Genomic DNA, 57,671 nt, shown 5'->3' with positions numbered 1-57,671 from the left:
TGGCTCACATTTCCCGTCCGCTCAAAGAGTTGAAACGTTTTGAAAAAGTGGAACTGGCGGCTGGCGAAGAAAAAACCGTCCGCTTCACACTGACGGAAGACGATCTGGCTTACTTTGATTTTAACGAAGAAAAACGCATCGATAGTGGTGCATTTGAAATTTACGCAGGTCCTGACAGCGTTTCGGGGCTAAAAGATACTTTTTATTTTGATGTTAGGAAGTGAAAAAATGGCAATTTGGCACACAATTCAAGTCGGCGATATGAAAGCCGTTTTCCATAAAAGCGGGTTCCTGCGGGAGCTCACTTATGGCGATATTATGCTCAATCAATTTGTTCAAAGTCCTCTCGAACGCCGCATGTCGCAGCTTTACTTGCGGATCAAGAAGGTAGACGAATATTTGATCTGCCCGCTTCTTTCTCATGAAGCAACTGTTCGTTTTGGGGAAAATTGGGTTCGCTACACGGGCGAAACAAAAAACGTTCATTATGAAGTGGTTTTCCGTCTCCATGAAGAGGGCTTCTTCTACGAGGTCTCGGTTGACGGCGATCTTGAAGGCGACATCATTTATCTGCAGGACATTGGGCTTGCCTCCCCTGCAGCGATCCGCACGAACGAGGCGTTCAACGCGCAATATTTGGATTACTTTATTGGTGAAAATAAATCGATTGCTATCCGGCAAAATCAGCCGCAGAATGGCGCGTTTCCGTTTATGGAAATCGGAAGTCTGCAAACTGTTAAGGCCTTCTCGACAGATGGCTTCCAGTTTTTCCATCTTGAAGAGCGGACTGGTCAGGATCCTCGCTTCCTGCAGCAGGACACATTGGCAGATGAAAAGTATCAGTATGAGCTGGCCATGACAGCCCTGCAAACGGAAACTTGGAAGAATTCCGGTCACTTTATTTTCTACGGCTTCGTGGCGGCAAATCAACCGGAAGCTGTAAAGGCAACCTTGCCACGCGAAACGATTCAATCCGCATGGAAAAAAATCGTCGCAGCTGAAGACAAGGCGATCGAAACGATTAAACCGGCCTATCTGCCACACTATGCGCCACTTGCTGGTGAAAAATTGACGTCTTCCGAACTGGATGCGCTCTATCCGGAACGCCATTTTGAAGAATTTGCAGATGACGAGCTGCTAGCCTTCTTTACCGGCTCACATGCCCACGTCGTTCTGCCTGAAAAAGAATTGCGTTTGGAACGGCCGCACAGTGGCATTTTGACGGATCAGGTCGACATTCTGCATCCTGAAAACACGCTGGCAACAACCAGCCAAATGGACGGGATTTTCAATTCACAGCTGATTCTCGGCAACACCAATCTCAATAAATTGTTGTCCCACGTACGGGAACCGCTAAATCTGCTTCACATGAGCGGTCAGCGGATTTACTTGAAGAAGAACGGCGGCTGGAACCTGCTCACCATGCCGTCTGCTTGGGAAATTGGTGCCAACTATGCGAAATGGTACTACAAAACGGAAGATGATTTGATTGAAATCAAGAACTTCCTGACAACGAGCGGCAAACAGGTGCAACTGGAATGGACTTCCTCGAAAAACTACCCAATTCGTGTGACAAATCAGGTCGTAATGGGCGACAACGAATATGATACGGCGTTTGAAGTAGCACAAACAAGTGCCGACACGCTGGAATTTTCGGCGGCACCTGAACAGCTGAGCAAGAAAATCTATCCAGAATTGGGCTACCGGATGACTTGGTCTGGCGCCTCGGCAACAGTTCATGACGAAAGCATTTTCGGCGAAGACTTTGCTGGAACAACTTCCCTACAGGTGCTTGATTTTGCAGAAACAAATTCTCTGAAACTGCATATTTCCGCCAAGCTTGAAGGCGAATATGCCGCACTGCAAAATACAACGCTTGAAGCAGAAAAAGAAAAAATGAACCACTTCATGCAAGACTTGTTGAATGGTTTTGACATTTCTCACCCTGCCCTTGCAGTCGACAAATGGAATGCCACACTTTACTGGTACACGCAAAACATGCTGGTTCACTTTGGTTCGCCACACGGTCTGGAACAGCACAGCGGCGCCGCTTGGGGCACACGTGACGTTTGTCAGGGGCCATTTGAGTTCTTCCTTGCTACAAGCAACCAACCGGCGATGCGACACATCATTGAAGTCGTATTCAGCAAGCAATATCAGCAAACGGGCGACTGGCCGCAATGGTTCATGTTCGACCGCTATTCGGATCTTAAGCAAGAGGAGAGCCATGGCGACGTGATCGTTTGGCCGCTTAAAATCGTAGGTGACTACTTGGCGGCAACTGGTGACACGGCGATTCTGGACACTGAAATTCCGTATGCGGAAGGCGGCAGTGCGACACTTCTTGAACACGTAGAGCTGGAAATCAAAATGATCGAAAGCCGCTTCATTGCTGGAACCTATCTGTCCAATTACGGAAACGGCGACTGGGATGACACGCTTCAACCGGCCAACCAGCAGCAGAAGAAATATATGAGTTCCAGCTGGACGGTTGCCCTCACTTATCAAGTGATTCGCAATCTTGGCGACGTGCTTCCAAATGGCGCTTATTACAAAGAACTAGCTGAAAAAATCAAAACCAGCTTTAACGATTATATTTTTACAGACGGCAATAAAGTCATTCCGGGCTTCCTTTACTTGGAAGATATTGAACAGCCGGAATTCATGGTTCACCCGACGGATAAGAAAACCAATATTGACTACCGTTTGCTGCCGCTCACACGAAGCATTATTGCAGAGCTTGTGGACGCAGACCAGGCACTGATTCACGATGAAATTATCGATGAGCATCTGCTTCATCCAGATGGCGTTCGTCTTATGAGTCAGCCGGCCACTTATACTGGCGGTGTCAGTCGGCACTTCTTGCGCGCTGAACAGGCATCCTTCTTTGGACGTGAAGTGGGCTTGCAGTATGTACATGCGCATATCCGTTTTGTCGAAGCACTTGCAAAACGCGGAAAAACAGAAGCTTTCCATATGCTCGACATCATCAATCCGATCGGCATCGGCGAACAGGTCGAAAATGCAGAACTGCGTCAGAGCAATGCTTATTTCAGTAGCTCAGATGCAGCATTCAAAGACCGCTATGAAGCTCAGAACGATTTTGCCAAGATTAAACGCGGCGAAGTCAAAGTAAAAGGCGGCTGGCGCATCTATTCGAGCGGCCCGGGGATCTTCATCCACCAACTGCTTAGCGCTGTTCTGGGCATTCGTGAAACAGCCGACTTTATCGAGCTTGATCCAGTACTTCCAGCAGAGATGGACGGTTTGACATTGACTTATCGTTTAGCTGGAAAACCTTGCAAGATCACCTATCGCCACACAGGTAGTCGCGATGTAGTAGCAGACGGCCGTTCCGTTATCAGCCAAAAATCTGCCAACCTTTATCGCGAAGGGGCACTGTGTGTGAAAAAACAAGATCTGGCAGGCATCGATCAACTTGAAATCCACTATTAATCTGATTTGGTAAGGGAGTATTTGTTATGGTAGGCATTAAAGAAATCGCAAAAAAAGCAGGCGTCTCGATCTCCACCGTTTCCTATTCACTAAACGGCAGCTCGAAAGTCACAGAAAAGACCCGGAATAAAGTCATCGCAGTAGCCGAAGAGCTGAACTATACGCCAAATATGGCTGCCCGCTCGTTGAAACGGCGTGAAACAAATATTATCGGCATCTATCTGACCGACTATTCGGGGGCCTTTTACGGTGAAATGCTGAACGGTGTCACGCAAACACTGGTGGCAAATGGCTATGAACTGATCGTTTGTAGCGGCGAACAGTCGCATCGTTTCTTGCCGGAGCGCATGATTGACGGCGCCATTATTTTAGATCATTCCTTCAGCACGGAGGAAATCCTGGAATATGCGAACCGGGGGCATAAAATGGTCGTACTGGACAGGGAGATCGAACACCCGAATATTCGAACGGTTCTGCTCGATAACCAGGCCGGTTCGATTTTGGCGGTCGATCATTTGCGGCACGGCTTTGAAGGCGACTTCTACCTCATCACGGGACCAGCAGGCACGTATGACGCGGACGAACGTCTTAAGGCCGCTCAAAGCGAACTGTCCCGCTTCAAAGACCAGAACGTCTACGTCATCCCAGGTGACTTTTCCAAAGAAGCCGGACGTGCAGCAGCAGAACGCATTGCCCGCGAATGGAAGCATCAAGTAGCCGTTTTCGCCATGAATGATGAAACAGCAATCGGCATGTATGATTATTTCAAGCATACCGAACTGGTCATCGGTCGTGACGTCCGGATTGTCGGCTTTGATAACATCGAAATCGTCAAATATCTGGATCCAAAACTCACCACGATCGGCTATTCCAAATACCGCCGCGGTGCAGTTGCGGCAGAAAACCTGATTCATCTTTTGAAAGGCGAGGAAGTCCACCGGCGCGACATGATCTACACAACCCTAATCGCCGGAAAATCAACCTGACTCGGCTCCATTACCTGCCATAGCATTTTTAAAAAAACAAGACATTCGGTAAAATCGGACTTCCCCTTTTTGCCGAGTGTCTTGTTTGATTTTTAAGCCGGAGATTCTAAAAAAATGCCCATCCATCCCCTTACTTAGCGATAATCCCCCTGAATAAAAACGAATATCCTAGCTATTTTTGGGCGTACGATCGATTTGCACCCTATAATAAAAATAATCACCATAAACGAACTAACCAAAACGCCGGTCAATTCATACAAACTGTGTGTATATCAACACTTATTGTGTCTGAAAAGAAATTGAATAACGACAACGCGCCTTCCCATGATAGAATACTCAACAAAAAAATACGCCGCTTAAAATAAAAAGCGCGCGTACCTCTTTAGAGACATGTAGTGCCTCAAATCCCCTTAAACAGTATTCATTTGTTCAAAACTTTTAAACCGGCTGCGCAGCTCATCGCAACTGACGATCCCCGCAACCTGACCTTTGATTTCTCCATTTACGATAACAAGTGAATTTGGAATGCCTTTTATCTTAAATTGCGCTGCTAATTCACGCTGCCTGTCAACATTGATTTTAACAACTTGGATGTTGCCTTGTTCGGCTTCCTGAAATTGTTCTAATGTCGGCCAAAAACAGCGGCATGGTGCACACCATTCCGCCCAAAAATTGAGCAGGATTCTTGGATAGCGATCGATGATTTCTTCAAAATCTTCTTTTTTCGCGTGAATGATTTCCATTAATTCCCACCTCACTCACATTCAGAATATTCCAAAGCAGTCCGAACGTCAAGTAAACCGTTCTGCAACAACGAATCCGCCGCTTTTTTTGTTTACTTTTTAACACTTTGATATTTTTTCCAGCCATACAATAAGTAACTGCCGATCAAAACCACAATCAGACATGCGGCAGTCAAAAGATCCGGCAGCAGCCGCACCAGTGCATACGGTTTTGCCGTTAGAATGAAGAGACCGAAAGCAGGAACGGCAAAAGTCCAGACGGTCAAGGGTTTAAGAGTGAAGATTTTTTCACATCCTGTGCGAAAGTCCCTTGACGGTCTAGATAGTCGGAACAGACATAGAACGAAGATTGCTTTTCGTAATTAATTGGGTATGGTATAATTCCCCCCAGTACAAACCAATAATTCGGGCTCCATAGGACTGAGTGAAAGGATGAAAGAAAGATGGATATAAAAAAAAGCGACGAGGAATTGATTGAGGCACTTGTCAAAGCTGCTAATGCTGCCTTCTTATCTTTAAAAGAAACCACGAAAGAAAATTTTTATTTTTATGTATTTGTTTTTGATGAGGGGCTGCATCCGTATATTTCAGCATGGTCTTACGAAGCCTTGGAAAAATCAATTATTGAACAGCAAATACCCGATGATGAAAAAAGCTGGTGGAAATGGGACAGTGCGGATTCTCCCTATGTCGTTTATGGGTATGACGAATTTTTTGGTGAAGTGAGTGAATTGTTGGATAAAAGAGCACTCGAATTATCAGATGATGAGCTTTATGAGAGTGAGTGGACCGCTCGAATTGATTTCATGGAAGAGGCCATGAAGCGACTTGACGCTTCTGGTTTGTTTGGAACTGGGAACGAACGAGAAAGTGTGGTTATTAATGTAGAACAAGTACCACCTGACGATGATGGCGCAGAATATAACAGAGCAGTGCGATTAAATCCACCTTCCATCTTGTTGTCTGGATATTTAGAATCATGTGAAACTCCCGAAAACACTTAGATTTTGCAGTGATAGCAGCTTCCAGTTTATCGTTCTAATAAAAGTCTCCAATAGGGCGGTGGTGACAAGCGGTAACTATCCCGCCGCCCTGCCGCATTAAAAAGAAATGTCCCCGTATAATTGAACACATAATAAATAATCAGCGGTGCCCAACCGTCCAACCAGCCATCATACGCATTCCCCATCAAAATAAACAATAAGTAAGGCAAAAAAGCGGTCGCCTGAATGATCGCATATGTAAAAAACTTCCCTTTAGGCTCCATTATCAAAACCTCCCAACTGACCAAAAGAACAGTCTCCATCTAACACTACCCTTAAAAAGTTTCACGTGAAACATTTTATGCTATAATTTCGATAAATCCAAGTCTAAGGAGCTGTTTCCTATGCAAAAAGCCACACCGTTTCTAATGTTCCAGAATGCCACTGCTGAACCTGCCGCCGAATTTTACATTTCCCTGTTTGACGATGCAGAAATCCTTCAGCTTGCCCGTTATGGAGCCAATCAACCTGGCCCAGAAGGAACCATTATGATTGGCGCTATTCGCATCAAAAATTTGGAGATCGCCATTAGTGACAGCTTTGTCAAGCATGCTTTCGACTTTACGCCCTCCAGCTCTATTTTTATCAATTGTGATGATACCACCGAATTCGACCGCTACTTTGAAGGCCTAAGCAAAAAAGGCGAAGTCCTCATGGAACCCGCCAATTACGGATTCAGTGAGAAATTCGCCTGGGTGAATGATCAATTCGGTGTTTCATGGCAGATTAGTTTGTGAAAATTATTCTGCCGGAAGCTCGCTTTCTGCATGACGCGCTTCCAATTCTTGCACGATTTGCGGATGGAGCGCATCCAATTTATAAAACAGTAGCGCAATCAGCTGAATAACACTGCAGAGAATCGGCACAAGGAAGTAAACCACGCTGATTGCCGAGGAAGTGGCAGCCGTGATGTGGTTGGGGTCGTAACCAGCAAAAGCGAGGATGTAGCCCACCGCTGCACCGCCAATGGCCATGCCCACCTTAGTTGCAAAGCTATAGCCAGCATACATGGTTCCTTCATTGCGGCTTCCAAATTTCCATTCATTGTAGTCGACCGAATCAGCCGTCATGCCAAATACCGCACCGCTACTGATACTGCCGAACACATTTCCAATAAAGTAGATAATAACGAAAACAACGAGATTATCAACAAAAAACGGCAAAATCATAAATGTTGCAATATAAATTAGAATGGCCAGGATATTCCCTTTTCTGTAGCCTAGCTTTTTAATGACCAGTGACGTAATCGCTGCGGCCGGAAGCATGGAAACATATAAAAGCGGCAAAAGAATCGAAATAAAGGCTGGATTGTGCAGCACATACATGCAGAAATAAATCGTAATCCCTGCCACAAGACCAATTTTGATGAACATGAATAGTGAAAAAATGATCGTCGAAAGCCAAGGTGTATTGTGCATGGCTTCCTTATAAGTTTTAACCAGACTGTGACGCGGTTGTTTTTGTCCAACTTGTGGAGCTGCAACATATCTCTCCTTACATTTCAGACCGACAAATAGAAAGCTGATAATCGCCACAGCACCAAACAGACATGCCGTCCAGAAAAAGCCTTGGCGTTCATTGCCCCCGCCCAGAAGACCGACAAGCGGCATCGCACAGGCCGTTACAATAATGTTCCCTGCTGCCATCCCGACCATCCGAAAGCTCGACATTTGGGCGCGCTCATGACTGTTTCTAGTCATAAGTGGCATCAACGCCCCGTATGGCACATTCACAAATGAATAAAGCAGGCCGACAATAATGTACGTGATATACGCGTAGACTATTTTTCCTGCATCTGAAACATCGATAAAGCTAAACGTTAAAATAAACACTGCGACAAGCGGAATGACACCAAAAATCATATATGGCCGCGTACGCCCCCATTTTGTATTCGTCCGGTCAACAAATGCACCAATTACCGGATCAATAAAAGCATCAAGCGCACGTGCCAGCAAGAACAGTGTTCCGGTTGCGGCAACAGGGATCAGCACCACATCCGTATAAAAGTAAAGAAGAAAACTCCCGACAAGCCCCCAGACCAGGTTGGAAGCCAAGTCTCCCACGCCATAAGTCACCTTCTCCGACAATTTCAATTTATTCCCTCTATCAGCAACAACTGGATTATTTACGATTTGGTTTTCCATACGATAATCCTCTCTTCTCTAATTGTTAACGTTTGCAATAAATGAACTTAGAAAACGACTACTTCGCCTGTTTCCGCAGAACGATAGATAGCTTCTAGGATTTGTGTAACAACAATCGCCTGCTCTGGTTTCACGGTTGGTTCCGTATCGTTCAAAATAGCATCAATCCATTGAATCGCTTCTGCATCCCGCTGCTCAACACTGTCCGCCCCAAAGCCAAATACACCACCAGCATCAGAAGGCTTCGTCTCTTCCAGTTGACCATGTTTTGCCTCGTTAAAGACGACATAGCCTTGATCGAGGAAGGCCTTTCCGAACATTTCTGCCCCGCCGTCCGTACCGCAAAGTGTCACCTGAGCTTCTTTCGGTTCGATCATATTGAGCGCCCATGCAGCTTCTAGGAAAATAGTCGCGCCGTTTTCCATTTTGATCAGCCCAAATGCCGAATCCTCCGTTTCAAAAGTATCTGGATCCCACGGGCCGAACATATTGGCTTCCGGTTTGTCTTTTAATTTGGCAAAAGTTGAACCAAGCACCATTTTCGGCTTGTAGTTGTCCATAAACCAAAGCGTCAGATCCAGCGCATGCGTCCCAATGTCGATCAATGGACCGCCGCCCTGTTTTTCCTTATCTGGGAAAACGCCCCATGTCGGCACGCCACGACGTCTGACGGCATGTGCTTTGGCAAAGTAAATCTCTCCCAGTTCCTCATTTCGGCATGCCTGATAGGTAACTTGGGAATCTGCCCGGAAACGATTTTGATAGCCGATCGTCAATTTTTTACCCGTCCGTTTCGCAGCATCCAGCATTTTCTTCGCTTCTTCGTAGTTGATCGCCATAGGTTTCTCGCATAGCACGTGTTTACCGCCTTCAAGCGCATCAACCGTGATGTAGGAGTGAGAAATGTTCGGTGTTAAAACATGAATGACATCAATGGAAGCATCTGCCACAACCTCTTTGTAATCCGTTGTTGTATAAGCATCAGCACTTCCATATGTTTTCGCTGCTTCTACCGCACGATCCAAAACAATATCACAAAATGCCACAAGCTCTACTTTCTCCGTCAATTTGACCAGCGCCGGAAAATGCTTCTGATTGGCAATCCCGCCGCAACCAATAAATCCAATTCGTAATTTTTTCATCCTATGAACCTCCATCGCTAAAATGTTATCGCTTACAATCCTATCTTAAGATTTTCCCAGCCAGATAACTTCTTGGTTCATAGCCTGCTTTTACTTATTTTTTAACCTCATTCTACCCATTTCGCCACGACAAACATTTGAGATTAAAAATTCACTATCAATAAACCTTTTCCACTGAAATAAAACGGATCTCATGCGCCTGTAAGGTCTCCTTTAACTGCATTCTGCCATTTGTAACATCCACATATTCAATGCGGATTGCCGGCGTACAAATGCTTCGCAGATAGTCGATCTCATCCGCCTTGATATCTTTTTCCGCGCCCAATTTCAGCCACTCATCAAGCACACAGCCGTTCTCACGATTAATAATGTAACGCTTCACCCGGTAGCGCCCTTTCGGAAGCGGCCCCAATTGAAAAGACATCTCCTTGTCGATGCTATCCTCAAAGATTTCATACAAATCCCGCGGCCCGATACTTCCTTCCGTATGAAAATAATAAGCACTGTTAAAATGTTTATAGTTACAGCAGAGCAGCTGCAAGCGCTCGTCCGTTTTTTTCGTCACGACATATTCCTGCCCCTTTTCAACCAGCTTATTCCCCAGCCGCCCTAAAAAAGCAAATGCATAAAAGCTAGGCTTCAGCACCGCATCTCTTGTGATCAGTCCGGCACCGCCATAAAGCAGGTCAGACGCATCACGATACTCACTAAAAATATCCGAAAAAAGCCAATAGCTCGTTTGCCCCGCATAGCCAATCGTATCGATCATATTTTTGACAATATACGCCGCTTTGAATGAACTATCATTCAGATAATTGCGATTCGAGATAGAAATATTCCATTCCGTCACATAATAGGTCAAGCCAGGATGGTTCTCCTTAAAAAAAGCCGCAATCTCCTTCAATTGTTTTTTCATATACGCCGGATCCGCCGACTGCTCATTTTCCACCTCGATCTGCTCACCCGCAGAAGAAAAATCAAGCGGATAAATCAGCATCGAAAAAAAGTCCGGCCTCACCCTTTCACGCATCCAAGCAGCCAATAAATTAGGCAAAATGTAGCCCTCCGTATCCATACTCAGACCGCAACCGCCCACCTGAGCTTCCGGCACGTAAGCCTTGATCTCACTATAAATAATCTCAAATAATGAAAAATATTCCTTAAACAAATGCTGCACATCCAACTGATTTTCCTTCAGTAAAGATAGATAGTATTTAAATTTCCCCACATCCGCATCAAAAATGGTTTCGTTTGAACGCCAAAGCTCAAATCTCCACGTCGCAACTTCCTCCTTCCCCCACTTGTTGATACTGTGCTTGATAAAAGCCCCAATCAGCGAACGCCAATCTGCCGCACTGCGCGTCTTATGCGAATAACGCTGCTCATGAATCATTTCTGCCGTCGCCCTAAAAATCATCTTCGGCTTTTCACCCACCTCAATAAATGGCTTCAAACCGTTCTTCTTTAAAATCTCAATCAGCTGATCAATCCTCGAAAAATTGTGCCCCTCCGCCGCCTGATCGCGATCCGACTCCATCAGCATCTCATCACTGAAAATCCCCCAAAAACGAGCATACTCATAATCCAAATGTTCCTGCATGATCTTCAAATGATTTTTCACTTCCGTTGTCATAATGTCATAAGCATATCCGATATTAATAAGCCTATTCCAGTTCTTTTCATAGGAAAATTCTTTTGAGCAGTCGATCAGCTGCCTCTTAGAAAAGTCTCCTTTTTCCGCCTCATTTTTATGCTCCTTAAAATAGGCATATAGCTCTGGCACAATATCCACCGGCTCGTTCTCAGCCTCCGGGGCGCTCTGAGTGCGCTGCTGCTCTTCCCGATACACAGTCGGCGTCACCCCAAACCGCTTCTTAAAAAGCTTGTTGAATGAAGACAAATTCGGAAAGCCATTCTCCATCGCAATTTTCGTGATTTGTTTATCCGTCACCAAAATTTCCTCGACCGTATGCCGCAAGCGAATATCATTTAAATAAGCCGTCAAATTGATTCCGCTTTCATTTTTGAAAAGCTTACTAAGATACGGCACTGAAATATAAAATTCCCCCGCAATATCATTCAATGAAATGGGCATTTTATAATTGTAATTCAAATACTCGACAATTCTTTGAAATCGTTCGCTCTTAAGATCCTGCTTACGGGCGCCAGACATCCCCGTCGACTTTTCAGCAAAATGATCCACGAGTAGATTCAAAATTTCAAAATACGTCTTATATACCTTGAGCTTTGCGACCGTCTTTTTCTGCGAATAAAGCTGCACCAAATCGGCCAGTTTCCGCTGCAAATCCTCGTCTCCTGCTGACCGACTGTTGACCGAATTGCCCTTTAGCTCGACGGGTGGAAAATAGGTCGCCTCGGGAATGATTTCGATATTGACAGCAAGCGCCGACTGTAGCTCCTGCAGTTCATAGTCCGACTGATGCAAAATAAAAAAATCACTATCGGTTAAATTATATGATTTTCCAGCAATCCTCAATTTGATTTTCCCTTTTAAAACAAATAAAATACGGATTCCCTTTCGTTCCGACTCATTTTGGTCTCGTTTAAAATCGGCAATACGTATATAATTCCACGGGTTGCTTTGGAAAAGAAGCTGCTCATTCATTAAAAATCACCTCGATCACTTTTTAAAAAAATGACCAAGTAAATCAGTCGCTACTTGGTCATTCAGGTTATATCATTGGAGCCAGATAATTATGGACATAACGCATACCTTGCTTCACCTTTTCGGCAGAGCCTGACAGCAGATCGTCCCCATACTCCACACTAATCATGCCGCAATAATCGAGCTGCTTAAGAAGGGACAATACGGCCGGCCAATCGATCTCTCCCCGCCCAGGTATTTTTGGCGTATACCAGCCGAGATTCCGGTAATCCGCCCGGTGCAATTTTTGACCATAAATACCAGCTGTTGCTACAAGTGACCGGTTCACCTGCAAATCCTTGGCGTGGACATGCATAATCCGGTCTGAAAAACGCGCGATACAAGCCAGATAGTCGATCTGCTGCCAAACTAAATGTGACGGATCAAAATTGAGCCCAAAATTCGTGTCATCTATCCGTCGAAACATTTCTTCCCAGAGCTCCGGCGTATAGGAAATCGTCATTGGCAGACCGTCCGGACTCCAGCTGGTCATCGGGCAGTTTTCAATCATTATTTTAACATTTTTCCGTTTTGCATAGTGGACAATTTTGTGAAATATTTCTTCAAAAAGGGCAAAATTTTCCTGAATTGATACAAAAGGGTTTTTGCCAATGTAAGTGCCGACAAGTGGAATATCTAAAAGGGCAGCCGCATCGATCACTTTTAACAAATGTGCCTGATTCGCCGCACGTGTCGTCAAGTCAGGATGCAGCATATTGTCATAGTAAGCGAGCGCCGTCATTTCAACGCCCAGCTCCTCTGAAAGCCGCCGCCAGTAGCCCGGTGAGAAATTCGTCACATCCAGATCGGCTCCCTTTGCCGCCCCGACCGGCCAACAGGCTACCTCAATCGCCTTAAAGCCAGCAGCACGTGCAAATGCCATTTTTTCCTCCAGCGTCCCGACCAATCCATTGCTCAAAAAGCCCAGTTTCATCAACGGTCACTGCTTTCCTGAAAATTTTTCACGAGTGGGTAAAGATGGTGATAGGAAAAGTCCAGACCGCGGATCACTTTGTCATTCGTTCCTTCAAACATGCGATCCTCATGTTCAATACTCAAGTAGCCATCATAGCCGATCTGACGCAGCCGCTCAATAAAAATTGGCCATGAAATGTCGCCCAGCCCCGGAATTTTCGGCGTAAACCAGCCTAAGTCCTCAGGATGCTCGCGATGCAACTTCTTGCCAAAAATGCCATAGTAAGCAACTAGCGAATGATCCAGCTGGCAATCCTTGGCATGCACATGAAAAATCCGCTCATGAAACTTGTCGAGACAATCCAAATAATCAATTTGCAGCCAGTGCAGATGTGACGGATCAAAATTCAAACCGAAAGACGCGGATGGCACCCGCCGAAACATCTCCGTCCAAAACTCCGGTGCGTAGGAAATCGTGGCCGGCAGCCCGTCCTTCTCCCACCCTGGCATCGGGCAATTCTCAATCATCAGCTTGACATGATGCGCCTCGGCAAACGAAACCAGCTCACTAAAAATCTCCTCAAACAGATCAAAATTTTCTTCCAGAGATAGCTCCTGATTCTTCCCAACAAACGTCCCGACCAGCTCTACATGCAGTTTTTCAGCCGCAAGAATGACCGCTTTCAAATGGGCATGATAACCCGCTCTACACGCAGGATCAGGATGCAGCATATTGTCATAATAGGCCAGCGAGGAGATCTCCAAGCCGCGAGCCTCCATTTCAGCCAGCAACTGATCCGCATCCTCCTGCGCAAAATTCACCACATCAATGTCACTACCGGCATAATCGCGTTCATTCACTTTCGGCCAGCAGGAAACTTCCACTGTTTCAAAACCTCGCTCTGCCGCATAATCCAACTTCTCTATAAGAGGCATATCTAAACACCCCGTCAAAAAACCTAATTTCATCTTATTCCGCCTCGCTTTCTATTAAAATAACTTGATTAGTTGCAGCCGATTGGAAGGCCAGCTCGATCAGGTGCAGCACTTGTCGAACCTCTTCATTTTTAACGACCGGCTCTGCATGCCCATCTATTACCTCAACAAAGTTGCGATAAAAGTCCGTCACATCCGTTTGAACATATGGGAGCGAAAACTCAGTAGTCGAACCGTCATTTCGAGGGGCCATCGTTTTTGTCAGACCAGCCCCCGTTTCAATTGGCTGTGCTTCCTTGGCCAGCTTGCCATTCAGCGTAATGTACCGGCCGTGAAGCTCATAATCTTCAATCACCGCCGTGCCAATTTTGCCACAGACATACCATTCCGGCGTTTGAATAAAATTCACCGTTCCGACCTCCAGCAAAGCACGTGCCCCATTTTTAAACGCCAGTCTAATCCGAAAGCCGTCATCCACCTCATGCCCCAGCACGTAACTCAGATCCGCAAAAATACTCACCGGCTTCGTTTCACGGAAAAGCAGCAGAATGCGGTCAATCAAATGCACACCCCAGTCATAAAGCATGCCGCCGCCATTTTCTTTCAGACGCCGCCAGTCATCAGGAATTCCACGCGACCCCTGCACCCGGCTTTCCACAGAAAAAATCTCGCCTAGTCGGTCTTCTTCTTTCAGCTGCTGAATGATCCGATAGTTTTCATCCCAGCGCCGATTTTGATGCACCATAAAATGCCGCCCAGTCTCTTTGGCTGCTTGGGTCACCTGATCAAATTCAGCCACCGACAAAGTAGCCGGTTTCTCACAAATCACCTCTTTACCGTGATGCATCGCTTCAATGGCAAGCGGCGCATGCGTCTCGTTCGGTGTTGCCAAGATTAGGATTTCAACCGCCGGATCCCGTAAAACTTCCTCCCAGGTTTCAAAAATGTTCCATCCTTGTTCCTTGGCCGCTTGCTTCTTGGCAGACTTTATATCATACACACCTAGAACAGCGATTTCAGAAACATTTTCCAGCCGTTTTAGATGTTGCTTGCCCATCCCGCCATAACCAATCAATGCCAATCCTTTTTTCTTCCTCATTTCCACCAGCTCCTTAAAACGCTTTCATTTATCTTTATTTTAGAATGAATGCTCCCCTTTTACCGTTGCTTATTTATACAAAACTTGATTGATTTTTAACCGAAATTATTTTCTCAGTAAAAATACGGGCTAAGATTAAAAATACTTCATTCATCTTTAACCAAAATAAACTGGACAAAGGAACCTCCCCGCCCAGTCTATGTTTTATTCAGCTGATTTGAACGGTTCGTGTTTTTTCTCCTGCCAGCGGGATTGGTATGTAGGCTGTACGCGTCACAACCTGTAATTTTACCTCGTGGCTTCCTTTGGCAAGTCCATCAGGCTGCAAAACGCGAACGGTCGCGGCCTGTCCATACTCCCATTTATAAAAAGTAACGGTTGGTAGTTCATCCAGCGTGAACCAGTCAATCTCATCTACAGTAAAGCGAATCGCCTCACGCGGCACTGGCACATCATCCACAGTCACAGCAATATGATTGATCATCGAAAGTGGGATTCCGCGATAATAAGTAATGTGTGTCTTTAGTTCAAAGCCTTCTGAAACATTTCGACATGTGCCTTCAATAAATACATTATTATCAAACATTCTTTTTTCCTCCTATCCTTGAATTTCTTTCAGCAAAGATTTGATCATCTTTTGATGGGCAAGTACCTGTTCTTTTTCAATCATCGGCTTGCCTGGAAGTATCCAGCGATTCCCTTCATATTCTGTCGAAACATAACCGTCATAACCCTTTTCATGAAGATATTCCAGCACGCCTCTATAGTCGATAGAATATTCCTCCCCTTCATCTGTCATTTCATAAAGCTTGAAGTGGAAATGATGGATATATTTGATATACGGATCCATCACTGATAACGGCAGATTCTCGTAACCCGACGAAAGCTCCAAATAGACCGCATCTGCTTCCGATTTAATCAACTCTTTTTGTGTGGCTTTAAACTCAGCTGTTGGTTGATTAGTCAATCGGAAATAATCGCCACCTGCTTCAAAAAGCTGATCCACATATTCGATGACCTCTTCCGAAGGCGGATTGACCGCCCGGAAATAATTGGTAAACACACGAGGCACTCGGCGACAAAACAGCCCCATATCCACCACCGCACCAAGATAAGGCGAGTCGAGACGTTTTACAACCTCTAAAAATTCTTCTGTTTTGTCAATGCCAAAGCCAAGTCCGGCATGAATCTCGATGCACAACTTAATCTGATATTTTTCCGCAAGTGGCAGAACTGGCTCGATCACTTCAATTGGTACCATTGAGACGAGACGAATTACTGAGAACCCCAAACGGTGTGCCAGCTCGATCTCTTTTGTGATCAGATCAATGGATTCGCGCAATGTCAGCTCACGATTGTTGTATAAATTTGTATTGAGAAAAACATCATCACACGCAAGCGCCATGCCATACTTCTCAACCAGTGCATCCCATTCTCGCAGCATTTCCTCTGTAGGCTCCGGCGCTCCGGGAATCATCTGATCTGGTAAAATTTCGATTCCTTCCACGTCATTTTCATGCAAAAACTGGAAAATATCTTCAAGTGTCATACGGCCATTTAAATATTCATCCTGCAAACTATACAAGCTTACACATGTCTTGATTTTTCCCATCATTATCTTCCTTTCATTCGTTTTGTTATCGCTTACAATCGTGATTATAGCATCCGTAATCATGCGAACACTTCTCAATAATTAACTTCTGCCTGCCCAGAAATTAACCAGAATTCCAAAAAAACGCCAAAAAATTCAACAGGATAAAAATCATTGAAGCATTCTTAAACAAACAAAAAAGCCCCAAGCTAAAACTTGAGACTCTTTCCCATCATTTTATTTGTTGCCGATATTCCTCTTTTGTCATCACATAATTCAGCGAAACTACTTTCTGATCATTCAAAAGCGGCAGCGTTTTGGTTTCGGTGAACTGGTAGACAAAGCCACTTTTCTCCACGACACGCTTGGATTTATCATTAAAGTCATAATGCTCGCACCAGATTTTTTCCACTTCAAGCGTTTCAAATCCATATTCCAAAATACGCGCGACGGCTTCCGGAATGATCCCGCGGCCCCAATAATCTGGATGGAGCACATAGCCGACCTCTCTTTGGTGCGGCACAACCTCTTCACCCTTCCTTCTTTCCTTTAATCCCAGTCCGCCGATCACTTTGCCCGTTTCCCGCCAAACGACCGCAAATTCATAAGGATCCTGAATAAAGCGCTGCAACACCTCTTTTGAATCCGCCTTTGTCTGATGAACTGGCCATCCGGCATTCGGACCTACCAGCGGACTTTTCGCATAATCAAACAAATCATCCAAATCTTTTTCCTGAAAATTTCTGAGTTCCAGCCGTTCTGTCAACATCGTGACCACTTCCCTCTGCTTTTTCATTATTCTACAAGAAAGCGATAAAATAGGCAATCAGCTATGCTATAATGGCTTAGAAGAAAGGACGTGGAAGATTTGAAGAAGATTGAAGTAGTCCCTCATCGCTTAGTATGGCAGGCACAATTTAAAGCTGAAAAAGCTGCCCTCGAAAAACTACTGTCCGAAAGAATCATTGCGCTATATCATATTGGCAGCTCGTCTGTTGCTGGACTTTCCGCCAAGCCAATCATTGATATGCTACTTGTAACGGATGATCTAGCGAGATTGGACCTTGCCGCGCCTTTATTTGAACAACTGGGCTACGAAGTGATGGGCGAATTCGGCATTCCCGGTCGCCGCTACTATCGTAAAGGTACGGACCCGCGCACCCACCACATCCATGCTTTTCAATTCGACAATGTAACCGAAATCGAACGCCACATTTTATTCCGCGATTATTTGCGTACACATCCCAAAACCGCCGCCGAATATGGACAATTAAAAACACAGTTAGCCGCGCAGTTTCCGCACGATATTGACGGCTATTGTGACGGCAAGGATGCTTTCGTCAAACGGGTAGAAAAAGAAGCACTGATTTGGCATTTTGAAACGCGCGACAATTAATATCGACCCACAGCGGAAAGCCGCTTCACCATGGAGATGAAGCGGCTTTTCTTGTTAAATTGTTTCACGTGAAACAATTGTATGATAGAGCTGTTCCAACAACCCAAGTGAAAGCAGGCTCGTACCAGCTAGCGTCATATCCGCGTGCTTCAAGCCCGAGCCAATTCCAACACTGATGATGCCTGCTCGATTGATGGATTCAATTCCTGCTTGGGCATCTTCAATTCCGATGGCCTCATTTGCCGAGATACCCAGCCCTGAACAAGCCCGGACAAAGATTTCTGGATCAGGCTTCGAGTTTTTCAAAATGGCCGCGTCCACAACAACATCAAAAGTATCCTGCAAGTCGAGTGCCTTCAAAACAGTTGGCGCATTTTTGGATACCGAGGCAAGCGCGCATCGCAGACCTCGTTCCCTCAAGGCCGCCAGTAGTTCCGCCACACCCGGTAGGATGTCAGTTGGTGTCAGATTGGCGAGCAGCTCGACATAGCGGGTGTTTTTCTGCGCCGCATAGCGCTCCTTGTCCTCAAGAGACAGTGTGAGGTCCCCGCGCTTCAAAATCAGCTCCAGTGAGTCCATTCGGCTGACCCCTTTCAGTTGCTCGTTGAACGCTTCGTCAAATGGTACACCCAACCCGTCCGCCAGCTCCTTCCATGCTAAATAATGAAAGTGGGCTGTATCAGTAATTACACCGTCTAAATCAAAAATAATTGCTTGTAAAGTCATGTCAAATCCTTTCCTCAACCGCTTCGCCTGTTAATTTCAACAATTTGCCGTTTACTTCGATTTCAAGCTCCGTCGTGCTGCTTTTTGAAAATTTGATCGAGCCTTGCTTCAGTTCAATATGCAGCTTTTCATTTTGCCACCAAAAATGGAAGCTCATTTTCTGCCAAGCCGCCGGAAGTCGTGGCGCAAAACGAAGCCGCACACCAGTCGTATCCACACCTGCAAAGCCAAACACCGCCGAAAGCCAAATTGCCCCGGCAGCTGCCGCATGGATGCCGTCATCAGATGAGTGCGGATCTCCGCCAAGGTCAATCAGGCAGGCCTCCTGAAAGAAACGATAGGCCGTGGCCACATCACCGGAACGACAAGCCACGATCGCATGAATCGCCTTGCTGAGCGAAGAATCATGAATTGTCCGCTCTTCATAGAAAGATAAATTTTGCGCGACAATATCCGCCGAAAAAAGCTGCGGCAGCAAATAAAACAGCATGACCAAATCGGCCTGCTTCAAAATCTGCATATCGATGACCTCTGCTCGCGAATAATCGAGCAAAATCCCCTGCTTGCCCTGCGCCTGCTTATATTTTGCCAGATCAATCTGCGGTTTCGTCAAAAATGTGTCATCCTGCGGAACGATTCCATCTGAACCAGCCGCCGGTAAATACAATTTCGCCAAAAAATCCGCCCCGCGATGACAAAAATCGGTCTCATCCTGATTGAAACGCATCGCCTGTCGGACATTGAAAGCCGCCAGATAATTCGTATAGGCATTGTTGTCAACATGCTCCGTGTATTCATCCGGTCCGATCACATCCAGAATCTGGTAACGCCCATCTCGCCGGACCGCTCGACTAAGCCAAAACTCGGCCGTTTCACGTAACAACGCTCGACCATATTTCCCCATAAAAGCCTGATCCTGCGTCGCCTGAAAATAGCTCCAGACGGCATAAGCAATATCCGCTACAATATGATGCTCAGCAAGCGCCGAAGCAATCCGCTGCCGCTTGCCCGTTCGAATGTTGATCGCCGCAAACTCCGGCGTCTCCTCCCGCCCGCTGAAAGCACTCTCCCAAGGAAAAAGCGCGCCACTGTAGCCATATTTCTGGGCTTTTTCTTTCGCCTCCTGCAAATGATGATAGCGATAAAGCAGCATGTTTTTGGCCGTTTCCGGAGAATGATGCAGAAAATACGGCATGATAAAAATTTCCGTGTCCCAAAAAACATGCCCTTTGTAGCCCTCTCCTGTCAACCCTTTCGCGCCAACGCTCATTCGTGGATCATTCTTCGGTGTCATGATTTCCAAATGATAGCTCGCAAAATCAAGTGCCAATTGGTCGATGTTAGCGGTAGCCTCTTTAGACTCCAGCATCACCCGGCCGGTCCCCCAAAACTGTGTCCATTCCTGCGCTACTTCCTGTTTTAGCCAGTCAAAATCCCTATCTGCCAACTTGGCGAGCGCGCCGCTTTCTAGTGTGGCAAATACGGCTTCGGAAGAATCATCCTTTTGTTGGAACGACCGGCCGATCTCCATGTTGGTCGCTTCAATATCCAGGTCCGAACAGACCACCGCGATTTTTTCCAAAGTCGCCGCCTGACCGGGCTCCAAGTCGAGCGTAACCTGTGATTTGATTTGGCGATTCTTGGCCGTAATGACCCCACCAGGTGCCACCTTAGCTGCAATCACAATTTTTCGGTCGCTTTCGATTGTTTCATAATGGCCGACCATGAAGTCCCCAGCCGCCACATGCAGTTTCTCTTCCACCAGCTGCTGCGTACCAAAATTCGTCTGCTGCCCATCGATGCCCGTTGTGACGACTGCACCCACGGCCTGATCGAGCGACTTGATGGATACTCTGGAACCAATCAGTGTCCCACGTGTCTTGCCAACCACCCGCTCAAAAATAAGTTCAAACAGGCGGCCACGCGGGTCCCGCCAAATGATCCGCCTCGTCAGCAGCCCGCTTCCAAGCGCTAAATGGCGCTCATACTCGACAATTTTTCCCATTTGTAAAGAAAACAGCTGACCGTCCAGCTCAATCCGCATGCCGGCAATATCCGGCAGATTCACCAGTTCCGCACTTTCCGAACCAGCCGGCCGATTGTAGACTCCCGCCAGATACATCCCCCGCACCTGCCCCGGATAGTCCTCCTCGTGGCTCGCCCGTAAGCCCAGATAGCCATTGCCCTGCGCCATCAAGCTGCCATATTTATTTATATAAGAAAGAGCAAATTTTGTTTCGCTTAAATTTTTCATAAAAAAACCTGCTCACCCTTCTCTGCTGATTCATAAAGTGCGGCCACAAGACGCTGCACTTGATAGCCCTGCTCAGCGGTTGCCAGATCCGGTCGTTTCTCGCCAAATACAGCCGCCACAAAAGCTGCCATACTGCCCAAGTGCATGTCCGTTTCGCTGTCATCCGCCCGTTCAAGCATGACCAGCTCGCCCGCCTCGTCTGTAAAAATTTCCGGCGGATAAAGTGTTGCCCCTGCCTGGTCGCCATAAAACGCCACATTCAGCCGTTTTTCGTCCTTCATATTTAGCGCAAAGGAAGTTTCTAATTGCAGCAGCCGACCATCTGCCAGTTCAATAAAACCAAATAGCGCGTCTTCCACAGTGAAACGTTTCGGATCCCACTCGCCAAACGTCCCAGCCGACTTGCGATTGCCGATTTTACGAAAACTTTGTGCCGTGACCTTTCTGATCTTTGGAAATCCCAGCACATATAGCGCCGCGTCCAAAACATGGATTCCCAAATCGATCAACGGCCCACCGCCCTGAGCCTCCTTATCAATGAAACTGCCCCAGCCGGGAACCCCAGACCGCCGCAGTGCCGTCGCTTTCGCCGCATAGATTTCCCCCAGTCGACCGGCCGCCGCTTGTTCTCTCAGCATCTGGGCGCCATTTGAAAAACGATGGTGAAAATCATATGCCAAAACAGCTCCCTGCCTTTCTGCTTCCTGCCACATCTCCTCAGCCTGTTCCGGCGTCATTGCAGGCGGTTTTTCACACATCACATCCGCCCCAGACTGAAGCGCCAGCAGCACATTTTCATAATGAAACCGATTCGGCGTGCAGATACTCACAATATCCGGCTTTTCCTGCTCTAGCATCTCGCGGGCATTCTGATAGGCAGCCTGAAAACCATTCTTCTCGGCAAAACTTTTCGCCCGTTCAATATCCGGATCGCAGACAGCCGCCAAAACTAATTTTTCATGTGTTCGATAGTAGGCCGCATGAACCTTTTCAGCAATCTGCCCACAACCAATAATGGCCACTTTTTTCATACTCTACTCCCTTCTCAAAAAACAAACCCGCTCAATAAAATCCAGCTTTGAACGAGTTTGCCTTTCATTATGCCAAACAATCCTGTAGATGTTTTAAGGCTTTTTGATATTCCGCCTCCGGATCCTCTCCACGGACACGACATTCAAATACCAGATAGCCGTCATAACCATCTTTTTTCAATTGATCGAAGTGCGCCTTGAAGTCCAGCGCCCCGCTCCCCGGCTGATAACGATGATTATCCGCCACGTGAATGTGCCCAATCTTGTCGCGCTGCTCATGAAGCGCCTCAGAAATGCCGTCCTCTTCAATATTCATATGGTAGAAATCTGCAATAATCTCCACATTTTGAAGCTGATTCGTCTCAATATAATGACGCGCCTCTGCAAGCAGATTGATCATATGGTCCTGATACCGATTGAGCGGCTCCAAATAAATCTTCGTCCCTGTTCGTCCAGCCACTTTGTCCAAATAAACCAACGACGCGCTGACCGCCTTAAAATCGCCCTCCTTGGAACGCGGTGACACCATCGGCGGCAAGCGATACGTAAACATGCCCCATGCTGCAGGAACAACAATCCCCTTCCCGCCAACTTCCGCAAGAGCCTCCAAAATCCGCTCGATCTCCCGCAAGCCATTCAGTCGTCGCTCCTCAATAAAGTCACCAATCCAGCCATCATAACCGCCGCAAGCAGTCGAAACCGGTAGCCCCGTCTCTCTAATTGCCGCCTTGACCTCATCCAAATGATCGACCAGCAGCTTACCATCAATTTCAAAAGCCTCAAAGCCCATTTTCTTCATATACGTGAATTTTTCCAAGATATTTTCCGGAAAAAATGCCTGATTTTGCGTTCCAATTTTCATCTTTTCAGCACTTCCTTATAATTCGATGCCCATCTTAATACTAAGATCTGGGTTTTGATCCACATATTTCATATAACTTTCCGCACTCTCCGCAAAGCCAACCACCGGATCGATCAACTCCGTGCAATCCAGATAGCCATTCATCAAAAGCTCCCAGCAAGTGTCCTCAATCCGCTTGCGATTCCAACGCGGATAATCTGGATTCGGTTCACTCGACGCACGGGCGAAAACGATTTTAGCATTATTGAAATGTGCCTCCCGACCGAGATTAAAACCCTCCGGAAACGGCTTGGCAAAGGCCACATAAGAAATCGTTCCACCGTATGCAATCCCGCGAAGTGCCGCTTGCAGTGCCGCCGCATTTCCACTCGTTTCAATGATCGAATCCGCACCAAGCTTGCCCGTCATTTTCTTCACTTCAAAACCAACATCAACCTTTGTCGGATCAAAAGTAGCATCTGCCCCATGTCGACGGGCGATTTCACAGCGATGTTCAAGCGGATCGATCCCAATCACCAGACTGGCACCCGCTTTTTTCGCAAGCTGAATGGCGATCTGGCCAATTGCCCCCAGACCAACCACCACCACATAGTCGCCCGCCCGAACATGCGCCTCCCGAATGCCACTCATCGCAAACTGAGCTGGATCATAGCAGACCGCATTCTTCCAGTTGCCACCTGTCGGCATTTTCCGCAATTTATAATTATCGACCGCCTTGGCAATAACCGTCTCCATAATCGGCCCATATGTGCACACCTGATCACCAATTTCGTAATCAACCACCGCGCTGCCCTTTTCAATAATCTCTCCAACAACCATATTGCCAAGCTGGAATTCACCAAAAACAATCCCACGCGAACTGCCTTCCGGACGAGGCACGAACATATTCCATTCCGCTGAAAATTCCTCATCGATAAACGGACTGACGCCACGAAAATCGACCACTTCCGTCCCATGTTTCGGCGAGGCAAAAGCCACCTTGATTTTCACCTCATCCGTCTCGATCGCCCGGTCCTGATATTCCACGAATTCCGCCACACGCGGAGCTGTTGCAACTAATTTTTTCATCTTCAATCAATCTCCTTTATCCTTTAACGCCGCCGTCCATGAGCCCACTCTTGATGAAGCGCTCAGACAAGGCGTACATAATCACTACCGGAAGTGCCGTCACAAGCGAAGCCGCCATCATTCTGCCCCAAATGTAATCTGGCGTACTGAAAAGCGTATTGAGCCCGATCGGCAACGTAAATTTCTCTGCGCTCGACAAGAAAATCGAAGCAAACAGATAGTCATTCCAAGCCACCATAAAGCAATAGACGAACACCGAAACAATCCCCGAAATCGCCAGCGGTACAATAATCCGCAAAATAATTTGGAAGCGATTCAGACCGTCCATCATTGCAGCCTCTTCAATATCCTCAGGAATCGTATCGAAATAACTTTTCAGCATAAATACTGCCGTCGGAAGCGTCTGTACGACCATCGTGATCACAAGTGAAGTCAGCGTGTCGTAAAGCCCCATACTCGAAATAATTTTGAAAAGCGGTACAATCAGTAAAATCCCTGAAAACATATACACCATATAGAAACTCGCATTGATCGTCATGCGTCCTTTGAAGCGCAGTTTGGAAAGCGCATAGGCACCAAAAATCCCCAGCAGCACCGCAATCCCCGCCGCTTCAAGCGATACGATCAGACTGTTTTTAAAGTAGTCAACAAACGGAAAAATATCCGGGTTGAAAATATCGATATAATGCTGGAAGGTAAAATCTTTTGGAAAAAAGGTCGGATGCGGCGAAATGGCCTCTTTCGTTCCTTTAAAAGAAGTCATCAGCATGATAAAAAACGGAAACAGCGTCATACAAAGGAACAGCACCATCGTTGTATAGAAACCGATTTTTTTCGCACGTCTGACTTTTTTACTGCTTACTGCCATTTAAGTCCACCCGCTTTCTTGTAAATAGAATCACCACAAAAATAATCACAAACAGGATGACAGAGATTGCCGACGCTTTGCCAAGATCATTAAATGCGAAGGCTGTTTTGTAAAGATAGACCCCTAAAATATTGACCTTGTTTGTCAGCAGATACACATCTGTAAACATGTAGAACATCCAAATCGCCCGAAGTGTGACGACTGTTGCAAGTACCGGCATGATCGACGGCAACGTGACAATCTTGAATTTCCCCCAAAAGTTTGCCCCATCCATATCAGCCGCTTCATACAGCGACTTGTCGATCGTTTGCAGAATCGCTAGGAAAGAAATGAACGCATAAGGGAAATAGCGCCAAATCGCAAACAGCACGACTAGAAAGAAACTTGAAACCGGATTGTCAAACCATAGCGGCGCCTTGTCAAAAATATGCAAAACATCCACCGTCAAATAATTCACAATCCCATAACCATTGTTGAACATATATTTCCATGCAAAAATCAACGAGATTGACGGCGTCACATAAGAAAGAATGATAAGCGACCGAACCGTCTTACGAAAACGAAACTCCCGATTGAAGAAAATTGCCACTGCCAGCCCCAAAGCTGTACTCCCACCGACCACTAGGACGGTATAGGCAATCGTCAGACCAAGTGACTGATAGAATTCCGGATCCGTCAAAATTTGGATATAATTTTCCAAGCCGATAAATTTCGATGCGATATTCGGATTGAGCGGCATATTCAAAAAGCTGATCTGAATATTGCTGATCATCGGATAGACAACCAGTCCCGCGAGCAGAATAAAGCAAGGTGCAAGCAGAATCATTGCCAATTTAAAATCTGACCGTTTATAAACTTTTCCTTTCATAATGCCTCCTTAGCTGGAACAAAAGTAACGATACAAAGAAGGGACAGACCAGTAATACGACCGCCCCTTCTTTCTCTAAACTATTTACCGCTGTCCTGCTCCGCTTTTTCTTGTGCTTCCTTCAAAGCCTTATCAACATCCTCTTTTCCGACCGTCACACCGTTGACCATCGTACCAAGAACGCCGGAACTCGTAATATCGCCCATCTTTGTAAAGTTTTTGCCATCAACCAGCCCAAACACCTGCACCTGATTGAAGGATTCCGCAATTTCAGTCGACAGATCGCCAAACGCCTTCACAACCTCATTATTTTGATAGTCGTCATTTTCCAAAACGGCTTCGTTAACCGGCTGTGCACCACCTGGGGACATCAGCACCCATTCCGTCATGTTTTCCGGTTCAGACATGAATTCGCTAAATTTCTTCGCCGCTTTTTTCTCAGCATCATCCAGACCAGAAGAAATCGTCAATCCAGAAACCGTCCCGTAGACCGCTTCATCCTTTTCAGTTGGAATGGCAAACCCGATATTGGAAGGATCCCCATCTTCATAAACAGAAGGCAGCAAATACGTCGAATAGATTGCCATCGGAGCTGAACCATTCATGAAAGCATCCTTGATTTCCGTCACATCATTGGAACCCGGCATCGTATATTTAGAAAGCTCCTGATAGAACGACAAAGCCTGGTTCATTTCCGGCGTATCGATCGTAATGTTCCCTTTCGCATCCAGCACATTCGCTTTATTAGAAAGAGCAAACTGAGAAAAGGCCTGCTCGCTCATCGTATTTTCAGCAGTTGGCATAGCAATCCCATATTTTTTGTTAGACGGATCACTAAAATGCTTCGCGATCGCTAAAACATCATCCCACGATTTCGGCTCTTCAAAACCAGCATCCGCCAAAGCTTTCTTGTCATACCAGATACCTTGCACCCAGCCGCTGATTGGCACCGCAATGTAACTCTTACCGTCCTCAGAACGAACCAGATTTTTGGCCCCTTCGTAGTAGCTATCCTCGCCAACTTTTTCAATGACCGATTTGACCGCATCCTGATCGATCAGCTCATCTTTCACCATAACCTTCGCAAAATCCTGACTCACTTCCATTACTGCCGGAAGCTCCCCAGAACGAGCCAGCGTCACAACTTTCGTATTATAAGCGTCTTCTTCAACCGGAACAGACTTCACATTGATATCCGGATTTTCCTTTTCAAATTTAGCAATCAAATCATTAATCACATCTTGACGCTCTTTTTCAACAGAGGAATTCATAAACTCGATTGTCACTTTCCCATCATCACTCGAACCGCTTCCCCCGCCACATGCTCCAAGACCTAAACTTAGTACCAGAAACATTGCCGCAAGTAAAATCAAACTCTTTTTCTTCATTTTTGTTCCTCCCCAGTGTTTAGTTTCAGCCAGCGGAATTCATAAGGCGAAAGTGTTATAAAACCGCTCCCAGTTTGAAGCGTTTCCCCTCGACAAATATCTTGATACTCGCTGCCTGTCCATTCAAAACTACTTACCTCTCCCGACAAATTATGGAGCAATAATAACTCCTCTTCCCCAGCCAGACGTTTCGCAGCAAAAATTCGATCATCCGCCTCAAGAACTTCCATTTTCACATTCGGATGAAAAAGTGGCTCTCCTTTTCGGACCTCAATTAACTGCTTCAACGCCTCATATGTAGCCTTTCTAAGACCACCCGAAAGCGCCCGACTAATTTCTGCATAGTCATATTTTTGGCGATTAATCGAGCGGTTCTGCCCAGTCTGCGCGACCCCAGCCAAATCATTCCGACTGCCAAGAATACTCTGCACATAAACTGCCGGAACACCTGGAAGCGCCAGTAACACCGCATGCGCAACCAGGAACCGCGCCAGCCGAAGCTCATCAGGATCATCTTTCTTGCTGAGTGCATCCATATAAGTCACATTCATTTCATAAGGACTTTCACTGCCGTCAGGATTTTTTTTATAAGAAACAAGACCGCCATTCGCCTTGACTTCTTCCACTAGTTGTAAAATTTCAGCTTCCGGCACGATCCCACGAATCGGATTGAGCCCAATCCCATCATGCGAAGCCAAAAAGTTAAAATAAGTAATCGTCTCTTTTTCAAGCCCAATCGTTTTTGCCCACTCACGTAGTGTCCCCGCATGATTTCGATGTATTGCATGTAAAACCAGTGGTGGTAGCGGGAATTGATAGACCATCTGTGCTTCGTCCGTCCCATCACCAAAATAACGAATATTATCCTGATGCGGAACATTGGTTTCTGTGATCATCACCGCACCCGGCGCAACCTCATTCATAATATCGCGGAATAATTTCACCAATTCATGTGTCTCATCTAAATGAATACATGTTGTCCCTGGCTCCTTCCACATAAAACCGACCGCATCCAGTCGAATATAAGCCGCCCCGTGTTCCAAATAAAACATCAGTACATCCAGCATGGCATAAAGAACTTCCGGATTGGCAAAATTCAAATCGATCTGATCCGCACTGAAAGTTGTCCAAATATGTTTTGTCTCTCCAGAAGCCGTCTGAAATGGCGTCAATAAAGGCGTAGCCCTCGGCCGCGTCACCGCACTTAAATCCGTATCCGGATCCAGCTCAATAAAGAAATCACTGTAACCGCTCCCATTTAAATATTGTTTAAACCAGTCCGACTTTGCTGACATATGATTACAGACAAAATCAAACATCAAACGAGCGTCCTGCTCCATATTCTCAATATCTTCCCAATCACCTAGCCGAGGATCGACCTGTTTATAATCAATCACCGAAAAGCCATCATCTGAAGAATAGGGATAGAACGGTAAGAAATGGACAAGCTCAAAAAATGACAGCTTTTCCCGATACATTTGCCTAAAGGTCTGCAACGTTTTCTGCCTAGGCTCATGAAACTGATCTCCATAAGTAATCAGCAGGACATCCTTCTCATCCCAGCCCTGTTTCCGCTTTCTTTTTTGCCGTAACTTAGACTCCCTGACCCGCTTTTCAATCCGCTCGATCAGCTTAGTATCTACTTTACTTCCGTATATTTTCTGTAGTCTGCTCGCAATCGTTTTCATATATTCCTCCCAACTGGTACCGCTCCCACAAAAATATTATATTATGGAAAGCGCTTTCTGTCAAACGGTAATTTTAAAAAATCTGTCCACTATTGATACAAGTGGTTTTCTATTAATCTAAGTGGACTTTTCAATTAAAATTGATTAAGATAATAATATGAAATCAACGGGAACCGATACCAAATATAGAACAGAGAGGAAGATAAAACTTGGCGGTAACTATATATGACATTGCAAAACATGCCGGCGTCTCAAAGTCGACCGTTTCCCGCGTTTTGAACAATCAGGCTAACCTGTCTGAAACTTCCAAACGCAAAGTTTTACAAGCAATCGAAGAACTGAACTACCAACCAAGCAAACTGGCTCGCGCCTTAACAAGCGCCGGATTTGACGCCATTATGGTCATCTCAAACCGCTCAACTAAAACCACCACAGGCAATCCTTTTTTCTCAGAAATCATCCATGCCATTTCAGCGGAAGCAGAGCAGGCAGACTTTGACCTCATCCTGCAGACCGCTCGAAATACCAAAGATGAACTTAAGAAATGCATCGCCAAAATCGAAGAAAAAATGATCAAAGGCATCATCATGCTAAGTTCTCCCGCCGATGAATCCTTCTTTGAAAAACTTGACAATTATAACATTCCAATCGTCGTTACCGGCAAAGTAGAAGGCACCTATCGGAATGTCTACTCAGTCGACACGGACAATTTTGGCGACAGCTATGCACTCACAAAGCATCTTGTCGAAAGCGGCCACCGCCATATCGCCTGCATCCACGCCCCACTTGACTACCATGTTTCCATCGACCGAGTCAGCGGCTTCAGAAGCTGCCTTTTCGACCACCATCTCGATATCCGTAACGATTGGATCATCAATAGCGGCTACAGTATCGAAGACAGCTACGAAGCGGCCCTCAAACTGATGTCCGGCCCCGAAAAGCCGACCGCCGTTTTTGCAACCGATGATCTGAAAGTGCTGAGCATTTACAAAATGGCCAGCGATCTAGGCTACAATATTCCGGACGACCTATCCGTCATCGGCTACAACGACCGCACAATATCAAGCTTCCTAGCGCCGCCACTTACGTCCATCGATATCCCGATCACACAACTTGGCAAGAAAGCCACACACCTGCTTTTTGAACTGATCCGCTCCAATAAAAAACAGCCAAAAAGCACCCTGATAAAAACAAAAATGATTGAGCGCGAGTCAATCCGCACATTAGAACAGACTTGACAAACCCCGACCTCCCAATTATTATAAAAAGGTAAGAAAGTTTGGTCCTGTAGCTCAGTTGGGAGAGTATCACCTTGACATGGTGGGGGTCGCTGGTTCGAGACCAGTCGGGACCATCAAAAAAAGCAGGCTAAAGCGAAATCACCATTCGCCTTAGCCTGCTTTTTCGTTTTTCTTTTTCTTCTTTACAGCAATAGTTAACCAAAAAACAGCGCTCACCACCAAATAAAATCCCCCGATAAAGAGGACAATCCATTGATCCGACCGAAGCCATTCATTCGGTAAATACAACGCCATCAAACTCAATGAAAACGTTGAAAAGAGAAAAAAGACGATCCAGCTCATCATGGGATGCCGTTTATAAATCGAATGCGTACATTTTTCCCTATCCTCACAATTACAAGATCGCAGCGGCTTGTTAGAAAGCTTGGCAATCCCTTCCATCAACGCAAAAATCACCAATGCAAGTCCCAGTAAAATCAAGCTGCAAGTAATCAACACTCTTGGCAGCGGCATTTCTTTACTTTGCAGACTTAAAAGCGATTCCGCCAAAGTTTCAAATCCACCCAGCAGCCCAAACATCAATGCAGAAAAGATACCTAAAATTGCAATAAACTCCGTATAAATCTGTCCTTTGATTTTTTCCATTTTTTCTAACTCGACTTTTGCTCTTTCACTAGTCTCTTTTACATTTTTAACAGAATTATCAATATGTTGTTTTTGCACAAAGGCTAGCATTGTGTGAGTAGCAATTTTTTGTTTAAACTTATCAATCTCAGTACTATCAAATTCGTTATAAATACTATCCTTATATGCACTTTCAATTAAACTGTCTATATTACCGATAAATACTTCGCTCTCATAATGATTATTCGACTCAAAAACAGCCTCTGTAATTAAATAATAGGGAATTCTACGTTCCATCAGAAAATCTTTCAGTATCATATAAGCACTTTCACATTCTTCCTCACTTGAATAAAAGCGCTCAACTGAAAATTTCATTACTGCTTTTTTTGCCTCCAATGAAGCCAATTCCTCCGCATATTCTTGAAGTATATTAGAAACGGAATCAAATTCTTTACTCATAGATAACTATTTTCCTGAAAATATTTTTTAATTTCTTTATTCGTATATCGCAAATGCCTGATTCCACCATTTATATCATCACTAAATTGTTGCCACATAGGATGCTTATGAGTTTCCTCGACTAATTCAAAATCACTTTTTTCTTTAAAACAAGCAATAATTCGGTCAATAAATTTACGATCTTCTTCTTCAATAACTGATTCATCAAATCTTTCTCGTTGAACCCGTCCCTCTTCATTAAGGAAAACCCGCTGTTGCGGAGAAATTTCTTCACTTCCATAATCTTTAAAATTATGATAGACCTCTGGAATAACTGGTCCAAGGCGCCATTTTTCTATATCCTCATGAAATAGACACTTATTTGAAGCTGCTAGTTTCTCTCCAAACGCAAAATACAACAGTTTTTGTACTCTTAGATTAGTTGGTTTTGTATCTTTTTCAATGATGTAATTCGCAACATCTATAGCGTTATACGGTGCTCCCATCTCCATCTCTCCTTTATTAGTCTATTTAAATATAGCATTATTTCATATTTTTGTGTAAACAGATCTAAAAAAGCGAACGTTTGTTCTTATTTATTCTACCACATCTCCCTCCCAATTCCAACCCTTTTTCCCACAAAAAAACGAAGCTCCGAAGAACCTCGTCTCAAATTTTACTTCAACGCATCAATCGGCGTATCTTCCCCAAAAATCGCCGCCCAATCTGCATTAAAATCATCGACCGCTTTTGAAATAGATGGCATTGCCAGCGCCTGATCAAGAATATCAGCACCCATTGTTGCCGCCTGAGCACCCGCAGCAAAAGCCGCATTTACCTGCCCCACATTTTTGAAGCTTGCTGCCAAAATCTTGCTCGGTTTCTCATATCTGTCAATCATCTCCGCAAATTCAGCAATCACCTGTCGCGGTTCGATATTTAAATTCTCCATCCGGTTAAAATAAGGCGCTAAATAATCCGCCCCTGCCGCCATTGCCAGATAGCCCTGAAACGAAGAGTAGATAGCCGTCGCCGTAATATTGGCTCCCTCTGTTTTCAACCGCTTAATCGCCTTCAAGCCAACCGAATTTACAGGTACTTTAATATATACCGCCTCATCAATTTTTGTTCGAATCGCCTCTGCTTCACGTAAAATCCCGTCAAAATCGACCGCTGTCACCTGCACATGCAAAGAAGCCTGCTTGCCAATAATACGTTTGATTTCCTTCATATGATCAAAAAAAGCAATCTTTCCTTCTTTCTTAATAATAGATGGATTGGAAGTCACTCCACCCAGCTCGATCATTTCTGCATATCTTTCAATGTCCGCCAAATGAATCGTATCCAGCATAAATTCCATAACAAAAACAACTCCTTTGCACACCTGTGCGTTTTTATACTTGCATTCTAGCATGTTGTTTTTGAAAATGGCATATGAAAATCCGCTGAATTACCAAAACCGCTTAAGCAACAGCCCTCCCAAACAGAATCCAACCAAAACTGCACATTTGTGCAATTCCTATTTATTTTGTTAAACGCCAAATTTCCTTAGCTGTTTCCTCATCTGTCACCAGCGTGTTGATATACTTTCCAGCCAAAAGCCCCACAATCGCCCGAGCTTTCTTCTTTGACCGAGCGATTCCAACCGCATGCGGCACATTCCGCAATTTTTCCAGCCCAATACTAATCGTGCGGTCATATAAATCCCCCTTGATAACTTTCCCATCACGATTAAAAAAGTGACAGCAGCAGTCCCCAACAGCCTCTTGAAGCCGCAATTCCTCCAGGTCCCTCTCCGTCAGCAAATCCCGCCACTGACTCTTCTTGGACGAAAGCGGACCACCAATTCCCACCAGCGCTACATTGACCTTATCCCAATACTGCGCCAACTCCTGAAAATAGCCAGACTTCATGATCCCGTCACGCAACGCCTTTGATTCCTGCACCACCGAAGCATTGATAAAGATACTTTTGCCATGAAAATGCCGCGCCATATCATAGACAATCGCATTCACATGATATTGTACATTCACAGAACTCGGACCACCAACAAGCGGCACAAAAGTCGTATCCGTTTTTCGCACCACATCCAGCTTGCCAATCATGTCCGCCAAAGCAGAACCCCAAGCAAGCCCCACAACATCATGCGGCTGAATGATTTTCTGCAAATAATAAGCCGCCTCCTGAGCAATATCCGTCTCCTGCCCATCCGGCACAATGATCAATTCCTTCAAGCCATAATGCCGCTTGATCGACATCTCCAAATCAAAAAGCGCCTTATCAAAATGATGAACATGCACCTCCACGATTCCCAAATCACGTGCCTGCTGCAACATCCGGCTGATCGTCGTTCGATAAACAGACAGCTCCCGCGCAATCTCTTCCTGCGTCCGATTTTCAACATAGTATAAATAAGCCGCTTTCGCCATCAGCCTTTTCTTATCATCCCGCATATAGCCAAGCCTCATTCCACTTTTTTAATATAAGCATACATCAGCACATCACAAAACCGCTCACCGATTTTTTCATAATCACGCAGCCGCCCTTCCAATTCAAAACCCAATTTTTCCAAAAGCATGATTGAATCCTGATTGCGCGGATCGACCTTCGCCTCCACCCGATGCAGCGCAAACTCACTGATTCCAAAATCGATCAAAGCCACCACAGCCTCCGTCGCATATCCTTTTTTCCAAAATCTAGTCCCCAGATCATAGGCAATTTCTGCACGCCGATTCTCCCGATCAATATAATTAAAACCGCATGTCCCAATGATTTCCCCCGTACGTTTCAAAATGATCACACAGCGTAGCGCCTTCCCCTCAAGCTCCAACTGCTGCAACATCCGAATCATTTCCTCCACAGGTTCCATCGATTCAAACGATTCAATATTCATATATCGCGTCACCGCATCATCCGACCAATAACCGAACAACACGGCCGTATCCTGAACAGTCATCTCACTCAAAAACAACCGCTCCGTCTCCGCCAACTGCTTACGTTCCCCCATGTGCATTCCTCCCACAAGTTTTATTTATCCAATAAAAGCTTATCTAACGAATGATTTAATCGCTGCTTCATATGCTCTAACTCCAAAGGGGTAGGACGAACATCATCTGAATACATTACTTCTGGATCAAGCCACCACACTGGACCTTTTATCGGCATATCACCAGTTTTTCTAGGAAATAGATGCCAGTGTAAATGTGAATCACCATTTCCCAACAACTCATAATTCATCTTTTCAGCCCCAAAGGCATGATAACAAGCCTCTGCTACTAAACTCATCTCTTTTAGAAAGGTCATTTTGATTTCAGTAGTCAAAAAATGCAATTCCGTTACATGACTTTTAAATAAAAATAACGTATACCCCCTAAAATATTGATGATCTCCCATTACCACATACCCATCCTCTTTCTATAAATTCCGTTGAATGTCTCATACCCCGAGTATAGCTTACTTTTACTCTTTTTAAAATAATTTCCACTCCCCGAAAAAATAATTTGACAGGTCGGAAAAGCCATGTTATTATTGCCCCATAAAAATTATTTTCCGAGATAGGAGCGCTGCAAAATGACTAACCAACCTCCATTATTAAAAAATCACTCTTTTCTCTATTTTTTCTCTGGCAATGTGTTATCCCGCTTTGGAGACGCCTTTTTCTCCGTTGCCTTGACCTGGCTTGTATTCAGTCAAAATCACTCTATCTTTGACACCAGTCTGATAAGCGCCGTCTCCACGTTGACCATGGTCCTGGTTTCTCCATTTTGTGGCCTTCTGACAGATCGCAGTAATCGAAAAGTCCTGCTGCTTGCCGCACATTTCATCAATGGCCTAGCCGTTTTAGCAGCTGCTCTCGTCTATCTTTCCTCTGGAGAATTGCCTATTTGGCTAGGCCTTCTCATCGTTTTAGTTCTCTATACCACCCGCAGTCTGATTGAGCCTACCGAATCCTCATTACTGCCCGAACTCATCTCAAAAAACGTGTTTGCAAAAGCGGTCGGATATTTTATGGCTTCCGATCAATTGGCCAGACTGCTTGGACAGGGAGCGGCCGGCTATCTGCTGCTCTGGCTTGGTGCAGGCCCTTCCGTCGCATTGAATGCCCTTTGTTTTTTCATCACCGTTTTGCTACTCCTTGCCGCCCGATTACCTACTTTCGTTCGAAAGCCAACCAGTAAACCGCCTGCACTAAGAGAAGATTTTCGCTCCGGCCTCCATTACATCTGGACGCATCCTTTCCTAATTGGTATTCTAATCAGCGCTTTCTTTGCAAACTCTGCCATGGCGCTTGTTACCCCTTTTTATCCTGCCCTGGCTGATCAAGTCGGTAACGGGCTCTCCACCTATTCACTACTGCAAATGATCATGACATGCGGTGGGATACTTGCTGGCCTCCTAACCGCCCCCATCATCAAAAAAATCCCAGCCGGCCTCCTGCTCCCACTCAGCTTAAGCCTCTGCGGACTCGCATTTTCACTTATTCTATTCCAGCTAAATATCATCACACTCCTTGTCAGTGGCTTTACCGTTTCATTTGCAGCTATGCTCTTCAATGCCACCCTAGAATCAATTCTTGTATTATTAGTAGACTCCCAGTATCGTGGCCGGGTAAACGGTCTTAGTGTCACCATCGTCATGTTTTCCATGCCTTTCTTCATTTTGGTCAGCGGCTGGATAGGCGACCATATCGGCTACCGACTCCCATTTCTATTCGCCGTCATCCTCCTGTTTAGCGCAAGTACATTGCTACTCACCAACCACCATGTCCGTAAAATAAAGGTCACTTGACAATCACACTGGATTCCCGTACCTTAAAATTAACAAACTGAGGGGGAATCAAAATGAAAGATAATATGATGATCACCACCTATGAACAGCTCAAAATGATGAGCGATCCTTTACGTGCGCAGGTTTTAGAAGATTTGATCGATCATCCCGACACCTGCCAAAATCTCGGCCAAAAATATCAAATGTCTAAATCCCGCATGAACTATCATGTCCGTGAACTAGAAAAAAATCAGCTCGTTGAAGTCATCAAAAAGGAAGAAAAAAACGGTGGCATTCAAAATATCTATCGCGCCACCGCCTATTCCTATTCAATTGATCAAAGACTAATTCCCAGCTCGGAAGCCACAATTTTTTCTGACAAACAAGTCTTTTTAAATTTTCTAGACGTAACCAAAAAGCTGGCTGAGCAAACACCTGAAACCCATTTTTCCAAAGTCAATCCCCCTATTTCCACATCACAAATTCGATTAACAAGAGAGCAATACGAAACTTATTTACAAAAAGAAAGAGATCTGCTCAACGAATTAATCCAGCAGTCCATTGAAAACACCAAAAACAATCAAAATGAACAATATTACTGGGTCCAGCAAATTCACTTCCCCATTCAGGGACGCTACGATGATTTTTACAGTACAATGGTCCAAAATTAAATTGTTTCACGTGAAACATTCCATTAAAAAAAGCCTCAATCGACAAATAATCGATCGAGGCTTTTTTCAAATGTGCAGATAGACAGCACCCAACAAGCCCGCATCGTTTCCCAGCTTCGCCTGCCTTAATAAAAATTTCTCGCGCAGCTGCGGAAAAACATACTGGTTGATGCGCTGCTGTAATGGCAGCAAAAGCAAGTCTCCCGCTTCCGCCAAGCCGCCACCGATCACAACTTCTTCCGGATCTAACGTATTCAAAAGCCCTGCAATCGCCTGGGCCAAATAATCTACCGTAATGTCGACCGCCTGTCTTGCCGCCCCATTCCCTGCTTTCAACCATTCAAAAATCTGCTTTGCTGTAAAATCAAGCTCCGTATGTTGCAGCTGTCGCATCGTTTTCACCAGCCCATTTGCCGAAGCAAAAGTTTCCAGACAGTTGACATTTCCACAGCCACACACCCGCGTGTCCGCCGAATAAACCGGCAAATGCCCAATTTCCCCACCAGCCGAGTGCGCCCCATTGACAATCTTCCCATCAACAATGATCCCGCCGCCAACACCCGTGCCAAGTGTAATAAACACCAAATCCCGCTTACCAACAGCACTGCCAACCCAAATCTCTCCAAGAGCCGCCGCATTGGCATCATTCACCAGCATCACTGGCACATCAAGCTCCTTTTCCAGAATTTGCTTGAGCGGTAAATTTTCCCAACCGAGATTGACAGCCCGCAGAATCGTTCCACCATCCTTTGAAACCGGTCCCGGAACGCCAATACCCACACCAGCTATCTCGTGCTCAACAAAACTGTCCCCCAGCTGATCACGAATCGTCGTCACAATTTCAGCCGGAATATAGCGCCCGTTCCCCTCAATATTCGTAGCGATCTGCCACCTCTGCAAAATCGTTCCGGAACCGTCTACCAATGCCATTTTGATCGTTGTTCCACCAATATCAATGCCAATATATTTTTTCAATATGATTCTCATCCTTTTAAAGCTTGAAAAATCACTGCAAGCTCTCTAAAATTTTCTTTTCCATCAGTAAGTGCCGTTTTGTCATCTCCACCGCATCGTAAAAATTATGCCCCTCAAACTCAGACATAATGTAACCATCAAAAGTAGAATCCGCAATAATCGGCAAAATTTGCTCGTAAGGAATGCTGGCTTCCGTAAGATCCTCCCCCACATAGTGAAATTTCCCATGAAAATGCACGCAATATGGCAAAATCTTTTTAAGCCCCGCCAAATCAGGATTTTTATAAAATGTTACAAACCCGTACATATTTTCAAAAGCAGTCAACACTTCCGGCCCAGCACCAGCTTCAATAAGAATCTGACGTGCTTCATCGCGCGGCACATCCTGGTAGCGCAAATCTGCCGCCTTTTCCAACAATTTAACAGGTGCCCCCTGCCCAACAGCCAAGTCCCAAAAAGGTTTATTAGGTTTGGTAGCAAACGAACCAAAATCCGGCACAAATCCCACATAAGCCGAGCCGGTTCTTTCAAAAGCCTCCAAATATTCCTGCATAATTGGCGTTGTCGGCGTTTCAGGATTGTGGATCTCGATGCCCACTTTGATGCCATATTCCTCCGCATAAGGTGCCAATTTTTCCATCGCATTCGGTGAAAGTAGATATTGCGCACGCATGACCTTGCATCCCAGCTTGTTCGCCGTTTTCAAATCCAAAATCGCTCTCTGCAAAGTCTCCTGCTCCGTCAAATCGCGATTTTTCAACATGCCCCGGTCGGTATTCGCCCCATAACAAATAGGCTCCAACCCATACTCACGAGCAGCCGCCGATAACTCGCCTAAAAAACGATCATCGACATACGGATACCCCTTAACCATTTGTGCCCCAACGATTTCAAATCCTTTCGCCCCAATCTCAGCGGCCGTTTTCAGACAATCAAATACATCAAATTTTCCTTCTGCATATTCCTTTGTAAAGCAGTATAGCGTTATTCCCAGCTTCAAATTGCTCATTATTCACCTCTCCCTTCATGAATACACAAAGATTTTTCACCGCACGAATCGAGCGGCACATACTGATGATCTTCTTCTGAACCCGGCACAGGCAAATAAGGTACCCGTAAAAATAACTCTAACTTGATATGATGCTCGCCCTCAGCCAATCCGCCTTGTTTCATCACTTTAATTTTTGCCGGCGCAAGCAGCTCCCAAAATTCCGCATTCAAATCCCCCAGCTGATCAACAAAAAATTCCTTATGATTCAGCCCCAAGGTAATCCGATCATTTGAAATCACTTCCCCATCTACCACTAGCGAGAAAGAATCGACACAAGACAGAAACAATCCTCGATAATAACTCAACCGAATATCAAATTCATACCCCGTCTTATGCCCATTCACATAGCTATTTTTCAGCGAACCCTCCACAATTACATCAACAAAATTAATCCTCATGGAAAAACTCATCCTGTTCCCTCCTCAAATAATAAAATTTCTTACATAACACATATTCAAAGTAAAAATTTCAAAACAGTCTCACCTCAAAATACATCACAGCCCATTTTCAGCAAGCAACAGCCATCCTTTCAAAAAACTGCCCCTCTCCAAAACAGCGCTTACAATGCCCGATTGCATTCACTTCCCTCCATGACTCCTCCCTATCTTAGCAAGCAGCCCCTTTGCCGACTGCTTTTATTTTAATGGAAACAGGTAAAATTTCTTATCCCGCCATTTCTAGGCACAAAAAAAGAAGATAAAAATCCTTCACTAATTTTTATCTTCCAAACAAAAAAACTGACCACCTACTAACAGGCAGCCAGTTTTTCACTATTTATTTAGCAGATTTGATCACCACATACCGGTAAGGATCGCGTCCCTCCGAATGTGTTTCAATTCTTTCATTTTCACTCAGAATCGCATGGATAATTTTACGTTCAAAAGAAGGCATTGGCTCCAAATGAACCGGACGACGCGTTTTGATCGCCTTATCCGCCATTTTTTTAGCAAGATTAGAAAGAGTTTCAAAGCGGCGTTCCCGGTAATCTCCCACATTCACAATGATATTACGGTACTGTTCACTGCCCTTGTTCGCAATCAGCTGTGTCAAATATTGGAGCGCGTTCAGTGTTTGACCATGTTTGCCAATCAAAAGCCCCAAATTATTACCTGTTATTTGCAAGTGAACATCTTTACCGTCTTCTTTCATGTCAATCGAGATCTGAGCACCCATTTTTGTCGACACATCCAGTAGATACGCGACTGCATTTTGAATACCGTCTTCTTTTTCAATAACCTTAACCATGGCCAAGCGGGAACCAATACCAAAAATACCTTTTTTCCCTTCGTCCATGATCTCCACTTCAACTTTATCACGTGTGGTATCTAATTCGCGAAGTGCATTTTCAATAGCTTCTTCAACAGTTTGACCTTGTGCAGTTATATCTCTCACTTTCTCTTCTTACCTCCTTTTTTCGATGCTTTCATATTTGATGCTTTTTTCTTAAGACGTGCCTCCTCAACAATCGCTTCCTCAGCGGCTGCTTGTTCACGTCTCGCTTTAAATGGATTATTGAACACCAAAGTTTGTCCGATTGTAAATAAGTTACCGACGATCCAGTATAAAGCCAGCGCACTCGGCATTGTTAACGCCATAATGAAAATCATAACCGGCATCACATAAATAATCGCCGCCATTGATTTGTTTTGCTGAGTTTGCCCCATCATGGATACTTTTGAAGATAAGAATGTCGTAATCGCAGCAATTATCGGCAAAATGTAGAACGGATCTGGATTACCAAGCGTCATCCATAAGAAATGACCTGTAAAGATATCCTGCGTCCGATAAATCGCCTGATAGAATCCCATCAAAATAGGCATTTGAATAATGAGCGGTAAACAGCCCATCATCGGGTTAACACTATTCTCCTGATAGAGACGCATTGTTTCCTGTTGTAATTTCTGTTTCGTTTCATTATCCTTGGAAGAATATTTTGCCTGAAGTTCTTTCATCTTCGGCTGTAGCTTTGTCATAGCTTTTTGACTCTTGATCTGTTTAACAGACAACGGCAAAATAAGCAGTCGAACTAAAATCGTTACGATAATAATACCCAGTGCATAGTCGCCACCGAATAAATTTGCAAACCAAGTGATCACCCACGAAAGCGGATAAACAATATAATGGCTCCAAATTCCTGGCGAATCAGCTGTCACCGGATCAGTCGAATAGCCGCACCCTGTTAGAATTGCCATCAGTGCAACGATCAATCCAGCAATCAAGATCTTTTTCTTGAATTGTTTCCTTTTTTTCAAATGATGTAACCTCCAATTCCGCCTGTTTGTAATTTCCACTCATTTTGAAGTGTTTTTCGATTTTCGCTTTAACACACGAGCGATCTTAAGTACATGCACCAAACTCTTCTTAATTTCATGAAAATCCATATTGGCCGCCGGTTTTCTGGCGATAATAATATAGTCATTTCCCTGCGTCAATTCTTCTTCCAGCTCATGAAAAGCCTGTCTAATACAACGCTTAATACGATTTCGGCAGACAGCGTTTCCAATTTTCTTACTGACAGAAAGACCGATACGAAAATGATCGTTATCCCCTCTTTTAAAGGTATAAATAACAAACTGACGATTCGCAACCGATTTTCCCTTTCTAAAAACGCGCTGAAAATCATCATTTTTTTTGATTCGATATTCTTTTTTCATTATAGTCCTCATCTTCCGCTCATAATCTAGTGGGTTTTCAGGGGGGAAAGTAGCTATTCCCCCTAAAATACTACCATTTAAACAAAAAAAACCACTGAGTCTTTTTCAGTGGTCTACGCAGATAATACTTTTCTTCCTTTACGACGGCGTGATGCTAGTACTCTGCGGCCGTTTTTAGAACTCATACGAGAACGGAAACCATGTACTTTTTTTCTTTTACGCTTGCTTGGTTGATATGTTCTTTTCATTGTTACACCTCCCATAAAAGGGTCCAATCGAATAAAATCTATTAGACAGTCTTAGATATTGTACGTAAAATTACGGTATTTGTCAATAGAATTCCTATACTTAATAAGAAACTCCGCTCATAATCATACCATATTTTGAAGAGGAGAAAAACCTTTTTTCAAAAATTTATTGAGATAAATATAAGTATTTTTGTTTCGTCGTTTTAGGAACAGGTATATCCCGCCCGGAAATTCTCACCAACTGCTCTGCAAATTGACCAATTTTCTGATATTCATGCGGAAACTCAAATTCCAATTTTTGGTCGATTAAAAAATTATCTATATAATAGCTGATTCTCGGTTTAAATTCCAATAGATCCTCAATAAAGCGAACCACCTTCGTGAATTTTGGTATTTCAGACTCCTCTTCCAAATCCGTAAAATGAAAAAACATTGCATACACATGATTTTCCTTCACACTCTTTGCAAAAATTTCTTCTTTCATATGACTTTTAAAAAAGACGGTAAAATCACGCAGTACAGCCGGCCCTCTTTTATCAAAAATCAGCAAATAACCGAAAACATCCTCAACATCCCCATTTTGAATGACTCGATAAAATTCTAAATCTCTCGTATTAATCAATCGCTGAAATCTCATTGCTCTACACCATCCCCGTTAGACTACATATATTTTATCACAGTCATTCTAGTAAAGGTGTTAATTGCATTTCTACTCCTGTGGATAACTTTTAGCTAACCCGCAAAGTTATTCACAATTACCTGTGAGTTATAAACAAATGGCTGTGGATAATTGATTTTAGGCGTTTCTTTTTATCAACTGGATATTAACAAGTTATTCACATGCTAACCTACTGTGGACAACTTTTTTCCACATCTGGATAAAAATGTTAACAAATTTTGAAAGTCCTTGCTATTAAAGCACTTTTCTGATATTATATTTTCTGTCAAATAGAATATACCTTGGGGAAAAATAAAGTTATCCACAAAACATAATTAGGTTGTGGATATTTTTTTAACACCATTTGGATAAGCTTATCCACTGTTTTTTTACCTGTGGATAACTTATTACGTTTTAAAAAAGGAGGGAGTCTATTGCAGTCCATAGAAGATATTTGGCAGGAAGCCCTTGCAATTGTAAAGAAAAACATGAGCAAGCCAAGTTACGATACTTGGATGAAATCTACGACCGCCCATTCACTTGAAGGAAACACCTTCATTATTTCCGCGCCAAATAATTTTGTACGCGACTGGCTCGAAAAAAGCTATACGCAATTTATTTCCAACATTCTGCAAGAAATAACCGGCACAACTTATGAGATTCGTTTTATAGACGGTGAACAAGAGGACATTGGGTATACACCTCCTACGCCTGAAGCACGAAAAATTCATGATGAAAATGACCCTGAAAATACCAATAATAAATTAAATCCCCGCTACGTATTTGATACATTCGTTATTGGTTCTGGCAATCGTTTTGCCCATGCAGCATCATTAGCAGTCGCCGAAGCACCCGCCAAAGCTTACAACCCGCTATTTATTTATGGTGGTGTCGGCTTAGGGAAAACTCACTTAATGCATGCAGTCGGTCATTACGTGTTACAGCATAAAAAAAATGCCCAAGTCATGTATTTATCAAGTGAAAAATTCACGAATGAGTTTATCAGCTCGATTCGTGACAATAAAACCGAAGAATTTCGCACAAAATATCGGAATGTCGATGTGCTTTTAATTGATGATATCCAATTTTTGGCAGGTAAAGAAGGTACGCAGGAAGAATTTTTCCATACATTTAATGCGCTTTACGATGAAGAAAAACAAATCATCATCTCTAGTGACCGACCACCAAAAGAAATTCCCACACTTGAAGATCGGCTTCGTTCCCGCTTTGAATGGGGACTCATCACAGACATCACACCGCCAGATCTCGAAACCAGAATCGCAATTTTGCGTAAAAAAGCAAAAGCTGACGGGCTTGATATTCCCAATGAAGTCATGCTTTACATCGCCAATCAAATTGATAGCAACATTCGCGAACTGGAAGGTGCCCTGATTCGTGTCGTTGCCTATTCGTCACTCGTCAATAAAGATATTACGGCGGGTCTTGCAGCCGAAGCGCTCAAAGACATCATTCCAAATTCAAAATCAACCGTGATTACCATTAAAGATATTCAGGAAGCAGTTGGCGAATATTTCCATATCCGTCTAGAAGATTTCAAAGCAAAAAAACGAACGAAAAGTATTGCTTTTCCACGTCAAATTGCCATGTACATGTCTCGCGAATTAACGGATGCTTCTCTTCCGAAAATCGGCGATGAATTTGGCGGACGTGATCATACAACTGTTATCCATGCCCATGAAAAAATCAGTCAAATGGTCAAAAACGATCAAGTTTTAAAAAATGATATTGCTGAAATCGAAAAAAATCTACGCAAGAGTGGATTATAGATTTCATTCCAATTGTGGGTATTGTGGATAACCGGTACAAACTTATCAACAAGTTATCAACATGTGGAAAACTTTTCTGCTGATGGCTTTCAATCACTTATCCACAAATCCACAACGCCTATTACTATTATTACGATTTTTAACTTACTTACTTATATGTTTTTGAAAAAAATAAAGATACTGGAGGATACTCATGAAATTTGTAATTCAACGCGACCGTTTAGTGCAAGCAGTCAATGAAGTGACACGCGCCATTTCATCCAGAACAACAATTCCAATTCTTACGGGGATCAAGATTGTTGTAAATGATGAAGGGGTAACCTTAACCGGTAGTGACTCCGATATTTCTATCGAGGCATTTATCCCTTTGATTGAAAATGATGAAGTCTTAGTAGAAGTAGAATCTTTTGGCGGTATTGTTTTACAATCCAAATACTTTGGAGACATCGTTCGTCGTTTACCTGATGAAAATGTTGAAATCGAAGTAACAACCAATAATCAAACCAATATCCGTTCAGGACAAGCCTTTTTCACATTAAATGGTCTGGATGTAATGGAATATCCTAAACTTCCAGAAGTCTCTGATGGGAAGAAAATTCTAATTCCAATCAATGTGCTTAAAAATATCATTCGCCAAACGGTTTTCGCTGTTTCAGCTATTGAAGTTCGCCCTGTTTTAACTGGTGTCAACTGGATCATCAAAAACAACGTCCTTACTGCAGTAGCAACAGACAGTCACCGTCTTGCATTACGGGAAATCCCGCTTGAATCAGAAGTTGGCGAAGAATACAATATCGTTATTCCAGGAAAAAGCCTATCTGAATTGAACAAAATTCTTGATGAAGCGACAGAATCCATTGAAATGGTGCTTGCCAGCAATCAAATTCTGTTCAAATTAAAAGATTTGCTGTTCTATTCCCGCTTACTGGAAGGCAGCTACCCAGATACATCCCGTCTGATTCCAACAGATACGAAATCGGAACTCGTAATCAATGCTAAATCTTTCCTACAAGCCATTGATCGTGCTTCCCTACTGGCACGGGAGAATCGTAATAATGTCATCAAACTTACGACACTTGATAATGGCCAAGTGGAGGTTTCCTCTAACTCACCGGAAATTGGGAATGTCTCTGAAAAACTGTTCAGCCAAAGCTTTACAGGTGAAGATCTAAAAATTTCATTCAACGGTAAATATATGATGGATGCCCTGCGTGCATTTGAAGGCGATGATATTCAAATTTCCTTCGCGGGTACAATGCGGCCATTCGTATTGCGGCCACGAGATGCAGCTGCTCCAAATGAGATTCTACAGCTGATCACACCTGTTCGTACTTACTAATCACAAAGCGAAGATCCGCTATTTTAGCGGGTCTTTTTTGCTTGAATATAGAGGGGGAAGCTGTTACAGTACAGCAGGTTGTGAAATTTCACAATCACAATTTATACGTTATGTATAATTATGCAAAAAGAGAGGTGCAAGACACTTGATGAAAGATATGACAACTGGGAATCCGACAAAAACGATTTTTTATTTTGCGATGCCCATGTTGATCGGCAACTTATTTCAACAGTTTTATACGATGATTGACGCGATGATCGTGGGGAAATTTGTCAGCGTTGACGCATTAGCAGCTGTTGGGGCCACCAATTCAATCAATTTTTTTATGGTATCTCTGATAATCGGACTGATGAGTGGGATTTCAGTTGTAGTTTCACAATATTTTGGGTTTAAAGATTTTGATCGATTGAAAGAAGTCATTTCTACAGCAACCTATGCAGTTGTCATTGCAGCAGTGGTGTTTACAATATTGGGGCTGCTTCTTGCCAAGCCACTCCTCATACTGCTTAGAACACCACAAGAGATTATGGATGATTCCTACATATTTCTTTCCACGCTGTTCATCGGTATCCTGCCAATGGCGCTCTACAATGGGATCGCTGCAATTCTTCGGGCGCTTGGAAATTCAATTACACCGCTTTTATTTTTGATTTTTTCATCTGTTGTCAATATTGCGTTGGATTTTCTTTTTGTTGTAGCTTGGGGAGGCGGCGTGCGCGGTGCGGCTTTAGCGACCGTCTGTTCACAGCTTTTTGCAGCTATTGCCTGTATCTATTATGCTTATCGACATGTGCCGTTTATGCGGATTGAATTAAAAAAATTCAAGCTCTATCCGCCACTTTTGAAAGAAATGATTCGGATTGGCCTTCCATCCGGCCTTCAAGGTTCGTTTATATCGATCGGCAATATGGCCATTCAAAGTCTGATCAATGGCTTTGGCCCTTCTGTTGTCGCGGCCTATACAGCTGCAAGCAGAATTGACTCCCTTACTTATCAGCCGGGAATCGCATTTGGTGCAGCCAGTTCGATGTTTGCCGGTCAAAATGTCGGCGCTGGAAAAATCGACCGCGTGCGCAAAGGCTTTTGGTCAGGACTTAAAGTTGTCACGGCAGTTAGTATTGTCATGACGATTCTGGTTCAGCTGTTTTCCAAGCAATTTTTATTATTATTCGTAGATGCAAGTGAAACAGAAGTCTTGCAAATCGGCGTAGGCTATCTGCATATCGTGTCGTTCTTCTATGTGGTCGTCGGCGTCCTTTTCGTTGTCCGTGAAACGCTTCGTGGGACTGGGGATGCCTTAGTGCCACTTCTGATGGGGATTTTTGAGTTAGTTTCCCGTTTGGTGATTGGTTTTGCTTTATCGATGGTCATGGGCTATGCCGGATTATGGTGGGCTACACCCGTCGCATGGGTAACAGCTGCCGCACTTGGTGTGTGGCGTTACAAATCAGGCGCTTGGCGTAAAAAAGCAGTCATTACAAAATAGGTATTTTTTAAAATAACGTCTGAGAAGGCGTTATTTTAATTTTTGGTTAAAAATAGTATCCCCCCATTATTTTGACGAAAAAAGCGAATAACGCGGATATATGAAAATATTCTTTGTATTATTAGAGAAACTTTAGTAAAATAGAAGGTAGTGATAAAAAAGAATGGGTGTGACATTTTGGCTGAAGTAGTAAAAATTGATCGTGAATTCATAACACTTGGGCAGCTTTTACAAATGACAGATGTTGTACAAAGCGGCGGCATGGCAAAAGCCTTTTTAAGCGAGCATCCGATTTATATCAATGGCGAGCAGGATAATCGCCGTGGACGTAAACTGAGAAATGGAGATGTCGTTTTAATTCCCGGAAAAGGAAAAGTTAAAATCGAACTATCCTGATTGTGAGGATCTGAAAAAATGTTGTTAGAAAATCTGGTTTTGCGTCATTTTCGTAATTATGAGGAACTTTCTCTCGATTTCGATCCGCACGTCAATGTTTTTCTCGGTGAAAATGCGCAAGGAAAAACAAACCTCCTAGAAGCTATCCTGATGCTGGCGCTTGCCAAGTCGCACCGAACGACGAATGATAAAGATTTTATTCAGTGGGAAAATGAAGCGGCCAAAATCGAAGGACGAATTTTGAAAAATAATCAATCGGTCCCTCTCGAACTAAGCATCACCACTAAAGGGAAAAAGGCAAAAGTGAATCATCTCGAGCAAAAGAAATTGAGTCAATATGTCGGGCATTTGAATGTCGTGATGTTTGCACCGGAAGATCTTTCGCTCGTCAAAGGAGCACCAGGCGTCAGACGTCGATTTATCAATATGGAAATCGGTCAAATGCAGCCGGTGTATTTACATGATCTTAGCCAATATCAGCGCATTCTGCATCAGCGAAATCAGTATTTAAAGATGGCGCAGCTCAAGAAAAAATATGATCCTGTCATGCTTTCAATTTTGACGGAGCAGTTTGCAGAGGTAGCCATCAAGCTGACAGAACGAAGAAAAGGCTTTATCGAAAGACTTGAAAGTTATGCAGCACCAATTCATCAGGAGATTACACGCGGACTCGAAACTTTGAAGCTAGCGTATAAGCCTTCTGTTATTTTGACAGATGGTTTGGAGCGGCAAAAGCAGCAGGAAGAACTACTGGAAAAAATGGAATCAATCCGGCAGAGAGAAATCGACCGTGGGGTAACGCTGATTGGACCGCATCGGGATGATTCTCTATTTTATATTAATGGGCAAAATGTTCAGGTGTTTGGTTCACAGGGACAGCAGCGAACGACCGCCCTCTCAGTCAAATTGGCTGAAATTGATTTGATCCATGAAGAAACGGGCGAATATCCGTTGCTTCTTCTGGATGATGTTCTAAGCGAGCTGGATGATTACCGGCAATCCCATCTTCTAGGTGCGATTCAGGGAAAGGTTCAAACTTTTGTTACAACGACGAATGTCAGCGGGATCGACCATGAAACACTTAATCGGGCAACAACTTTTCAAGTAGAACAAGGTACGGTTAAAAAATCCTAGTAATTTTTAGGTTGATATATTTTTTATGAAAAAAGGAAAGTGCGGTGGATAAATACATGTCAGAAGAAAATATTACGAATGTACAGGCAAATGCTTCCGACTATGATGAAAGCAATATTCAGGTCCTTGAAGGCCTTGAAGCGGTTCGGAAACGGCCGGGTATGTACATTGGTTCGACGAGTCAACGCGGCCTGCACCATCTAGTTTGGGAAATAGTAGATAATGCGATCGACGAAGCTCTTGCCGGCTTTTGTACAGAAATCGAAATTGTCATCGAAAAAGATAATAGTATTACAGTAACGGATAATGGGCGTGGTATTCCAACCGGTATCAATGAAAAAATCGGACGTCCAACAGTCGAAGTTATTTTTACCGTTCTACATGCCGGTGGTAAATTTGGCGGCGGTGGATACAAAGTTTCAGGTGGTTTGCACGGTGTGGGGGCCTCGGTTGTCAACGCCCTTTCCACAGAGCTTGAAGTCTATGTACATCGTGAAGGCAAGAAATATTATCAACGTTTTAAACGCGGGAATGTAGAGATGGATATGGAAGAACAAGGCGAAACGGATTTCCGTGGAACGATTGTTCATTTCACTCCAGACCCTCAAATTTTCACCGAAACAACAGCGTTTGATTATGAAACTCTGCGGACACGGACACGTGAACTGGCTTTCCTAAACCGCGGTTTGCAAATTTCCATTGAAGATAAACGCGAAGATCATAAGGTACGCCAAGATTACCACTATGAAGGCGGAATCAAGTCCTATGTAGAGCATTTGAACCGCTCTAAAGAATTGATTCATGATGAACCAATCTACATTGAGGGCGAACGTGATGGAATCATGGTAGAAGTGTCGATGCAATATAACACCGGCTTCTCCAGCAACATCATTTCCTTTGCAAATAATATCCATACCTATGAAGGCGGGACGCATGAATCGGGCTTTAAGACGGCACTGACACGTGTGATTAATGATTATGCGCGCCGTAACAAGCTCTTTAAAGATAGTGACGATAATTTGAGCGGTGAAGATGTTCGTGAAGGCTTGACAGCGATCATTTCAGTGAAGCATCCAGATCCGCAATTTGAAGGTCAGACGAAAACCAAGCTTGGAAATTCAGAAGCTCGCTCAATCACAGATAAGCTATTCTCAGAGGCTTTGAATAAGTTTATGATGGAGAACCCTGACGTTAGTAAAAAAATCGTCGAGAAGGGTGTCACAGCGGCTCGTGCGCGACTTGCAGCTAAACGTGCCCGTGAAGTTGCACGTAAGAAGAGCGGATTGGAAATTTCCAGCTTGCCAGGCAAACTAGCTGACTGTTCTTCTCGTAATCCTGAAATCAGCGAACTTTACATCGTTGAGGGTGATTCGGCCGGCGGTTCTGCCAAACAAGGTCGTGACCGTCTTTTCCAAGCTATCCTGCCAATTCGTGGTAAGATTTTGAACGTCGAAAAAGCGCGTTTGGATAGAATTCTAGCCAATGAAGAAATCCGGACAATCTTTACGGCAATGGGGACAGGTTTTGGCGGCGATTTTGATGTTGCGAAAGCACGCTACCACAAACTGATTATCATGACCGATGCCGATGTCGATGGTGCGCACATTCGTACCCTTCTGTTGACGCTGTTCTATCGTTATATGCGTCCGCTTGTTGATGCTGGCTACGTCTACATTGCACAGCCGCCGCTTTATCAAATCAAGCACGGCAAACAGGTTGAATATGTATATAGTGATGCACAGCTTGAAGCTTATCTGTCACAGCTAGATGGTGAGAAGTATTCGATTCAACGTTATAAAGGTTTGGGTGAAATGAATCCTGAACAATTGTGGGATACGACAATGAATCCCGAAAATCGTACCCTGCTTCAAGTAAGTATCAGCGACGCAATTGATGCCGATGAAACCTTTGAAATGTTAATGGGTGATCGTGTTGAGCCGCGCCGTAAATTCATTGAAGATAATGCCCAGTACGTGAAAAATCTTGATATTTAATCAATTATTACCCGGGAAATAATCGTATGATGCTGCAGATATATTTTGTGCAGCATCCCCTACATAACGGGAACTTTGAGATTGAACGTCTCAAAAATCGGAAAGGGAGGTTTCGCTGAAAATGGCAGAAACACCAAATCAAAGAATTACAGAAGTTAATTTAAACAAGGAAATGCGCGATTCATTCTTGGATTATGCGATGAGCGTTATTGTAGCGCGTGCACTTCCAGATGTTCGTGATGGCCTTAAACCAGTTCACCGTCGTATTCTTTATGCGATGAACGATTTGGGGATGACTTCCGATAAAGCCTATAAAAAATCGGCACGTATTGTCGGTGAAGTTATTGGTAAATATCACCCGCATGGTGACAGTGCAGTTTACTACACAATGGTTCGGATGGCACAAGATTTCAGCTACCGGTACATGCTTGTAGATGGACACGGTAACTTTGGGTCGGTCGATGGAGACCAAGCGGCTGCCATGCGTTATACGGAAGCCAGAATGTCGAAAATCTCGATGGAACTACTGCGTGACATCAATAAAGATACGATCGACTATGTGGACAACTATGATGGTTCGGAAAAAGAACCGGCCATCCTGCCAGCACGTTTCCCAAACCTGCTTGTTAATGGTTCATCAGGGATTGCCGTTGGTATGGCAACCAATATTCCTACACACAATCTCGGTGAAATCATTGATGGCGTATTGGCATTAACACATAATCCTGAAATCACGATTCGTGAACTAATGGAATACATTCCAGGACCAGACTTCCCTACTGCTGGGATGATCATGGGAAGAAGCGGAATTCGCCGTGCTTATGAAACAGGTCGCGGTTCAATCACTGTACGTGCACGTGTTGATATTGAAGAAAAGAAAAATGGTAAAGAAACAATCATCATTACTGAACTTCCTTATCAGGTAAACAAGGCACGTCTTATCGAACGGATTGCCGAACTGGCGCGTGAAAAGAAAATTGACGGCATTACTGATTTGAACGATGAATCTGACCGTTCCGGTATGCGTATCGTGATAGAAGTTCGTCGTGATATCAGTGCAAGTGTCATCGTCAATAATCTTTACAAAATGACCGCATTGCAAACGACTTTCGGTATCAATATGCTGGCACTGGTCGGCAGCCATCCAAAAGTGTTGAACTTGAAGGAAATCCTTTACTACTACTTGGAACATCAAAAAGTTGTTATTCGCCGCCGGACAGAATTTGAATTGCGCAAAGCAGAAGCACGCGCACATATTTTGGAAGGTTTGCGGATTGCACTAGATAATATTGATGCAGTCATCGCCCTTATCCGCGGTTCTAAAACGACGGATATGGCTAAAGAAGGCTTGATGACGCAGTTCCAGCTTTCGGAAAAACAAGCTCAAGCTATTCTCGATATGCGTCTCCAACGTTTGACAGGTTTGGAACGCGAAAAAATCGAAGAAGAATATCAAAATCTAATGGCCTTGATTACAGATTTGAAAGCAATTTTGGCTGATGGTGAACGTATTCTGCAAATCATTCGTGAAGAATTAGAAGAAATCAAAGATAAATTTTCTGACAAACGTCGTACAGAGATTTTGACAGGTGATTTAGTCAGCATTGAAGATGAAGATTTGATTGCACAAGAAGAAGTCGTCATCACTTTGACGAAAAAAGGTTACATCAAACGTCTTCCACTTTCAACCTATCGTGCTCAAAATCGTGGTGGTCGAGGCGTTCAAGGGATGTCCACGCATGAAGACGACTTTGTTGAACATCTGATTGCGACCAGCACGCATGATACCCTACTGTTCTTTACCAACACAGGGAAAGTTTACCGGGCGAAAGGCTATGAAATTCCAGAATACGGTCGGACTGCCAAAGGGATTCCAATCATCAACCTGCTGGGCATTGAAAGTCAGGAACAGATTAATGCGGTTATCAATCTGAGCGAATTCAAAGATGATAATTATCTGTTCTTTACGACAAAACATGGTGTGGTGAAACGTACGTCGCTCGCACAATTTGCGAATATCCGTCAAAGCGGTTTGCGTGCAGTTGATCTTCGTGAAAATGATGAATTGATGTCGGTACAGCTGACAGACGGCTCGAAAAAAATCATCATTGCCACAAAACATGGTCAGTCGATCTACTTCAAGGAAGAAGATATTCGTGTGATGGGTCGTACGGCGGCCGGAGTGCGCGGTATACGGCTTCGTGAAGAAGATGAGGTAATTGGTATGGAAGTGCTCGAAGATGACGAGAAAGTGCTTGTAGTGACCGAGAAAGGCTATGGTAAACAAACCTCGGCCGATCAATATCCATTACGCGGTCGTGGCGGTATGGGTGTCAAAACCGTTTCAATCACTGCTAAGAATGGCGATCTCGTTGGTATGAAAACAGTCAAAGGCGATGAAGATATCATGCTGATGACAATTAGCGGCGTCTTGATTCGCTTTGAAGTTGAAACAGTCTCACAAACAGGCCGGAGCGCAATGGGTGTCAAATTGATCCGCCTTGATGAAGACGAAAAAGTTGCGACTGTCGCCACCGTTCCAAAAGAAGACGAGGAACAAGAGCTGGCTGAGGAGCAAGAAGCAAACAAAGACGATCAAATTTTAGAAACACAGGTACCGGATGAAAGCTTTGAAGAAGGTCCGGGCGAAGATGATGTTGAATAAAAACTGAGTAACAAAAAATCCAGCAACTAAACCATTTTAAGAGTGGTAGTTGCTGGATTTTTTTATTTCAAAATAAACTTGACCGTCTCGTCTAAAAGATCCGCCGCTTGCACATAATCGCCAACCTTGTCCATAAAAGCATGAATCATGCCATTATAGCGAAGATAGGTCACGTCCACATCAGCTGCTTGCAAATGTTGGAAAAGAATCTCTCCCTGAACACGAAGCGGATCAAATTCACCAATCGCCAGTAGTGTACGCGGCATTTTTGCCAATTGGTCAAGCGGTGTTTTTGCTGCTGAAATGAAAGGATTTTCCGGTAGAATATTTTCAGCATACATTTTATCGACCAAATCAGTCGAAGCCTCAAAACCGTGAATATAGTCAGTTATCAGCTCCTGATCGGCTTTCATTTTCAAATTTGATAAATCCCAGAAACGTTCTTCCCCGCGTGAAATGGTTGCCGGATAAATCAAAACCTGATTTTTGATGTAATAGGTGCCGAGTGTCCGATCAAGGAGTGAGACGGCAAAACTCAAGCTTCCTCCTGCCGAATCCCCTGCTACAGAGAGATTGTCAGGATCAATTCCAAGTTCGCCAGCATGTGAAACGGCCCAAACAATACTTGTATAGCAATCTAATAAACCGTTTGGAAAAGGTCTTTCTGGAGCTAATGAATAATCCACGGAAATGACCTTCAACTCATCCAGATCCGCCAACAGTCGACAAGGATTTTCTACATTATCGAGTGAACCGCCAAAAAATCCTCCACCATGGAAGAAAAGCAGTACTGGGACATTTCCGGACAAGTCGGCTCGTTCATAAATCCTCACGGTCACACCGCGATCTGTCTGCCGTTCTGTGATTGTCAGCGGATGTTTGGAAATATCGCGTGCGGCCGGCCAGCCCATAGCATCACGCATGTCTTGCAAACTGGGTTCCGCCGTATTTTCCATTTGAGCCGCTTCATTCCCTTTCTCAATTTCTTGTTTTGCCCGCGGATCGAGATAGCCTGAATCCGTCAATCCAGGAACATATTTAATAAAATAGTCACCATTCCATTCTTTTTTCATCATGAATTCCTCCAAACACTATTTTTTATTAAACGAAGCCACAAGGAAATGAATAATGCCAGTTGTGAGCAAGATGATACCACTCATCAAAATCGCAAAGTAGGCCTGATTGTTGCTGAACAGCATGCCAATCATTCCAGCAAAATATGGTGCAATAAAGGTACCGATATTGATGCCCACCAGTAAAACGGACGAGACAATATTATCCTGTCCAGGCGCGGCATACTGAGAAGCCTGCATGAAGAGATATGGTGTCACGAGTGCAAAAGCCAATCCGCCGATCAGCGCCCCCAGACCTAACAACCATAAATTGGTTGACAAAGCAATTACGACAAAACTGATGCCGATGATAAATAAACCAACTGATAGCGTGTAAAATTTGAGACGCATAAAGATTTTGCCAAAAAGTGGGCTGCTGACAATCCCGGCCACTGTAGAAAGACTTAAAATAATACTGGCTTCCCCAACTGTCGCCACACCACTTTCAGATGCAAATGTTGACAATTTGATGATCAGTGTCATAAAGCTGGCAAAGATCAGCAGTGATAAGAGTGAATAGCCAAAAACTTTTGGATGAATCTTGTTATTTTTTACAGCAGTTACTTCTTTTGCAACTGGTTTTTCCGCTTCAGTATATTTTGTTTCTGGGACAAAAAAGCCGAATAGAAGCAGCGCAGGAACAGCAACCAAATAGATTAGATATGTCATGTGCCACCCGCCTTGCACCAACAGACCAACAATAAAGGTAAGTGCTGCACTGCCGATTGAACCCACTGCATTCTGATACCCAAGCATCGTTGCACGTTCTTCTCCTACAAAATAGTGGGTAATCAGTGAATAGGCTAATGGATTGATCAAGCCAATACCAGCACCTAACATGAAGCGGGAAAACAGAATCAATCCATAACTTTCGGAAAAAACAGGTACGAGCCCGAAAATTAAAGCAATCGATAGGCCGAGGAGAACCGTTTTCTTATCACCGATCAGCTTGACAAGATAATTGCTGACCAGAACAAACAGAATAATCCCGAAATTAGGAATAGTCGAAAGCAGTTCAACGGAAGATGCCGATTGATTCTTAAAAGTTTCAGCCATCAGAGGAATGGTAGCAGCTATAGCGGGACCAGCCATTAGTAATAAGGAAATTGACAGAAGAGATATTTTGAAAAGGCCATTTTTTTGTTTCATAGTCATCTCACTCCTTTTGCAGTAGTGTTCATTCAGAAAACGTTTTCTATGTGGCTATTTTAACTTTTCCGGTTATCAGGTAAAAGTCATTTCTTAATGCCAAAACCGTCATTTTTTGACATTTAAAAATCTCCTTACAAAAATGTAATATATATTAATTATTTACTTTAAAGCGTTAAACTGTTAGAATGAGTGTTATCAAAAAGGAGGTGTTCAATATTGAGCAATATTACCGTGTTTGAAATTATTGGAATATGGCTATACATTTGCGTAGTGGTCATTGTTTTACTAATCATGCTAATCGCCAACTTGGCTTTCACATATAAAAATAACCAACCAGAAGAACCTACAACCGATTATAAGAAAATGGCTGAAAGGAAAGCCTTCAAGAAATTTTTATCATAAATAATGATGGAAGGATGATTTTGGTTGGAAAAATTACTTTTTAAAGAAAAACCTATTATGAAATATACAATTTTATTACTAGTAGTAGCAGTTTCTTTTTTTCAGTTAACAATGATAGGCAATCCGCTTCCGGGTATGATCAAACAATTAATTTTCACTATTTTCCCAGTTATGGCATGGTTTCTTCTAGATAAAGACAGTTTTCACGCGTTATTTTCAAGATTGACATTGAAAGGGACAACAAAGGCAGTTTTTTGGGCCGTTGCCGCGAATGTGATTGGTTTTGCTGTTTCATTTATGTTTGTTTTAATAGTTGGAAAAAATAATATTACTGGCAATCCAGTAGCTGAGAGTGCGCAGGTGTGGTATCAGTGGGTAGTGAATTTTATTCAGCTTTTTGGAGAAGAAATATTGAGTATTGCTGTTTTATTAGTTGTTTATGCGATTTTTCGTTCTTATGTAAGCAATCGTACAGCCACAATCATCGGTGTAATAGTATGCGCGATTATTTTTGCCTTACTTCATTTGAGCACATATGGATGGAACGTTACGCAGGTTTTATCGATTCTTGTCGTTCCTAGAATCATCTTTAATTATGTCTTTTTACGCGCAGAAAAAAAACCGTCAATTGTTTCGAGCTGGATCACTCATAGCATCTATGACGGCATCGCTTTTTTACTTACGGCTATTGTTTAAGCTTATTTTTTTTTCGGAATTGATAAGGTGTTTCCAGATAGCTCTTTTTGAAGGCCGTCGTGAAAGATTTTTCATTAGGAAAACCAGTGAGATAGGCAATATCGATCATTTTTTCTTCAGAATTGACCACATAGGAATAAGCTTTTTGCAGTCGAATCATTAATAGATAGTCTTTTACATTGATTCCCACGTATTGTTTGAAAAAGCGGGAGAAATATTCTGGAGAAAAATCAAAATGATTGGCAATTAATGTAACATTTAATTCTTTCATATAGTTTTCTTCAATAAAATCAATAATTTTACGCAGACGGATAAAATCTATCGCTTGGTTATCATTGGGATCAGAAACTCGCCGCGTAGAAAAATGCTCATAAAGCACTGCTAAGATGTCAAAAATCAATGAACGCATTTTTAATTTTGATAAGATTGATTGCGAAGTTTCTGTGAGCTGTAAGAAATTTTGAAGACTAGACTGGAGTTTTTGATAGGCGGGCTTTTGATAATCTTGTGGACGATTGTAACAATGAAAATGAAGATTGGGATAGTCTGGGATCATTTCTTTTAGAAAAGCATAATCGAAAATGATGGACAGTGCGATATTTTCACCTAAGTCACTGCCTATGACAGAATGAATCGTGTTGGAATTAATAACCAGGACGTCTCCAGGAGAGGTTTGGAAATTTTGACCGTCAATGTAGAAATTCTGAATAGAACCACATTTTGTATAGCTGATTTCAAGTGCTTCATGCCAGTGCGGGGCAACATTTTTTTTACCTTGGTGATGGACAATGTAGCAAACGGGTAAATCATCAGTCATTTTGACTAATTCGTATTTTAGCAAGTCAGCTCACTCCATTATGAGATTTTTTATTAAATAATGCTCCGTGCCAGTTAGAGGATATTCTTTTAAAGTAAGCACTTCTTGGTAACCATATTTCTTATAAAAATCTTTTGCCTGAAAACCAAATGTGTAAATAAACGAAAATTTAGCTCCGCGTGAAATGGCCTGTTGTTCTAAATCATGAAGTAATTTTTCACCAATTCGGTTGCCTCGATGATTTTCAGCTATGGCAAGATACTCCACTTCAAGTCAATTTCCAAAGAGAACCCATTAATACCGCCAATCAAGCTGCCTTCTTCTTTCGCATAAAGCGCCATTTCTGTACGTTCAAGTGTTTCAAAATGTTTCTGATTAAATGCTGCCAAAATAGCTCTCAAGTCAGCAATATCAGTTGGATCAGGCTGTGTTGTAAACTCGAAATTCATTGAGACCACTACCTTTTTTTAATCAGTATAAACGATTCGTTCTAAG

Annotated in this window: 57 protein-coding genes, 1 tRNA gene and 1 pseudogene (1 of these 59 only partly in view); 19 read left to right on the top strand and 40 right to left on the bottom strand. The window is 43.8% G+C overall.

The window, feature by feature from the left end; all coding sequences use genetic code 11:
* The 3 genes in view from CS921_RS03690 to CS921_RS03680 are tightly spaced (at most 26 nt apart) and all read left to right on the top strand, a layout consistent with a single transcriptional unit that may run on beyond the window.
* Window positions 1-224, top strand: the final stretch of a protein-coding gene (locus CS921_RS03690; protein ID WP_099221703.1) for a glycoside hydrolase family 3 N-terminal domain-containing protein. The gene continues 1,948 nt to the left of window position 1, outside the view; the window shows 224 of its 2,172 coding nt (coding positions 1,949-2,172); its start codon lies beyond the left edge, outside the window; it ends in the stop codon at window positions 222-224.
* A gap of 4 nt (window positions 225-228) precedes the next feature.
* A complete protein-coding gene (locus tag CS921_RS03685; RefSeq protein WP_099221702.1) occupies window positions 229-3,456 on the top strand; it encodes a GH36-type glycosyl hydrolase domain-containing protein in 3,228 nt (1,075 codons plus the stop codon).
* A 26-nt stretch (window positions 3,457-3,482) separates the two neighbouring features.
* Window positions 3,483-4,442 carry a LacI family DNA-binding transcriptional regulator gene (locus CS921_RS03680; protein ID WP_099221701.1) on the top strand — a complete coding sequence of 320 codons (960 nt, stop codon included), beginning with the start codon at window positions 3,483-3,485 and terminating at the stop codon, window positions 4,440-4,442.
* A gap of 410 nt (window positions 4,443-4,852) precedes the next feature.
* Here CS921_RS03680 and CS921_RS03675 read toward each other — a convergent pair whose 3' ends face one another.
* Entirely contained in the window at window positions 4,853-5,185 is a 333-nt protein-coding gene (locus CS921_RS03675; RefSeq protein ID WP_099221700.1) for a thioredoxin family protein, read from the bottom strand.
* Between the two features lie 92 nt (window positions 5,186-5,277).
* Entirely contained in the window at window positions 5,278-5,451 is a 174-nt protein-coding gene (locus CS921_RS15510; RefSeq protein WP_162921685.1) for a hypothetical protein, read from the bottom strand.
* Between the two features lie 177 nt (window positions 5,452-5,628).
* Between CS921_RS15510 and CS921_RS03670 the strand changes: the two genes are divergently transcribed.
* Window positions 5,629-6,189 carry a DUF4303 domain-containing protein gene (locus tag CS921_RS03670; RefSeq protein ID WP_099221699.1) on the top strand — a complete coding sequence of 187 codons (561 nt, stop codon included), beginning with the start codon at window positions 5,629-5,631 and terminating at the stop codon, window positions 6,187-6,189.
* Between the two features lie 26 nt (window positions 6,190-6,215).
* Here the strand turns inward: CS921_RS03670 and CS921_RS03665 are convergent, their stop codons facing one another.
* A complete protein-coding gene (locus CS921_RS03665) occupies window positions 6,216-6,452 on the bottom strand; it encodes a hypothetical protein (RefSeq protein ID WP_240422294.1) in 237 nt (78 codons plus the stop codon).
* 120 nt (window positions 6,453-6,572) lie between these two features.
* Between CS921_RS03665 and CS921_RS03660 the strand changes: the two genes are divergently transcribed.
* Window positions 6,573-6,965 (top strand): VOC family protein, encoded by a 393-nt coding sequence (locus CS921_RS03660; RefSeq protein WP_099221698.1) that lies wholly within the window; start codon window positions 6,573-6,575, stop codon window positions 6,963-6,965.
* A gap of 3 nt (window positions 6,966-6,968) precedes the next feature.
* On the opposite strand, the gene CS921_RS03655 is transcribed toward CS921_RS03660, so the two are convergent.
* From CS921_RS03655 to CS921_RS03615, 9 genes are all read right to left on the bottom strand, one after another.
* The gene (locus tag CS921_RS03655; RefSeq protein WP_099221697.1) at window positions 6,969-8,372 is read right to left on the bottom strand and encodes a glycoside-pentoside-hexuronide (GPH):cation symporter; all 1,404 of its coding nucleotides are present in this window, start codon (window positions 8,370-8,372) and stop codon (window positions 6,969-6,971) included.
* Window positions 8,373-8,419: 47 nt separating this feature from the next.
* The gene (locus CS921_RS03650) at window positions 8,420-9,514 is read right to left on the bottom strand and encodes a Gfo/Idh/MocA family protein (protein WP_099221696.1); all 1,095 of its coding nucleotides are present in this window, start codon (window positions 9,512-9,514) and stop codon (window positions 8,420-8,422) included.
* Window positions 9,515-9,671: 157 nt separating this feature from the next.
* Complete coding sequence (locus tag CS921_RS03645; RefSeq protein ID WP_099221695.1) at window positions 9,672-12,140, bottom strand: GH39 family glycosyl hydrolase; 2,469 nt, start codon at window positions 12,138-12,140, stop codon at window positions 9,672-9,674.
* Window positions 12,141-12,207: 67 nt separating this feature from the next.
* Entirely contained in the window at window positions 12,208-13,113 is a 906-nt protein-coding gene (locus CS921_RS03640) for a sugar phosphate isomerase/epimerase family protein (protein ID WP_099221694.1), read from the bottom strand.
* On the bottom strand, window positions 13,113-14,063 hold the full coding sequence (locus tag CS921_RS03635) for a sugar phosphate isomerase/epimerase family protein (RefSeq protein ID WP_099221693.1): 951 nt from the start codon (window positions 14,061-14,063) through the stop codon (window positions 13,113-13,115). The genes CS921_RS03640 and CS921_RS03635 overlap by 1 nt, the downstream gene beginning before the upstream one ends.
* A gap of 1 nt (window position 14,064) precedes the next feature.
* A complete protein-coding gene (locus tag CS921_RS03630; RefSeq protein WP_099221692.1) occupies window positions 14,065-15,129 on the bottom strand; it encodes a Gfo/Idh/MocA family protein in 1,065 nt (354 codons plus the stop codon).
* Window positions 15,130-15,337: 208 nt separating this feature from the next.
* Window positions 15,338-15,715, bottom strand: coding sequence for a C-glycoside deglycosidase beta subunit domain-containing protein (locus CS921_RS03625; protein ID WP_099221691.1), 378 nt, complete (start codon window positions 15,713-15,715; stop codon window positions 15,338-15,340).
* A 12-nt stretch (window positions 15,716-15,727) separates the two neighbouring features.
* A complete protein-coding gene (locus tag CS921_RS03620) occupies window positions 15,728-16,741 on the bottom strand; it encodes a sugar phosphate isomerase/epimerase family protein (RefSeq protein ID WP_099221690.1) in 1,014 nt (337 codons plus the stop codon).
* Between the two features lie 211 nt (window positions 16,742-16,952).
* Window positions 16,953-17,489 carry a GNAT family N-acetyltransferase gene (locus tag CS921_RS03615; RefSeq protein ID WP_099221689.1) on the bottom strand — a complete coding sequence of 179 codons (537 nt, stop codon included), beginning with the start codon at window positions 17,487-17,489 and terminating at the stop codon, window positions 16,953-16,955.
* A 99-nt stretch (window positions 17,490-17,588) separates the two neighbouring features.
* Here CS921_RS03615 and CS921_RS03610 point away from each other — a divergent pair, with 99 nt between their 5' ends.
* The gene (locus tag CS921_RS03610; protein WP_099221803.1) at window positions 17,589-18,116 is read left to right on the top strand and encodes a GrpB family protein; all 528 of its coding nucleotides are present in this window, start codon (window positions 17,589-17,591) and stop codon (window positions 18,114-18,116) included.
* Window positions 18,117-18,170: 54 nt separating this feature from the next.
* On the opposite strand, the gene pgmB is transcribed toward CS921_RS03610, so the two are convergent.
* From pgmB to CS921_RS03565, 9 genes are all read right to left on the bottom strand, one after another.
* A complete protein-coding gene (pgmB, locus tag CS921_RS03605) occupies window positions 18,171-18,842 on the bottom strand; it encodes a beta-phosphoglucomutase (protein WP_099221688.1) in 672 nt (223 codons plus the stop codon).
* Window position 18,843: 1 nt separating this feature from the next.
* Window positions 18,844-21,096, bottom strand: a complete 2,253-nt coding sequence (locus CS921_RS03600; RefSeq protein WP_099221687.1) for a glycoside hydrolase family 65 protein — start codon at window positions 21,094-21,096, stop codon at window positions 18,844-18,846.
* Complete coding sequence (locus tag CS921_RS03595) at window positions 21,093-22,127, bottom strand: Gfo/Idh/MocA family protein (RefSeq protein ID WP_099221686.1); 1,035 nt, start codon at window positions 22,125-22,127, stop codon at window positions 21,093-21,095. The genes CS921_RS03600 and CS921_RS03595 overlap by 4 nt, the downstream gene beginning before the upstream one ends.
* Window positions 22,128-22,194: 67 nt before the next feature.
* A complete protein-coding gene (locus CS921_RS03590; protein ID WP_099221685.1) occupies window positions 22,195-22,989 on the bottom strand; it encodes a sugar phosphate isomerase/epimerase family protein in 795 nt (264 codons plus the stop codon).
* Between the two features lie 15 nt (window positions 22,990-23,004).
* Window positions 23,005-24,057, bottom strand: a complete 1,053-nt coding sequence (locus tag CS921_RS03585) for a zinc-dependent alcohol dehydrogenase (protein ID WP_099221684.1) — start codon at window positions 24,055-24,057, stop codon at window positions 23,005-23,007.
* A 16-nt stretch (window positions 24,058-24,073) separates the two neighbouring features.
* On the bottom strand, window positions 24,074-24,925 hold the full coding sequence (locus CS921_RS03580) for a carbohydrate ABC transporter permease (RefSeq protein WP_099221683.1): 852 nt from the start codon (window positions 24,923-24,925) through the stop codon (window positions 24,074-24,076).
* The gene (locus CS921_RS03575) at window positions 24,909-25,793 is read right to left on the bottom strand and encodes a carbohydrate ABC transporter permease (protein ID WP_099221682.1); all 885 of its coding nucleotides are present in this window, start codon (window positions 25,791-25,793) and stop codon (window positions 24,909-24,911) included. Before CS921_RS03575 ends, CS921_RS03580 begins: the two co-directional genes overlap by 17 nt.
* Before the next feature lie 80 nt (window positions 25,794-25,873).
* Window positions 25,874-27,181, bottom strand: coding sequence for an ABC transporter substrate-binding protein (locus CS921_RS03570; protein WP_099221681.1), 1,308 nt, complete (start codon window positions 27,179-27,181; stop codon window positions 25,874-25,876).
* On the bottom strand, window positions 27,178-28,869 hold the full coding sequence (locus tag CS921_RS03565; protein ID WP_099221680.1) for a sugar phosphorylase: 1,692 nt from the start codon (window positions 28,867-28,869) through the stop codon (window positions 27,178-27,180). The genes CS921_RS03570 and CS921_RS03565 overlap by 4 nt, the downstream gene beginning before the upstream one ends.
* A gap of 209 nt (window positions 28,870-29,078) precedes the next feature.
* Here CS921_RS03565 and CS921_RS03560 point away from each other — a divergent pair, with 209 nt between their 5' ends.
* A complete protein-coding gene (locus CS921_RS03560) occupies window positions 29,079-30,107 on the top strand; it encodes a LacI family DNA-binding transcriptional regulator (protein WP_099221679.1) in 1,029 nt (342 codons plus the stop codon).
* Window positions 30,108-30,150: 43 nt separating this feature from the next.
* A tRNA-Val gene (locus CS921_RS03555) sits at window positions 30,151-30,223 on the top strand.
* A gap of 37 nt (window positions 30,224-30,260) precedes the next feature.
* Here the strand turns inward: CS921_RS03555 and CS921_RS03550 are convergent.
* The 6 genes from CS921_RS03550 to CS921_RS03525 all read right to left on the bottom strand — a co-directional run bounded on the left by CS921_RS03550 (window position 30,261) and on the right by CS921_RS03525 (window position 34,565).
* The gene (locus CS921_RS03550) at window positions 30,261-31,193 is read right to left on the bottom strand and encodes a hypothetical protein (protein WP_099221678.1); all 933 of its coding nucleotides are present in this window, start codon (window positions 31,191-31,193) and stop codon (window positions 30,261-30,263) included.
* Window positions 31,190-31,678, bottom strand: coding sequence for a Panacea domain-containing protein (locus CS921_RS03545; protein WP_162921684.1), 489 nt, complete (start codon window positions 31,676-31,678; stop codon window positions 31,190-31,192). Before CS921_RS03545 ends, CS921_RS03550 begins: the two co-directional genes overlap by 4 nt.
* 170 nt (window positions 31,679-31,848) lie before the next feature.
* Complete coding sequence (locus CS921_RS03540; protein WP_099221676.1) at window positions 31,849-32,532, bottom strand: fructose-6-phosphate aldolase; 684 nt, start codon at window positions 32,530-32,532, stop codon at window positions 31,849-31,851.
* A gap of 163 nt (window positions 32,533-32,695) precedes the next feature.
* Window positions 32,696-33,625 (bottom strand): sugar-binding transcriptional regulator, encoded by a 930-nt coding sequence (locus tag CS921_RS03535; protein ID WP_099221675.1) that lies wholly within the window; start codon window positions 33,623-33,625, stop codon window positions 32,696-32,698.
* A gap of 11 nt (window positions 33,626-33,636) precedes the next feature.
* A complete protein-coding gene (locus CS921_RS03530; protein ID WP_099221674.1) occupies window positions 33,637-34,179 on the bottom strand; it encodes a GNAT family N-acetyltransferase in 543 nt (180 codons plus the stop codon).
* A gap of 20 nt (window positions 34,180-34,199) precedes the next feature.
* Entirely contained in the window at window positions 34,200-34,565 is a 366-nt protein-coding gene (locus tag CS921_RS03525) for an HIT family protein (RefSeq protein ID WP_099221802.1), read from the bottom strand.
* A gap of 177 nt (window positions 34,566-34,742) precedes the next feature.
* Here CS921_RS03525 and CS921_RS03520 point away from each other — a divergent pair, with 177 nt between their 5' ends.
* Window positions 34,743-35,960: an MFS transporter gene (locus CS921_RS03520; protein WP_099221673.1), complete on the top strand. Its 1,218-nt coding sequence runs from the start codon at window positions 34,743-34,745 to the stop codon at window positions 35,958-35,960.
* A gap of 53 nt (window positions 35,961-36,013) precedes the next feature.
* Window positions 36,014-36,610: a winged helix-turn-helix domain-containing protein gene (locus CS921_RS03515; RefSeq protein WP_099221672.1), complete on the top strand. Its 597-nt coding sequence runs from the start codon at window positions 36,014-36,016 to the stop codon at window positions 36,608-36,610.
* 66 nt (window positions 36,611-36,676) lie between these two features.
* Here CS921_RS03515 and CS921_RS03510 read toward each other — a convergent pair whose 3' ends face one another.
* From CS921_RS03510 to CS921_RS03475, 8 genes are all read right to left on the bottom strand, one after another.
* The gene (locus tag CS921_RS03510; RefSeq protein ID WP_205527758.1) at window positions 36,677-37,585 is read right to left on the bottom strand and encodes an ROK family protein; all 909 of its coding nucleotides are present in this window, start codon (window positions 37,583-37,585) and stop codon (window positions 36,677-36,679) included.
* A gap of 31 nt (window positions 37,586-37,616) precedes the next feature.
* Window positions 37,617-38,594, bottom strand: coding sequence for a sugar phosphate isomerase/epimerase family protein (locus CS921_RS03505; RefSeq protein WP_099221671.1), 978 nt, complete (start codon window positions 38,592-38,594; stop codon window positions 37,617-37,619).
* Window positions 38,594-39,046, bottom strand: a complete 453-nt coding sequence (locus CS921_RS03500) for a C-glycoside deglycosidase beta subunit domain-containing protein (RefSeq protein ID WP_099221670.1) — start codon at window positions 39,044-39,046, stop codon at window positions 38,594-38,596. The genes CS921_RS03505 and CS921_RS03500 overlap by 1 nt, the downstream gene beginning before the upstream one ends.
* Before the next feature lie 364 nt (window positions 39,047-39,410).
* Window positions 39,411-40,028: an RNA-binding cell elongation regulator Jag/EloR gene (jag, locus tag CS921_RS03495; protein WP_099221669.1), complete on the bottom strand. Its 618-nt coding sequence runs from the start codon at window positions 40,026-40,028 to the stop codon at window positions 39,411-39,413.
* On the bottom strand, window positions 40,025-40,888 hold the full coding sequence (yidC, locus tag CS921_RS03490; RefSeq protein WP_099221668.1) for a membrane protein insertase YidC: 864 nt from the start codon (window positions 40,886-40,888) through the stop codon (window positions 40,025-40,027). The genes jag and yidC overlap by 4 nt, the downstream gene beginning before the upstream one ends.
* A gap of 39 nt (window positions 40,889-40,927) precedes the next feature.
* A complete protein-coding gene (gene rnpA / locus CS921_RS03485) occupies window positions 40,928-41,290 on the bottom strand; it encodes a ribonuclease P protein component (protein WP_099221667.1) in 363 nt (120 codons plus the stop codon).
* A 113-nt stretch (window positions 41,291-41,403) separates the two neighbouring features.
* The gene (gene rpmH / locus CS921_RS03480; RefSeq protein WP_003756795.1) at window positions 41,404-41,538 is read right to left on the bottom strand and encodes a 50S ribosomal protein L34; all 135 of its coding nucleotides are present in this window, start codon (window positions 41,536-41,538) and stop codon (window positions 41,404-41,406) included.
* 166 nt (window positions 41,539-41,704) lie between these two features.
* Window positions 41,705-42,175 carry a hypothetical protein gene (locus CS921_RS03475; RefSeq protein ID WP_099221666.1) on the bottom strand — a complete coding sequence of 157 codons (471 nt, stop codon included), beginning with the start codon at window positions 42,173-42,175 and terminating at the stop codon, window positions 41,705-41,707.
* Window positions 42,176-42,630: 455 nt separating this feature from the next.
* Here CS921_RS03475 and dnaA point away from each other — a divergent pair, with 455 nt between their 5' ends.
* The 7 genes and pseudogenes from dnaA (at window position 42,631) to gyrA (ending at window position 52,997) form a co-directional block, all read left to right on the top strand.
* Window positions 42,631-43,983, top strand: a complete 1,353-nt coding sequence (gene dnaA, locus CS921_RS03470; RefSeq protein ID WP_099221665.1) for a chromosomal replication initiator protein DnaA — start codon at window positions 42,631-42,633, stop codon at window positions 43,981-43,983.
* A gap of 193 nt (window positions 43,984-44,176) precedes the next feature.
* Window positions 44,177-45,322 (top strand): DNA polymerase III subunit beta, encoded by a 1,146-nt coding sequence (gene dnaN, locus CS921_RS03465; RefSeq protein ID WP_099221664.1) that lies wholly within the window; start codon window positions 44,177-44,179, stop codon window positions 45,320-45,322.
* A 142-nt stretch (window positions 45,323-45,464) separates the two neighbouring features.
* Window positions 45,465-46,808 (top strand): annotated as a pseudogene (locus CS921_RS03460) (MATE family efflux transporter); the annotation flags it as partial.
* Between the two features lie 177 nt (window positions 46,809-46,985).
* On the top strand, window positions 46,986-47,204 hold the full coding sequence (gene yaaA / locus CS921_RS03455; protein ID WP_099221662.1) for a S4 domain-containing protein YaaA: 219 nt from the start codon (window positions 46,986-46,988) through the stop codon (window positions 47,202-47,204).
* A gap of 18 nt (window positions 47,205-47,222) precedes the next feature.
* Window positions 47,223-48,338, top strand: a complete 1,116-nt coding sequence (recF, locus tag CS921_RS03450; RefSeq protein ID WP_099221661.1) for a DNA replication/repair protein RecF — start codon at window positions 47,223-47,225, stop codon at window positions 48,336-48,338.
* A 56-nt stretch (window positions 48,339-48,394) separates the two neighbouring features.
* A complete protein-coding gene (gene gyrB, locus CS921_RS03445; protein ID WP_099221660.1) occupies window positions 48,395-50,332 on the top strand; it encodes a DNA topoisomerase (ATP-hydrolyzing) subunit B in 1,938 nt (645 codons plus the stop codon).
* A gap of 121 nt (window positions 50,333-50,453) precedes the next feature.
* Window positions 50,454-52,997, top strand: a complete 2,544-nt coding sequence (gene gyrA, locus CS921_RS03440) for a DNA gyrase subunit A (protein WP_099221659.1) — start codon at window positions 50,454-50,456, stop codon at window positions 52,995-52,997.
* Between the two features lie 62 nt (window positions 52,998-53,059).
* On the opposite strand, the gene CS921_RS03435 is transcribed toward gyrA, so the two are convergent.
* Together CS921_RS03435 and CS921_RS03430 are read right to left on the bottom strand one after the other, a co-directional pair.
* On the bottom strand, window positions 53,060-54,070 hold the full coding sequence (locus tag CS921_RS03435) for an alpha/beta hydrolase (protein ID WP_162921682.1): 1,011 nt from the start codon (window positions 54,068-54,070) through the stop codon (window positions 53,060-53,062).
* Between the two features lie 18 nt (window positions 54,071-54,088).
* Entirely contained in the window at window positions 54,089-55,258 is a 1,170-nt protein-coding gene (locus tag CS921_RS03430; protein WP_162921681.1) for an MFS transporter, read from the bottom strand.
* A 219-nt stretch (window positions 55,259-55,477) separates the two neighbouring features.
* Between CS921_RS03430 and CS921_RS03425 the strand changes: the two genes are divergently transcribed.
* Together CS921_RS03425 and CS921_RS03420 are read left to right on the top strand one after the other, a co-directional pair.
* A complete protein-coding gene (locus CS921_RS03425; protein ID WP_099221656.1) occupies window positions 55,478-55,663 on the top strand; it encodes a hypothetical protein in 186 nt (61 codons plus the stop codon).
* A 24-nt stretch (window positions 55,664-55,687) separates the two neighbouring features.
* Window positions 55,688-56,359, top strand: coding sequence for a CPBP family glutamic-type intramembrane protease (locus CS921_RS03420; RefSeq protein ID WP_099221655.1), 672 nt, complete (start codon window positions 55,688-55,690; stop codon window positions 56,357-56,359).
* On the opposite strand, the gene CS921_RS03415 is transcribed toward CS921_RS03420, so the two are convergent.
* From CS921_RS03415 to CS921_RS03405, 3 genes are read right to left on the bottom strand one after another with little or no spacing between them, the layout of a single operon-like run.
* On the bottom strand, window positions 56,349-57,200 hold the full coding sequence (locus CS921_RS03415) for an AraC family transcriptional regulator (protein WP_099221654.1): 852 nt from the start codon (window positions 57,198-57,200) through the stop codon (window positions 56,349-56,351). The two genes, CS921_RS03420 and CS921_RS03415, sit on opposite strands and share 11 nt — an antisense overlap.
* 6 nt (window positions 57,201-57,206) lie before the next feature.
* Window positions 57,207-57,443, bottom strand: a complete 237-nt coding sequence (locus CS921_RS03410; protein WP_099221653.1) for a GNAT family N-acetyltransferase — start codon at window positions 57,441-57,443, stop codon at window positions 57,207-57,209.
* A complete protein-coding gene (locus tag CS921_RS03405; protein WP_099221652.1) occupies window positions 57,425-57,625 on the bottom strand; it encodes a hypothetical protein in 201 nt (66 codons plus the stop codon). The genes CS921_RS03410 and CS921_RS03405 overlap by 19 nt, the downstream gene beginning before the upstream one ends.
* Window positions 57,626-57,671: the final 46 nt, after the last annotated feature.

The organism is Listeria costaricensis (assembly GCF_900183385.1).
GTDB classification, from domain to species: Bacteria; Bacillota; Bacilli; order Lactobacillales; family Listeriaceae; genus Listeria; species Listeria costaricensis.
The sequence above is the reverse complement of the archived record's forward strand: the minus strand, read 5'-3'. Positions and strand labels throughout refer to the sequence as shown.

What these genes read in the sequence shown, in the direction of transcription:
- CS921_RS03685 (WP_099221702.1), top strand. Translation starts at nt 229, where the DNA reads ATGGCAATTTGGCACACAATTCAAGTCGGCGATATGAAAGCCGTTTTC.
- CS921_RS03680 (WP_099221701.1), top strand. Translation starts at nt 3,483, where the DNA reads ATGGTAGGCATTAAAGAAATCGCAAAAAAAGCAGGCGTCTCGATCTCC.
- CS921_RS03675 (WP_099221700.1), bottom strand. Translation starts at nt 5,185, where the DNA reads ATGGAAATCATTCACGCGAAAAAAGAAGATTTTGAAGAAATCATCGAT.
- CS921_RS03670 (WP_099221699.1), top strand. Translation starts at nt 5,629, where the DNA reads ATGGATATAAAAAAAAGCGACGAGGAATTGATTGAGGCACTTGTCAAA.
- CS921_RS03665 (WP_240422294.1), bottom strand. Translation starts at nt 6,452, where the DNA reads ATGGAGCCTAAAGGGAAGTTTTTTACATATGCGATCATTCAGGCGACC.
- CS921_RS03660 (WP_099221698.1), top strand. Translation starts at nt 6,573, where the DNA reads ATGCAAAAAGCCACACCGTTTCTAATGTTCCAGAATGCCACTGCTGAA.
- CS921_RS03655 (WP_099221697.1), bottom strand. Translation starts at nt 8,372, where the DNA reads ATGGAAAACCAAATCGTAAATAATCCAGTTGTTGCTGATAGAGGGAAT.
- CS921_RS03650 (WP_099221696.1), bottom strand. Translation starts at nt 9,514, where the DNA reads ATGAAAAAATTACGAATTGGATTTATTGGTTGCGGCGGGATTGCCAAT.
- CS921_RS03645 (WP_099221695.1), bottom strand. Translation starts at nt 12,140, where the DNA reads ATGAATGAGCAGCTTCTTTTCCAAAGCAACCCGTGGAATTATATACGT.
- CS921_RS03640 (WP_099221694.1), bottom strand. Translation starts at nt 13,113, where the DNA reads ATGAAACTGGGCTTTTTGAGCAATGGATTGGTCGGGACGCTGGAGGAA.
- CS921_RS03635 (WP_099221693.1), bottom strand. Translation starts at nt 14,063, where the DNA reads ATGAAATTAGGTTTTTTGACGGGGTGTTTAGATATGCCTCTTATAGAG.
- CS921_RS03630 (WP_099221692.1), bottom strand. Translation starts at nt 15,129, where the DNA reads ATGAGGAAGAAAAAAGGATTGGCATTGATTGGTTATGGCGGGATGGGC.
- CS921_RS03625 (WP_099221691.1), bottom strand. Translation starts at nt 15,715, where the DNA reads ATGTTTGATAATAATGTATTTATTGAAGGCACATGTCGAAATGTTTCA.
- CS921_RS03620 (WP_099221690.1), bottom strand. Translation starts at nt 16,741, where the DNA reads ATGGGAAAAATCAAGACATGTGTAAGCTTGTATAGTTTGCAGGATGAA.
- CS921_RS03615 (WP_099221689.1), bottom strand. Translation starts at nt 17,489, where the DNA reads ATGTTGACAGAACGGCTGGAACTCAGAAATTTTCAGGAAAAAGATTTG.
- pgmB (WP_099221688.1), bottom strand. Translation starts at nt 18,842, where the DNA reads ATGACTTTACAAGCAATTATTTTTGATTTAGACGGTGTAATTACTGAT.
- CS921_RS03600 (WP_099221687.1), bottom strand. Translation starts at nt 21,096, where the DNA reads ATGAAAAATTTAAGCGAAACAAAATTTGCTCTTTCTTATATAAATAAA.
- CS921_RS03595 (WP_099221686.1), bottom strand. Translation starts at nt 22,127, where the DNA reads ATGAAAAAAGTGGCCATTATTGGTTGTGGGCAGATTGCTGAAAAGGTT.
- CS921_RS03590 (WP_099221685.1), bottom strand. Translation starts at nt 22,989, where the DNA reads ATGAAAATTGGAACGCAAAATCAGGCATTTTTTCCGGAAAATATCTTG.
- CS921_RS03585 (WP_099221684.1), bottom strand. Translation starts at nt 24,057, where the DNA reads ATGAAAAAATTAGTTGCAACAGCTCCGCGTGTGGCGGAATTCGTGGAA.
- CS921_RS03580 (WP_099221683.1), bottom strand. Translation starts at nt 24,925, where the DNA reads ATGGCAGTAAGCAGTAAAAAAGTCAGACGTGCGAAAAAAATCGGTTTC.
- CS921_RS03575 (WP_099221682.1), bottom strand. Translation starts at nt 25,793, where the DNA reads ATGAAAGGAAAAGTTTATAAACGGTCAGATTTTAAATTGGCAATGATT.
- CS921_RS03570 (WP_099221681.1), bottom strand. Translation starts at nt 27,181, where the DNA reads ATGAAGAAAAAGAGTTTGATTTTACTTGCGGCAATGTTTCTGGTACTA.
- CS921_RS03565 (WP_099221680.1), bottom strand. Translation starts at nt 28,869, where the DNA reads ATGAAAACGATTGCGAGCAGACTACAGAAAATATACGGAAGTAAAGTA.
- CS921_RS03550 (WP_099221678.1), bottom strand. Translation starts at nt 31,193, where the DNA reads ATGAGTAAAGAATTTGATTCCGTTTCTAATATACTTCAAGAATATGCG.
- CS921_RS03545 (WP_162921684.1), bottom strand. Translation starts at nt 31,678, where the DNA reads ATGGGAGCACCGTATAACGCTATAGATGTTGCGAATTACATCATTGAA.
- CS921_RS03540 (WP_099221676.1), bottom strand. Translation starts at nt 32,532, where the DNA reads ATGGAATTTATGCTGGATACGATTCATTTGGCGGACATTGAAAGATAT.
- CS921_RS03535 (WP_099221675.1), bottom strand. Translation starts at nt 33,625, where the DNA reads ATGCGGGATGATAAGAAAAGGCTGATGGCGAAAGCGGCTTATTTATAC.
- CS921_RS03530 (WP_099221674.1), bottom strand. Translation starts at nt 34,179, where the DNA reads ATGGGGGAACGTAAGCAGTTGGCGGAGACGGAGCGGTTGTTTTTGAGT.
- CS921_RS03525 (WP_099221802.1), bottom strand. Translation starts at nt 34,565, where the DNA reads ATGGGAGATCATCAATATTTTAGGGGGTATACGTTATTTTTATTTAAA.
- CS921_RS03520 (WP_099221673.1), top strand. Translation starts at nt 34,743, where the DNA reads ATGACTAACCAACCTCCATTATTAAAAAATCACTCTTTTCTCTATTTT.
- CS921_RS03515 (WP_099221672.1), top strand. Translation starts at nt 36,014, where the DNA reads ATGAAAGATAATATGATGATCACCACCTATGAACAGCTCAAAATGATG.
- CS921_RS03505 (WP_099221671.1), bottom strand. Translation starts at nt 38,594, where the DNA reads ATGAGCAATTTGAAGCTGGGAATAACGCTATACTGCTTTACAAAGGAA.
- CS921_RS03500 (WP_099221670.1), bottom strand. Translation starts at nt 39,046, where the DNA reads ATGAGTTTTTCCATGAGGATTAATTTTGTTGATGTAATTGTGGAGGGT.
- rnpA (WP_099221667.1), bottom strand. Translation starts at nt 41,290, where the DNA reads ATGAAAAAAGAATATCGAATCAAAAAAAATGATGATTTTCAGCGCGTT.
- rpmH (WP_003756795.1), bottom strand. Translation starts at nt 41,538, where the DNA reads ATGAAAAGAACATATCAACCAAGCAAGCGTAAAAGAAAAAAAGTACAT.
- CS921_RS03475 (WP_099221666.1), bottom strand. Translation starts at nt 42,175, where the DNA reads ATGAGATTTCAGCGATTGATTAATACGAGAGATTTAGAATTTTATCGA.
- dnaN (WP_099221664.1), top strand. Translation starts at nt 44,177, where the DNA reads ATGAAATTTGTAATTCAACGCGACCGTTTAGTGCAAGCAGTCAATGAA.
- recF (WP_099221661.1), top strand. Translation starts at nt 47,223, where the DNA reads ATGTTGTTAGAAAATCTGGTTTTGCGTCATTTTCGTAATTATGAGGAA.
- gyrB (WP_099221660.1), top strand. Translation starts at nt 48,395, where the DNA reads ATGTCAGAAGAAAATATTACGAATGTACAGGCAAATGCTTCCGACTAT.
- gyrA (WP_099221659.1), top strand. Translation starts at nt 50,454, where the DNA reads ATGGCAGAAACACCAAATCAAAGAATTACAGAAGTTAATTTAAACAAG.
- CS921_RS03435 (WP_162921682.1), bottom strand. Translation starts at nt 54,070, where the DNA reads ATGAAAAAAGAATGGAATGGTGACTATTTTATTAAATATGTTCCTGGA.
- CS921_RS03430 (WP_162921681.1), bottom strand. Translation starts at nt 55,258, where the DNA reads ATGAAACAAAAAAATGGCCTTTTCAAAATATCTCTTCTGTCAATTTCC.
- CS921_RS03405 (WP_099221652.1), bottom strand. Translation starts at nt 57,625, where the DNA reads ATGAATTTCGAGTTTACAACACAGCCTGATCCAACTGATATTGCTGAC.